The following is a 57671-nucleotide window of genomic DNA, read 5'->3' as shown; positions in this document are numbered from 1 at the left end:
ATGTCATCATTACCGGTGCTAGATGTGCCGGCTCTACCCTGGCAATTTATCTTGCTAAGGCAGGTTTCCATGTGTTGTTAGTGGACCGAGCGAATTTTCCAAGGGACACATTATCAACCCATACCTTTTTCAATAATACTGTCGCTCTTCTTCGAGAAACCGGTGTGCTGGACAAGTTATTGGAAACAAAAGCACCGCCGGTACGGGATATTAAATTTCAATTTGAGGATACCGTGATAGAAGGTCTCATCCCTGAGGTTTACGGAGAGGAAAGTTGTTATTGTATTAGAAGAACTTATCTCGATCATATTCTACTTGAACAAGCCAAATCCCAAATGAATGTAACTGTTTTAGAAGGATTTCGTGTGACGGATGTCATCCGTGATGACGAAACAGTGATAGGCGTGAAAGGTTTAGACGGCGACAACGAGAAACAAGAATTTTTAGCTCGCCTGGTAGTCGGGGCAGACGGCCGATCCTCTATTATTCGCAAGCTGGTAAAAAGTGAACTCAAAATAAGTATTCCGGCAACAGTCGGCATCTATTTCGGGTATTTCTCTGGATTTCGCCACGATAATGTCCCTAAATTTGAAGTATACAAGATAAAAGATAACACAGCCATTCTCTTTCCGACGAATGATGATTTATATGTAATTGTCGGCATTTTCCCATTAGAAAATAAGGAATTGATAGAACGGTTGAAATTAAATCCGGAAAGCTGTCTACGCAATTTCTTTACAGATAACTTTCCGAATACAACAATTGGGGCGCGCTTGAAAAATGCAGAACTAGTAGAACCGGTCAAAGGCATTCTCGGATATGATAATTACTGGTATAAAGGAATGGGAAAAGGATGGGCGTTGGTTGGAGATGCAGTTTGTTTTAAAGATCCTGGCATGGCGCAGGGTATCCATGATGCTATATGTGGAGCACGTATATTATCCAATATTCTATCAAAATATAAGGGACAATCCGATCAATCAAATCAAATGTCTGAAGAATATCAAAAGGCATTAGAAGATGAGTTTATGGTTCGGTTTCACATGGGATGCCAAATTTCGAAGAATGAACGCATATCTGAACAACAGGATGCTGTCAACAAGCTAATCAGTTCCCATCCAGGGGCTATAGAGAAGTTTTTAGGGATTTACAATTATGCAAACGAGCCCGCTGCTTTAGAAAAAGAACTCGCACGAATTATGCAATCGATCTAGCAATGATTTTAGAGATTAAGTGATTTAAGTACAAAAATAATTCACTATGAACCTCCCCCACTTACTCGCTTCCGCTTGAAGTGGGGATTTCTTAGCATCAACAAAGACAAGGTCCCATGAGAAGTGGATTTTCCATCTCCTCTCTGCACCTATGCAGGGGCTCCTTTTCTTCATTTGACTAAGCAACTTCTGCACATGCAGAAGGGTGGGAACACACCGTCTACTACTTTTTACTTACGCAATCCATAAATACTTTCTCTTCGTTTCTTCCGGGATATGACACATCTTTCCGTACAGTTCTTTTGCCAAAATGTTGCGGGCACCGTGAATGTCCCAGTGTTCTTCGTAGCCGCACACACAAACGTAGTTACGTGTCCGCGCTTTCTTTCTTCTTTGGCAACAAGGGCATGTTTGAGAAGTGTATGTGTCACGATCGGCGCTATCATGGTAAGCCATGGCGACACGTGGATGTTCATTAAGTACACCAGAGATCATGTAAGGTAGGGGTAGCACCACATCGCTATCAACTTAAGAAACACATTCTTCCCCAAAACGATAAAATTAAACTTTTGTACTATAAAAAATATAGAATTTCCGTTTAGGGGATACTTTAAAATCTTAGCTTGATGGGCATGTGGCGCTACCCCTATTAGGCGTTATAAAAAGTGTTCTCCAGCCACTAAAAACATGATTAACCAAAAACACACTATCATAAGACATACAGTCTTACATTTTCCTACAAAGGACTCCACTTTTTCTAATATATATTTCATGTTAGTTCATTTCCTTTTCCCTTTAATTAACAAATTCAACCCAACATTTTTCTTTATTAAAACGTACTTCTTTGCTATATGGATTTCCTGAATTAGCACTTTTTAATTTAACTTTAATTACCTGGCCAGATAAGAGCTTTGCCGCTTCATTTTTTGTTATATTTTTTTTACCCAATTTCTCTAGTCCATTTTTCCACAGAGATACTTTGCATCCCTCTTTATATCCACTACATGAGAATGACTTAGTATTTTCATAGATTGGCTTTCCACATTTCGGACACTTTGTAATAACTTCTCTGGCTGTAGCTGCTTTTACTGCGCCTTGAATGTTCTTGATATTTGCCCTAATTTCAGCAGCTATACGACCAATTAAGCTCTCTAAATCATCATAAAAATCTTGCTTTATTTTTTCATTTCGTTCTATTTGAGCTAAAGATGTTTCAAATTCTGCTTGCTTCATCGAATCTACAACAATCTTATACTACTTTCTAACTCCTACATCATCCTTTACTTGTAAGAGATTATCCCTTAAAAAGAATGGTAAATTTGATGGATCACTTTTCCAACCAAAATCAGGATTAATCTGATTTCTATTTACACATTCAACTAAATGTCCAAATACATAGGTATATATCCGAACATCATTACCCTCAAAATATCCTTTTTTCCTTGTGCTATCACCACTTAAAGCTTTCGCATAAGTCTCTGCTTGAGATGGTTTTTCACAGACAAATAATTCTTTCATCGTTATGCACTCCTAAATACATCTAGATGTATTTACTTTTAAGTAGAAATTCAAAATAAATTCCAATACATGACTAAAAATACTAACGTCCAGAAGGGTAAGACTAAAAAGAGAGCATTAACGCATCCTTCTATAAAAGCAAATGGATTTTCTTCTATTCCCCCTACGTTTTCCATGTAATGTTCCCCCTTCCCTTATCTAATTTTGTTGTTTTACCATACTAATAAGTTAACTCTTTATTTCCCTCGCTGCCGACCAGATAAGTGGCCAAAAACTCCCGTAAAACTCTCATTTTTATTCATAAATAAAAATAGACTCTTACTTGTTAAAGTAAGAGTCTATTTTAAGTATCTTTTAAATTAGAAAAGTATGGGTAAAAAAACTTATTTTAATCTCCTCTAATAGTTGTGAATCTACCATATGAAACTTGGTTTTATAAGTGTTACTCTAGGTGATTAATTGCACAATCTCCAATTGGTATTGAAACTTTCTCACCCCTCGTGGAAAATATCATTTCTTTTGATTTAATTTCTTCTAACAAACAAAGTCGTCCCATTCTAATACCTCCCAATATTAATTTGCCACTTTTTCAGTGTGTCTACATTGTGGAAAAGATGAACACCCTAAAAACACTCGTCCATCATGAGTTCGAGATACCAATTCCTCTCCACATTTCGGACACTTTCTTGTAGCTGGTTTCTGTTCTGGATTTACTTGTACGATAAATTCCTGTAAAGATGATTTATCTAGTAATTTCACATCACATGCTCTTGCTAGCTGTTTTGCTGATGATGTATATGTACTATTTGTGATTACCCATGCTTCATTAGCTTTATAAAAGGATTTAGCTGCATAAATTTCTTGAATAGCTTTAATTCCTACTTTGTTCTTAAAACCATATCGTTTCGCCTGAATAACAATCTTATTTTTCCCTTTAAATATTAAATCTGCCCCAAAATCATGACTACCGTTCGTGACAGCTGCCTTATACCCCAGCTTTATAAATAGAGCCTCAAGAAAGAATTCAAATTGTCTTCCATCCATCTGATCAATATCTCTAATTCCTGACTTTAAGAATATATCTTTCGCTTTACGCTTGTGCATTAACTTATAAAACATCACCAACATAATTAATACAATGCTGCAAAATAATATATACGGTAAAACATCTATGATAAGCAACTCAACACCTCTTTTTTTTAAAATAAAAAAGACCAACTCTATTAGTTGCTCTAGACTTAATTCAGTATTAGATTCCTTTTATCTTTCCATAGCATTTTCTAACATGTTTTTGCGGAATAAAGAAAAAGCTTTATATTTATTAGGGTGTGGATTTGGTGGCTCTTTAAACACCTTACTAATATCTTTTTGTAAATTATAAAATCTTTCATCCTCTTTTAACCAATCAACAGCTGCTTTTGACTTTCCCCATTCCCTAGCAACTTGTTTTGGCTGCTTCATTGAAGCGATGGTATAAAAAAAAGAATCCTTATTTTCTTCATCTGTTAATTCAACAGCGTAGAAATGGATTCTTTTATTTGTATCTGATTTTCCTAAAGATTGTATTTTATTTACTTTAAGCATTTCGTCTTCTATATGCTCATATTTACATTCTCCTTGATCTGTAGTTAAGAAATTTAATTTTTCAGCGATAATCGCACGTTCAAAACATTGCATTGCCTCTTTGTGACCTGGTGATTCTTCATTTAACACTTCTACAAAAATCCTCTTTTTCAAAATATCTTTGTAATTGTTTAGTACGGAAATCTTAGTATCTAAATCTATGCTAGTTAATGGTCTTGATATTTCATCATCATCAAAGAATTCAATTCTTTCAGTCTTAATCACGCCATATACAGGGACTTTTCGTTGAGCTGAATCTTTGTAATATGTAACATTTTCTGGAACTTTAATTTCATCTCTCCTCAACTTATGATTAGTTTGCTCTGTTCTTCCTCCATGCGAAGTTATTTGAAGAATTGGTAAGGCTAGAGTACTGTTATTTCCAGCGTTTATAATAAGACCGAATCTTCTTTTCCCTACCTGTGGCTCATTATCATTACTTAGAACTTTCGGTTTAAAAGGATAAAATACCCTTACAATATCACCTGATTTATATATTCCCATTTGATTCACCTATCCCTTTATCTGATATAAACAACATCATCTTCATCAAAATCATCCTCATCTTCATGCATATCAATTAGTAAAAGAATCCTTCTATCCAGATGATATCCAGTATATTTTCCTTCTGCTACTAACTCTTGTATTGCTTGATCTAAATATTTTTGTTCGTAATCTTCAAGTTCCATTTCCTGAATAATTTGTTCTCTATCTTTCCCTTTCCATGAATAATCTGATAAAAAATCAATTGATTTTTTGTTTTCTATTTTATTATTTTTCATGTCAAAACCCCCATTTTATTAATAAGATTATTATACCATCTTTACACTTTTACACAAGTGTAAAAGTGTAAATTACAGAAAATATAAAAGACCAATTCTTTTAGTCTATCTAAACCTCATCAAGTATTGAATTTACAGTTCTTTTATCTTTCCATAGCATTTTCTAGTGTGTTTTTGCGGAATAAAGAAAAAGCTTTATATTTATTAGGGTGTGGATTTGGTGGCTCTTTAAACACCGTACTAATATCCTTTTGTAAATTGTAAAATCTTTCATCCTCTTTTAACCAATCAACAGCTGCTTTTGGCTTTCCCCATTCTCTAGCAACTTGTTTAGGCTGCTTCATTGAAGCGATGGTATAAAAAAAAGAATCCTTATTTTCCTCATCTGTTAATTCAACAGCATAGAAATGGATTCTTTTATTCATATCTGATTTTCCTAAAGGTTGTATTTTATTTATTTTGAGCAATTGATCTTCCATATACTCGTATTTGCATTCTCCTATATTTGTGGTTAGAAAACGTAACTTTTCAGCAATAATTACACGCTCAAAAAATTGCATTACCTCTTTATGACCTGGTGACTCCCTATCCAATGAATTTAAAAAAGATTTATCTTTCAAAATACCTTTGTAATTCTTTAGTATAGCGCTCTTAGTAACCAAATCTATTTTTGATACTTTTTTTATTATTTCGTTATAATTGAATAATTCGATTCTTTCTGTTTTAATTACTCCATTTATAGGAACCTTCTTTTGAAGCGAAGGTTTGTAATATGTAAGATTTGGGGGAACTTTAATTTCATCATCCCTCATTCTATAATTAGGTTTTTCTGTTTTCCCATCCCTTGTAAGAATTTGAAGAATTGGTAAAGCTACGGTTTTGTCATTTTTGGCATTGATAATAACACCAAATCTTGTTTTCCCTAATTTCATCTCATTCTTTTCACTTAGCACCTTTGGTTTAAAAGGATAAAATACCCTTACAATATCACCTGATTTAAATTTTTCCATTTTATTCACCTATTTCTTTACTCCATATATTCAGCATCATTTTCATCAAATCCATCATCTTCTTCTTCATTCATTTCAAATAGTAACATAATTCTCTTATCTAATTCGAAACCATTATACTTTTCTTCTTGTATTAATTCTTTCATTGCTTGATCCAAATATTTTTGTTCATAATCTTCAAGTTCCATTTCCTCAATAATTTGTTTTCTATCCTTCTCTTTCCATGAATAGTTAGATAAAAAAGTACTTGATTTTTTGTTTTCTATTTTATTATTTTCCACGTCAAAACCTCCATTATTTTAATAAGGTTATTATATCACCTTTACACTTTTACACAAGTGTAAAAGTGTAAATTAATAAATAAAAAAGACCAACTCTTTTAGTCTCTCTAAACTTCATAAGTATTAAATTTAGATTTCTTTTATCTTTCCATAGCATTTTCTAACGTATTTTTACGGAATAAAGAAAAAGCTTTGTACTTATTAGGATGTGGATTTGGTGGCTCTTTAAACATCTTACTAATGTCTTTTTGTAAATTATAAAATCTTTCATCCTCTTTTAACCAATCAACTGCTGTTTTTGCTTTTCCCCATTCTCTGACTACTTGATTAGGCTGCTTCATTGAAGCGAAAGTATAAAAAAAAGAATCCATATTTTCTTTATCTGTTAATTCAACAGCATAGAAATGGATTCTTTTATTCGTATCTGATTTTCCTAGGGGTTGTATTTTATTTACTTTAAGTATTTTATCTTCCATATGCTCATATTTACATTCCCCTTGATCTGTAGTTAAGAAATTTAATTTTTCAGCGATAATCGCACGTTCAAAACATTCCATTGCCTCTTTGTGACCTGGCGATTCTTCATTTAGTATTTCTACAAAATCCCTCTTTTTCACAAAATCTCTCTTTTTCAAAAGCTCTTTGTAATTTTTTAGTACGGCAATCTTTGTATCAAAACCTACACTTGTTAATGGCATTGAGATTTCATCATCATCAAAAAACTCAATTCTTTCAGTCTTTATAACTCCATATACAGGAACATTTCCTTGAGCTGAACGTTTGAAATATGTAACACTTTCTGGAACTTTAATTTCATCTGCCCTCAACTTATGATTAGTTTGCTCTGTTCTGCCACCATGTGAAGTTATTTGAAGAATTGGTAAGGCTATCATTCTGTTATTCCCAGCATTTATAACAAGACCGAATCTTTTTTTCCCTACTTGTTCTTCAGTATCATTACTTAATGCTTTCGGTTTAAAAGGATAAAATACCCTTACAATATCACCAGAATTGTATGTTTCCATTTGATTCACCTATCCTTTTATCTTTTAATATAAACAACATCATTTTCATCAAAATCATCTTCATCTTCATGTATATCAATTAGCAAAAGAATCCTTCTATCTAAGTGATAACCACTATATTCTCCTTCTAATGCTAACTCTTTGATCGCTTGATCTAGGTATTTTTGTTCGTAATCTTCGAGTTCCATTTCCTCAATAATTTGCTCCCTATCCTTTCCTTTCCATGAATAATTTAATAAAAAGTCAATTGATTTATTATTTTCCACACTAAATACCCCCATTTTATTGATAAAATTATTATATCATTTTCACACTTCAACCTATATATATCCATATAATCAATGTAAACAAAAAATCAATTTTTCGTGCTATGTTTCACATCAACTACTTAGTGAATATTGCAATTGAATTATACATACGGCATTAAAGAAAGTTATTATATTGTATTCACTTCTTACACTTTTTTCTCAACAACTTACCTCCTTTCATAAATGAGGTTACTATTATATTTAAAATACTTGCAACAACTATCATGCATAACGCAAATAACCAATTACTCACTTATTCACCTCCTTTCAAATTCTATTTACCAAACTAATAAATCGACTAGGAGGCACTAAAATCTATAATATATACATCTAATTCATGATGAATAAACTTCTTACATTCATCTTTGATAATTGCTAAACATTTTTCTTTCTTTAATCCTCCTGTACCGCTTCCTATAATCGGCATTGCAACCGAACTATATTTTTTCTTTATTACTAATTGCAATGCGTTATAAGTTGACTGCCTAATTGAATACTCTGTTGCTTTCCACAAAGTATTAATACCAGCTACATGAATTAATGCTTTGCAATTTAAAAAACCAGATGAAGTAATAACCGCTTCACCTAGCTTTAATAGACCTTCTTTTTGCAATTGTTTAAATGGTTCATGACCTGCCTTCTTCCTAATTGCCTTTGAAAAATCAGCTTCATTTAAAAAATAACGTGGTAAAAAATTTCTATTCCATGCATTAATTATTACATCAACTTTACTATCATAATTTGTAATATCGCCATTCTTCATGAAGATCCTCATGGAATAATCAACCTTTCATTTTTTATTCTTCCAAAAGTTATTAGAGCTTTTGCAATAAAAAACTGCACATTTGAAGTTAACTAATTTTTAAAGAAAGCTAACATTATATTTCCCCTTCTAATTTATTTAATAGAAATTAGAAGTTTAAACCTCATAATATAATTATATCTTTAAAAATAGGTACTTCCCTCCCACCATACTCCCAATAAACTCTCATTTTTATCTCTCGTATCCATTTTCAATTTGTTCTTGTAATTGTTTATATTGTCGTTGGTTCTTCCATTTTTCATATTCATTATTCATATGATAGTTCATATTTTTTAAGCTTCTCATAATGTTGGTACGTTGTTTAAAACCAGACCGTATACGTTTACCACGAGAAAAAATATTTTTTCTCTTTTGAAATTTAGCTTGTTGTTGTTCTTTTGCTACCTGCTTCATTTCTTTTAAAACAGCGTTCCCCAATCTAGTATATAATTCATTAACCTTTGTATCCCCAAATTGGTTATAACGTTTTTTATCTTCTTCCCTCCCTCCATAAGCTTCTTTCATAATCTTCATTTCTTCTTCTAATTTCTCTTTTAATTCTTTAAACTCTTTCTTATGGTATTTCTCTATGTACATATCATTTAATTGATCTATCTTATCCCTTACATGGCTAATAGAGTTATAGTTATACTGCCACTGCTTTTTATCTTCAGGTAGCTCTTTCGTAATTTCAGCAAACAACTTTTTCATTTTTCTTTTTTCAGAAAGCTGCACATCTTTTTTACTTTTAACAATTTTATTCCGTATTAAATCATTAATTTTTTTGTACTCTTCGCTGCGATCCATAATGCTATTTACTACTTTTGATTTCATTGCATCAATTGATTTTTGTTTTCTTTTCCCTCGATGCATTCCTTTAAATCTGCCTTTGGAAATTATCCTTCCGGCACTCGGTACTGGTTCGACCATTGCGACATGAACATGGATATTATCCGTATTATAATGAATGGCTGCTGACCAAATTGCTGTATCGCGTAATCGTTCTTTCGTCATCATGACATCCATTGCTTTCCTTGTTACATCTTTTAATTTTTCTTCATCTAGCATTTTGCTTTCCGAGTTATAAATACCGTGTTTCTCTAACCATTCATTATCAAAACTAATTACATCCTGCCACAAAACACTTTTGTTTTTTTGTGCCGTTTTAAAAGCCTCTTTCAATCTATTCTTACCATCTAGTGAAACTACGCCTTCCTCTTTTGTAAAAAGTGAAGATGTTTTTTCCTCGTTTCCCATATAATCTTGATAAGAACTAAATTCATTTTTTTCTTTCTCAACAGCATCTTTTCTTCCGATATAATCAATGTAATCCCCGAATTCTTTATCTTGATTTTTACTAAAATCATTTTTGGAATATACGAATTGACTTTTAATTACTACACCAGGCGTATTCATATATTACCTCCCTAATTTGAATCACTTGTACCTTTTTCTCTTTCTAACTTTTTCATTCGAGCATTTGAAATTTGATCTTTAACAAATTCTTCTGCTTGTACCATGCCTTTAGACATAAACTGATTTGTTGTAGCCAATCGCTCAAATCTATTTACTGTAAAATAGTGATTTGCAAATTGTAATAACATTCTTGTATGTTTATCAGTTAGATTTGTACCAGCTCTAATTCTTCCTAAATCTTCATGAATAACATCTTTAACTGCTCCTTTAATTTGTTCTAATAAATCATGATTTTGGTTTTGATGTTCAACAATAATTCTTTCTAATGCATGGCTTGGTTTAATTCCTTTTTCTTCTGCATATTCCTTTATATAAGCAACTGTAGTTTCATTTAAATAATAAGTCTTATCCATCTTTTTCTTAGACATACTTAAGCCCCTTTCACTATTTTTATTTATTCATTTTCCAATTCAATATCTTCAATAACTTGTAACATACGATTCATAGTTTGTGTGTTTTGTTTTATGAGGATCATGCTTTGTTTTTGTAATTCTATATGTTTATCTTGTAAGTCTTTCATATCTTGAAGTACAGCAAGATTACTAATGTATCTATGCAAAAATTCCTGTCTGGAAATCTTTTTTGCCTTAGCTAGTTCATCAATTCGTTTCACTAAACTAGCATCAAGATCACGGATTAACACATTCATAGGGGAGACCTCCAAATTAGTGATTTTAATTGCAAAGAGCATAAGGGTTTTTTGCTATCACCGAAGGTGACAGGTTAGGCAGAGCCTAACAAAAACGTGATATCATGAGGAAGAGAAATTCAATGTGGTTTCAGTGTGGTTTCAGTGTGGTTTCAATGTATTTTCAATGTACTATCCAATGTAGTTTCAATGTACTTTTTCCAATCTATTTTTGAACCACAACACTTTTTATAATGGCAAAAAAAATTATCTGATAAATTTTTAATACAATCAAAAAATTATCAGATAATTATATTTGTAATGTTTATACTTCTTTCTAACTTCTAAAATATTTTAATTTCATTCTGCTAGATTAAACTTTTTACGCTGATCTTCTAATTTCTTCTGAAGATTTTTCTCTTTTGCTTCTAGTTCTTTTATTTTGCTTTCTAGCTCTAATTTTCTCTTTTTATATTGTTCTATTTGAAGCTTTCTTTTTTGAATTTCTGATTCACTTTTTTCTTTTTCTTCCTCAGTTTGATATGCCTTATTTGCTTCAATCCTTTCAATTTCATTTACAATTTTATCTGATAATTCATCTTGTAATGGGATTGTCTTCTTTACATTTTTTATTTCTATCTTTACAGATTGTAATTCTTCTTCCGTTTCATCTTGAGCATACTCATTAGCATTTTTTCTTAATAGTTCTTTGTTTGTTTTTATCTTTCGATAATCTCCTGTTAAAACGATTTTCTTTTCTTTTAGATTATTATTTTCTGCTTTTTGAATTGTTCCACCTTCGTTAGTTGTGCTAGTTTCAAATGAATCAATCTCTGCTTTTTCATTTACAAATAAACCTATGACATTATATTCTTTTGGCACTTCACTGATTTGGATAACATACATATCCCCTTGATTAAACACAACTTTCGTTGGTAGTTCTTTAGCATTCCCTTTTTGTTTAGCTGTAAAAGATAATTTTGTACTTACATACGTTCCACTTTTTTCTCCTGTTTTAAGGTGAACTTGCATTATGTCTTTATCTGGATTGTACTCCCATTTTTTTAGATAAATAGTAGTATAATTCAGTCCAGGTAACGGACGATTAAATTCAGTTTGAACAATAGGATCGTCATTAAACATAAACTCTTTTGATGTTAAGCAAATGGTTAAAACAGCAACAATTCCTATCATAATAGCATAGTAAATTTTATTTTTATTACTTCCAACTTTAAATGCAGACAAGCGAAATCCTCCTTTTATTTAGTGATTGGCAGATTGACTTGCTGGAAATGGTAATAGCTGTCTAGGATCAAAAGAAGTTCCTTGTTTATAATCATTTCCTTTCCTAGCTTCAAAATGCAGATGTGTTCCAGTTGAGTCTCCTGTATTTCCTTGTATCCCAATCTGTTGTCCTTTTTTTACATCTTGTCCAGTTGTTACATTTAATCCATCCATGTGCGCATAACGTGTAAACACTCCATTAGGATGTTGAATTGTAACCATGTTTCCATACGAACTAGATAAACGAGCATCCACAACTTTTCCATCCCCTACAGCACTAACTGGTGCTCCACGATACGCCACTAAATCTATCCCTGCATGAAGTGTTCCCCAACGACCGCCATAATCACTTGTAACAACATAATTGATTCCCACAAAGGGAAATTGAAAGTCTCCTTTCATATTTTCATCCACTTTAATTTCTCCTGTTCCTCCACCCTCTACAACCTCACATTGCATTGCTCCACCTAATTCTTGAGCAATTTTTGTAACAGTTGGAATCCAATATTTATTAAGCCCACCAGGATCATTGTCTGCCCCGACTGGTGCATACTTCCCACCGATTTGATCAATAGTTGTTAGCCCTTGTGAGATATAAAGTCTATTTAAGTTCCCTGCCATATATACAAGCCCTTCCTCCAAACTTGAGAAGATTTGTAAGGTTTGCCAGTTCGTTTTTGGGTCCATTAATCCGCCGGGATTATTTTTATTAACGACCGCATTTGACTTCCCGTAGCCCGTTTCATGAAGTGCAATAGCTGCTAATAGTACTGGATCAATCTTTGCTGATTCAGCTGCTTTCATAAATCCATCTGCATGATTAGCAAACGCTCCAGATTGATTTATTTTTGCATCAAACTTCGTACGATCAACCTGTCCTGTTAATTTACAACCAGCACCTATAATTAATCCAGAACCCCCTCCACTTCCACTGGAGGACTTATGAGAACCAGATATTGATATTGCTGATATGGCCCCAATAAAAAGGACTCCTAGTATTAAAACACCAGGAATCCCAAGCCATAAAAGAATCTTTTTAATTATTATTTTTTTAATATCCATGCATTATAAACCACCTTCAAAGAGGTTTATTTCATCTTCGGAGGCTTCTACTGTCATTGTTAAGTTCTGCACACCTTTAATGGCTAAAACACATTCTCCTTGCTGTAATAATGGAATTTGCCTTAACTCACTTTCGGATAACTGACCTTGGAAAATGTACCTTAGCGTATCTAATGAGTTCGCATCTTGCTGTAAGACAAACTTATACTGGGTTAGTTCAAATAGTGTTTTAATTTTAATTGCTACCTCATTATCCTTTGCATCTGACACAAAATCTCGAACTGATTGTGAAGCAAAAAGAAGCCCACCAAAATACTTACGGGCTTCACGCGCAAATTCCAGTATAAAATCTACCGCAATTGGGTTACTCGTATTAATCGTTAAATGTGATTCATCTAAAATAACTAACAAACGTCTTATAAGATCAAAGTCAAAGCCATCTTTATAAATTCCTTTACGTTGCGGTTCACCAATTTGAATGAGGTGATCCCAAATCAAACTAAATGCATTATACATTTGGGCATTAAAAACTTTTTTCTCCAGACTACGTAATGATTTTACAGAGAAGAATACAACTTGTTCATTTGTTAGGTCTTCTAACGTTGTATGTCCATTAAATAGATGACCGTATCCATTTACAATATCATCAAGAGCTAATTCGATTTTCTCTAGCCTAGCTGATCTAGAAAGGGATAATCCAGGGTTAATAATTCTCTCTTCCACATTCGAGTACAGCTCTTTCTTTACATATTCGAGTAATTCTAAAAAGATAGGATACTCTTCATTTTTCAAGTTAGTTACACCTGTAGTTTTTATTTTTTCTAAGAATCCTAATGATTCATAGAACTCTCTAAGTACTTTTTTATACTCCTGGATATCCGCATCCGTAACTTGTGGAGATAACAGACAATAAAAAGTAGCTGCCTTAGAAAGATGTTGTAAGAAAGAATGTGTCTCTATTTCTTCCATTGTTTTTTTATCTTCATCGTCTATCCTTGAACGATAAATTTGCAACGGGTTAATTAAACCTTGTGTACCATCAAGTGCCACCATTTGCCCGTTTACTTCTTTAATTAACGTCTCAAATTCTCCTGTTACATCAAATCCCCTAATAAAGTTATTTCTAATTTTATTATCTAAAAACAACTTTTTCAGAAGTGTACTTTTCCCTGAACCCATTTCTCCAATGAGTACACCGTTATAGTATCTACGTTGCTTATCTTTATGAAACAAATCAAATAACACGCTACCACCTGTAAATGTAGTCCCTAGATAAGATCCTCGCGGATCACGTAATTGCGCATAATGAAAGGGAAGCCCAGCGGCTAATGTAAGCCCAGGCATTCCCTTTCCTTCTCTCTTATTTGCGTATGTAATTTGTTCTTCATACGGGCCAAATAAAGCTTTCCACTCATGCTCTTGCTCATTTAAAAGTACCGTCCCCTTAAAGCTTTGTGCCTCCAGCTCCGTTAAAACGTCTCCAACACTCTTCTCTAATTCTAAAGTCGTTTTTCCATGAACGTATAAACGAACATGAACTAACTTAATGACTTCTCCTAATTGTGATATTTGGTGATATAGTTTGGTTAACTCATCATGTTTTTGAACAGCATCTAGTTGAGCAATCCCTTGTTTTTCATTACTAAAACGCATTTTTTGTTCTAACATAGACTTATTAATATTGGTTACGGTCTCACTTCTCTCCATTGTAGAAACATCTGTAACCACTATAACGTTCTTCATTGTAGTAATCGTCTTCATCCACTTTGCATCTACATTAGTAGGATAGTCAACAATGTGAATACAAGCTTCATAACCGTCTCCTTTTCTTACAAAGTTATCACCAAATCTTAAACCGCCTTTCGGTTGAATCTTTGCAAGAAATTCTAAATCAGGTTTCTGTTTTTGCTTATTTTCATCTTGATCCCCCTTCTTTTTCTTTTTATCTAACATTGGAATGATATTAGCTAATTCAAACGCCATGATTAGTCCTCCTTACAATTTAGAATTTTGGTTATTTAGTACACACAGCACATCAATTTTCTTTTCTTTTGTGATTCTTACTAATGGAAAGGAATTTTTAAAATGGTTCTCTGCCATCCTACGTCTTTCTGATAATTGTTCTTTATTACTACCATAGATAAATAGGAAAAACTCCCTATCCGTTCTCTTTTCTTCTAAAAAGTTCAATTCAAATAATTTACGATCGATATATTTATGATTAATAGGATCTTGCGTTTCTTCTCTTTTTTTCCTCCAATACTCTTGTTGGATAGATGTATTAGAAGGAAAATTTAAAGATACTTCTTTATAATCATACGCATAACTCCGCATGTACCTAACCCTTTGATAGATCATCATCATTTCATCCGATTCATTTAGGGTATTTAAATCAGTAGTAGTAATTTGTAAAATATCCATGAATCCGTTTTTTAGAACAATATGATTCCCCTCATACCGTACAAAAGGAAGCATGCTTATCGTTTGGTTTGGCACTCGAACCTTTGGCTTTTTTTCTTTTTTTTCTTTCTTTATATTCTTTTTCGGTTTCTTTTCTTTCTTTTTTATAGAAAAAAAACCAGATTTCTCTGGTTTTTCTTCATCTGTTATTACAGGTACAACTATTGTTGGAACACCTGCAGCATCATTTAATTTTGGCTCCGTACTCATTTCTCTTTTCCTCCTTATTTTCATTCGAGTATTTAGATTCATTTTCTATCGCATTAGCATCAATAGAATGATAAGTAGTTTTATTACGTTTAATTAAAAAATATAATGCAACATAATTTCGTTTTCCTGGATTGGTGGAAGAACTCATAACCATAAAAAGTAAAGCGCCAAACCCTACAATATAGTAGGGAATGGCAAACCAATTATGAACAAATTCACTGCCCACATTTAATAGGAACAATGTTCCTACGCCGATGATGGATAAATCCTTTGCGTACAGTGAAAAAATTAACTTGATAGGTGATTTTATTTCTTTAGGGATTTCATAGCTCAATTACATCTTCACCTTTCTATAATTTAGTACTTACATATCTTCATGAACGCTAAACTTTTGTTCAGCATTATCATCCAAACGCTCAATTTGTAATACAGTCTGTTTATTATTTTCTTGTAAGACACTTCCTGTTTCTTGCTTCACATGATTTCTTTGAATTGCTTCTGTCTCTTGTACAATCTCAGTCTTTTGAATAACCTTATTTTCTTGCTGAACGACTTTCTTTTGACTCACTGTCGGTGCTGAACCCTGTACACTTGGTGCTGGTTGGCTCACTGTTGGTGTTGAGCGCTGTAGCGCTGGTGCGGATTGACCCATCACTGGCGCTGAGCCTTTTACTGCTGGTCCTGGTTGACTCACTGCAGGGGCTGAACCCTGTACACTTGGTGCTGGTTGACTCACTGTCGGTGTTGAGCGCTGTAGCGCTGGTGCGGATTGACCCATCACTGGCGCTGAACCCTGTACACTCGGTGCTGGCTGACTCACTGTCGGTGTTGAGCGCTGTAGCGCTGGTGCGGATTGACCCATCACTGGCGCTGAACCTTGTACGCTTGGTGCTGGCTGACTCACTGTCGGTGTTGAGCGCTGTAGCGCTGGTGCGGATTGACCCATCACTGGCGCTGAACCTTGTACACTTGGTGCTGGTTGACTCACTGTTGGTGCTGAACCTTGTACACTCGGTGCTGGTTGACTCACTGTTGGTGCTGAACCCTGTACACTCGGTGCTGGTTGACTCATTGTTGGTGCTGAACCTTGTACACTCGGTGCTGGTTGACTCACTGTTGGTATTGAACCCTGTACACTCGGTGCTGGCTGGCTCACTGTCGGTGTTGAGCGCTGTAGCGCTGGTGCGGATTGACCCATCACTGGCGCTGAGCCTTTTACCGCAGGTGCTGGTTGACTCACTGTTGGTGCTGAACCTTGTACACTTGGTGCTGGTTGACTCACTGTTGGTGCTGAACCCTGTACACTCGGTGCTGGTTGACTCACTGTTGGTATTGAACCCTGTACACTCGGTGCGGATTGGCTCACTGTTGGTATTGAACCCTGTACACTCGGTGCTGGTTGGCTCACTGTCGGTGCTGAACCCTGTACACTTGGTGCTGGTTGACTCACTGTCGGTGCTGAGCCTTGTACCTTCGGTGTTGGTTGACTCATTGTTGGTGCTGAGTCTTGTACCTTCGGTGTTGGTTGGCTCACTGTCGGTGCTGAGCCTTGTACCTTCGGTGTTGGTTGACTCATTGTTGGTGCTGAGCCTTGTACCTTCGGTGTTGGTTGACTCATTGTTGGTGCTGAGCCTTGTACCTTCGGTGTTGGTTGACTCATTGTTGGTGCTGAGCCTTGTACCTTCGGTGTTGGTTGGCTCATTGTTGGCACTGAACCTTGTAGCGCTGGTGCGGATTGACTAGGCGCTGCCTGTATTTTTGGTTGGTTTACTACTGGCCCGTTTCCAGCTCCTTGTCCCGTTGCTGGAATCGCTGGTTGTGATTCATTTGCTTTTGGTCCACTCACAGCCCCTTGTCCCGTTGCTGGAATCGCTGGTTGTAATCCATTTGCTTTTGGTCCACTCACAGCCCCTTGTCCCGTTGCTGGAATCGCTGGTTGTAATCCATTTGCTTTTGGTCCATTCGCAGCTCTTTGTCCCGTTGCTGGAATTGCTGGTTGTGATGGAGTTGCTTCTGATCCGTTCACAGCTCCTTGTCCCGTTGCTGGAATCCCTGGTTGTGATCCATTTGCTTTTGGTCCATTCGCAGCTCCTTGTCCTGTTCCTGGAATCGCTGGTTGTGATCCATTTACTTTTGGTCCATTCGCAGCTCCTTGTCCTGTTCCTGGAATCGCTGGTTGTGATTCATTTGCTTTTGGTCCGCTTACAACTCCTTGTCCCGTTGCTGGAATCGCTGGTTGTGATGGAGCTGCTTCTGATCCGTTCACAGCCCCTTGTCCCGTCGCTGGAATCACTGGTTGTGATCCATTTACTTTTGGTTCGTTCACAGCTCCTTGTCCCGTTGCTGGAATCGCTGGTTGTGATTCATTTACTTTTGGTCCATTCGCAGCTCCTTGTTCTCTTCCTGGAATCGCTGATTGTGATCCATTTGCTTTTGGTCCTGCTGGATGTGGTCCTATCGGTCCGTCATATTGGTTTTTCATTGGTGTAATCTTATCAATTGATTTTTCACCGTTCTTTGCAGGTTTCTTAACCCCTGCCTTTGATCCTGCTGATTTTGGACCTATATTTGATTTAACCGGTATTGGTAATGGAATATTAGACTTCCCTCCATCAAATAACGATTCCTCATTTGTTGAAAATCCACCAGGATTAACGTTGGAACCATTCTTTCCTTTTACGTCTTTATTATTTCCGCTACCGATTGAAGATGTACCTGGTATTGCTTCTGCACCACCTCGACCTTTTGGGTTTGTCTTATCTTTCTCTTCTGAATCGTCAGGGCTATCAATAGCACCCCCATCGCGAGAAGGTGGCGGACCATTATCTCCATCCTCATCATTATCATTATTATTATTACCATTTTTCATATCAAAATTGTTTAAATCATTATCTCCAACACCTGGCATCCGTGGACCTGCTGGTTCTTCTTTCCCTCTCAGCTTATTAATCATACCTGCTGTTCCTGTTGCCCCTTTTTTCACCATTTTCCCTGTCGCTTTTGCAACATCAAATCCAGCCTTGGCAGCCATCATACCGCCCATCATGGTCTTCCAGCCACTTTGTAAGCCTGCATCAATGCCAAGTATACGTTCAACAATATTTGGCCCATCTATTACAGCCCAAGATCCAGCAAGAAGGAGTAGTGCATTTCCCCAACCCATAAAGCCAAAATCTTTTGTAGCTAGCCATCCTATATAAAGGGAATATATTTTTAAAAGTAACGCCATACAAAAAATGACTGCATAGCAGCTAAAAATTTCATTTATTATCTTTTTTAATCTTTGACCGCTGCTAATATCAGTTGCGGCTACTAGTGCTCCAAATATATTATGAAAAGCCAATTCATAGATAATTCGCCCAACCTTTACTATACTAATTAGTAATGCAAAAGCAGTAACAGTGAGTGAGAGTAACACCGATCCCCAATTTAAGCTCCATCTATAGTAAGCTTCTTCGAACACATCAAACCATCCATTATCTAGCTTTTCTGTTTCAAGTTTATTATCATATGAGAGAACTAACTTGCGGTTTAAGGCATCTTCTGCCTCACCGCTCGCTAAATCTGCATCTACTGTTTCATTAAAATCAATATGTTTAATATTTTCTTCCGAGATACCATTAATTCTTTTTCCCTCTGGATCGGCCAATTTAAAATCCGTCTTAGCATAAAAGTTAAGATCTGCTAAATTACTTTTAACAATACTTGCACCTAACGAACCTGGTGTCCCATGTAGGTCTTTTACACCAGCACTTGCAATTTTATTTAGGTTGTCCATTAAAATTGGACCACCCACAAGAAATAATATTGAAAGTAATCCATTTAATATAACGTTCGTTCTTTTTTCTATTTTATTAAACATCAGTTGGTAACCAACTGCTATTATGGTAACAGTCAAAATTGCCCATACTACTAAACTCAATTCGTTCCTAAGATTATTTATTTCCGAATATTGAAAGAAATCATTACTTGTAATAACTTGTACTACTACCTTTTCTACAATTTCATTTATATAAAGAAGTCCCCATAAAAGCCATTGACCTAACCAACGAAATATATTACTCGCAATCCCGTTCAAGTCTAATATATCTTGATATTGAATTAGTATTTCTTCCTTAGTCAATTCATTCACCTCTATCTATAATCGAATTGAAATATCATTTTTTTTCTTTTGTGCGAACTTACAAGTGAAAAGTATTACTATATAAAAAAGAAGGAGCAGTATAGTAGCTGGTCCTTTCACTGATAAAAATTGTTCATATATATTAGGTGTCATTAAATCGAGCATAACTGGCATTGCGCCAACCATACCAATAATCATATAGATTGTTTTTGCTTTACCTTTCTTCTTACGATGTAGATCATCACGCTTTGAGATTTCAAAGTTCATACTTTTAATAACTCGGCCAAACATTTCCCTTGCTGAACCACCTTTTTCATCTTTAATCTTTAAAATTTTATGAAATTGATTCAAAGCTGGGAAATTATACTTTTCAAAGTGTTTTGTATCTAATTTTGCCTCTTCTTCCAATTTAGCTAGTGTTTTATCAATTTCTTTTTGAATAGAAATATCTAATGTTTTCTTTGTTTCTATTAAGCTATAATATGGATTTTTCCCCGACTGCATAAAGAAAGACATATTAGTTGCATACTTTAATAGCTCATTTAATTGAAATTGATAAACTCTGACTTTCTTATTTGCAACAGTAAAGGCAAAGAACCATATTACTGAACCCAAACTACCTGCAATTATACTTATAGGAATATCCTTCAAAATTATGTATACATACCCTGTATGCATAATAAATAAAAATGCTAACCATCCTACTATCGACCATCCACTAAATAGCAACCTTGCTTCTTGCCACAAAGATAATTTTTTCTTTTTTGATTTTGCCACTTTTATAAACCTCCTTTAATAAAAAAAGAACCTATTCTTTAGAATAAGTTCTCAAAATAATTATTTATCTATTGCCTTTTTAATTGTGTTGCTAAATTCTCTTTTTTCAAAAGCTCTCGTATTTCCACTAAAATTAGTTCCTGAACCATTAACTTCTTTCCCATCCTTAAAAACTGAATACCTACTTTTTGGTTCAGTTATACCTATACTCTCAAATTCGTCTCTTGTTTTACTTGTTACATTTGGATTCCAGCTTAAATCTTTTGGCGCATCTTCCCAAGAAAAGAGATACACTTTTTTATCCGATTGTTTTGCATCATAATCTAAAACTTGTTTTGCATTTGAATTTTGAAGATCTCTATTATGAGCCATCATTACAAATACAGGCTCTTCTTTTTTAACTAATTTCATTAATTCATCATATGAAATTTCCACTACTCCAGCGCTAACAGACTTCTCATTCTTATTAGATCCACTACTTATTCCATCTGTATCTTTAGAACAGCCACTTACAACCATTATAGATAGAATTACTAGTGCAATAATCCAATTTGATTTTATAATTTTCAACTCAATCACTCCAACTGTATATTTATAAATCTATATAATTATAGTTTACTAAATTTACAGCTGCATGTACTAGACTTATTCTCATTTAATTGAGTCAAAGAATTGATTTACTGCCTCTTTAGATTGGTATCCTACTAGCCTATTTACCTCTTTACCATCCTTAAAATGAATCAATGTAGGCGTTCCCTGTAAACCATAATCACGCCATCCTTCTTTGAACTCATAAGCATTATATAAACTAAATTTCGTATTAGAGTATTTTTTTACCGTGTCCTTCAAATTAGGCTCTAGTGCTTCACAATATGAGCATACTGGACTAAAGAAATAAACCACTTCATTCTGTCCAACTTTCTCATTTTCCTTTAATTGCTCAGGCAAAATTATATTTTGGTAAAACGGATCTTTCTCTGCTTGGTCTAAAGTTTGCATAGACACTTGTTTGTTTACGTATGGACTTGCTTTTTGTTTTTGTGCACTTTTATATGTATCAAAAGCCATAAAAGCACCAAAAGCTACAATAATAGCTGATAACATGAAGATTAATCTTTTCATCATTTATCCCACCTAAATTATTTGATATTAACATGGTATCAGCTTTTTTTAGCTCTATTCTCTCAACAAACTTTCAGGATAATTTCATAAAACTTGCAAGAAACTCCTATTTTTCTGCTTTCTCCTTAAATACATCTGGTAGCAAATGATAGAGCTTAGCATCTCTCAACAACTTTATCGTCCGTTCTGAAATGGGTTGTATCTTTTCAATTGTTTCATACTCTTCTAATTCTGGATTCCATTCATTTTCTCTCTGGTATATGTGTCGATATACAAGGCCTTTATCATTATATTCTATGAACTCCACGAATTCCTTTATCTCACGTACAACACTACCATTTACATTTTCTTTGCTCATTTGAATTCCATATGGCAATAATTCCACAATATCCCTTGCAATTGTAAGATCATCCGATTTAGCATACGATGGAGCTTGTTTCATCATTGGAATATATCGACTCGGAATAGCTGCTGCACTCTTGGCATGGAGAGTTGTAATGATAGAATGACTCGTTTTGACACTATCTAATACTCCAGCAGCCTCAACGCCACGAGTTTCTGAAATTAAAATCCAATCTGGGTTATTACGTAGACCAGCTTTATTTAAATCCCATATATCTATCTTTTTTTCCCTATCATCACCAGTTAGGGTTATTAAACTACTAATGTCTTTATGTGGATACAATTCTTTCAAGTGACTATCTGGTGTATCCTCAATTAAAAAAATCGCATCATCATCATTCATAAATCCTACCAATAGCTTTTGTAATTCTGTTTTCCCCGTACCCGTTGCACCACTAATTGTGACATTACCCCTTGCCTTCATTAATAATTCTAAGAGTACTGCTACATCCTTATTAACTAGTCCTGATAAATCAGGAATTGCTAAATGTGGTTTACTCACACGTATAGCGAATGTACCACCGTTCGCACAAACTGGATGTATTGCATTCACTCGCAAATTCCCAAAGGCAGTATCTAATATTGGATTACTTTCTGTAAATTCATCACCTTGAATATCAGCAATTTGTTTTATCAAACTTTTCACTTCTTCTTGCGTTGGTTGCTCTTTAGGTCTATATCTTCCAGTCATTCGATTCTCTATTACTAAGAAAGAACCATTCCATTTCATATCCGTAATATCTTTATCCTTCAGATATACTTTTAAAAAACTTTCTGCTAAAATTTTTTCTACCCTTTGCTGTTTTTGCATTTGGATATTCATAATTCTCATTTCCCTTCAATTAAAATGTAATGGCATTTGAAATTTGATTCATATAATAGATAAAAATTATCCCTGCAAATCCAGCAACAAAACCTACAGCTAAAAATAATGCGGGCACAGAAAATATATCCATTGCTTCGACCTTTTTATCAACTAGCTCATTAACTTTATTTTCTTGAATACGATCAATAAACATTTCTAACTCTTGTAAAGCTTCTTTCTTTACCCCGTACTCACTAAATTCATAAATAATACTCATAACCATATTTGCTTCACTTGTCCCAACAAAGTCAGCAAATTCTATATAATGCTCCCGATTATTACTCTTTTCTATCTTTTCAACTAATAAATTTAATTGCGCTTGCATCGGTCCTTTTAAATAGGGAGCTGTTTCTTTTAATGTTGTATAAACATTCCCGGAGGTACCTAATGAACCTAAAAAATATCTCAAAAACTCTGGAAACAAAAAGGTTTTCTCTATATTGGCATTTGTATTACGCAGCACTAAACTAAAATAGTTATATTTATTGGCAGCTATTACGACTATTGGTAATCCTAAGAAAAATATATATTTTTGTGTGAGCATTACAACTAATGTATAAACCATAAAAATTACTACAGTTAACATCCATTTTGTAATCAGATATGCTTTTTTATTTAAATTAAAGTATTCTAAATACATTTCTAAATGTTTTTCACGCAAAATCTCTCCAAACATCTTCTTTCACTCCTTTTTAATCCATAAATAATAAAAGGAAGGGAATTATCCCTTCCTATCTCGCCATTTCCAAACTATTTTTTTCTGTTTCTAATTTCTTTTTAATATTCATATCTATATCCCTTGTTTATATTAATCATCATTTGAAACGTTATCCCAACCATCGCTCGCAACAGTAGCCCACTGATCCCTTACATCAATTTCGTCATACTCTGCATTTTCTTCACGTTCCTCATATTCTGCAGATGACTCTACTTGAATAAAGGCTCCCTCCGCCGTCGGTTTATAACAATCAGATTTTTTTGCTCTTTCTCGCCATAATTCAATTACCGATTTAGGTAAATACTCATTTAATTGACCTACTAGTTCTACTTTTGTTTTTAAAGATAAATAGGAAGCAAATACAATGAACGATAAACATTGTTGGAATGTGAATTCATCAAAATGAGTTTCCACAATACTTAAAGCAATATCTGCTCGATCATGAATAAAGTCCCCTAACTCCGTCCTAATAGTGTCTTTTATCTCTAAAATGGCATCTTTCGGCATTAAATCCTTCATTAATACATAACTATCAGTCTCTGATTTTGCAGTATATACGATATTTTCTAAGATAATATTTTCATGTTCTGAAATAATTGGTAAATTCAATACTGACTTTGAATTATCAAAATCTTGACTTAAATACTCGTAACGAGCTTTAGCTGCAGTTTCATTACGATTATAAATTGGCTTTGGTACAATTTTTCCAAACTTATTATCTTGCCTTTTATTTACACGTACGACTACACTTTCACCCTCCTGTAATCGCATTAATTCATCTGGCATTAATAAATAACGTTCTTTTGTACTTTCACTTGTACTCTTATCCGTAGATAAGAATTTACCACTTCGAGTATAGTCTTGAATTGTCTGTTTCCCTATTAAGGCAGCATAGTGCTCCGCTGTAGATTTATCCATTGTTAAGATATAAATTTGGTTCGAACAGTTACCAATAATAGTGTCAGCTTCATCCCCATATAAACTCTTAACTTGTGAATATGCTTGTAAAACTAAATGGAAGCGGAAGCCTTTACCAGCACCAACCGTAATCATACCGTCCATACCATCAATGGCTGGCATATTTCCGAATTCATCGAGTAATACCTGTACTTTTCTTTTCATTTTTCCACTTGCACTCATTGTCGCTTTTTCAGCATTGACACGATATGCCTGACTCACAAAAATCGAAGCTAATACATGATTTGACTTGTCATAATCAGGTGTCACCATAAAAATTGCTACTGGCTTATCTCCAAATCCAATCTCTGTTAAATCTAAAGAATTATAAGATGTCAATTTAGCATTTGGTGTTAATGTAAAAATTTGCAGTTTATCCATTGCATTACTGAAAATACCAGAACGTGTATTACCAGCGGCAAAGTTACTCGTTGCATACATCATACGTGCTGGATCATTTTCATCTCGTGCTCGGAAAAACATATCTAGTGCATTTTCCCCTGTTTCCTCATTGTTATCACTTCCTTTTGTCGCAAGGAAGTTGGCTACAGAATACATATTTACTCTTTCTTCTTTTCCAACTTTTAATGAATCTTTAGTAATAGCTAAAATAATTGCGGTTACTAAAGATTTTGCAGAGTTATTCCAGAAGGGATCTTTAGCGTTTGGATCATGATATAAAGAGAAAGCTACGCTATTAGCATACTGTTGAGCCAAAGCAGTGTCGCCTTTTTTATACGCTTCAATGACTAACTGCAGGGGATTAAATCCCATTGATTTTTTCTGTTGCATTAAGTTAAAGATATAAACTTCATAACCCCGTTTTTTCAATGTTTCATAGCTAGCCGCAGCAATTTCACCCTTGGGATCATTAACAATCATGGAATCTTTTTCTTCCGCACGAGAAATTACATCGACTGTTGGAAAAACGTATCGTTCCCCTTTACCTGATCGGGATATACCAATAACTGCTGTATGTACTGGGCCTGTATCTAGCATAAGTTGATATTTCTTTCCTTTTTGGAGAGCAGAAACAATTACACCACTTCCCCCTTTGTACTCTTTGTCGCTTCCTGGTACAACCTTATATTGCTTCAATAATTCTTTTGGATCTTCAAACTCCGCACTACCATGCTGATTCTCATTCATTGTTGCGTAATTTGTTTTCATGCTGTAGCAAAATTTTAATAATCCAAAGAGAGTAAGTGCATATGCACCTATATAGAAGGTCATGATGTCACGTTGAAAATTGAAACAATCCTCCAACGAAAGGTGGAATAAATCCATTGCTTGCATATTTTGATGAGCAAATTCTTTAAAGACCACTAATATATTTTGTAAAAATGCTAATAAGAAATTAGCAAAGAAAAAATTAAAAAATAAAACCAAAATACTAATAAGCATTAATACTTTGGTTTCGGCTAATTTATTTATTGACTGTTTCACAAGCGTCCTCCTTTCCTATCTTCTTAAAACTGAAACATAATTGGACGTTTCTAGCGTTTGCTCACGATATACATTTATATATTTGTAACGATACTGAATTTCGATAACAGTACCAACGGGCTGTTTTCCAGAAACATTAGCACCCTTCTGATTTTTAAAATTTAGTTCATACCCTTTAGAACGTAATCTATTAGCTACCCCTTGAATTTTTGGAGTTACGCCACCTTCTGAATCAACCATTTGCTGAATCTCGGTGGTTACTTTCATAAAAGCATTTTGATGAATAGATTGGATGCTTAAAAACAATTGAAAGGGTAAGAAAATAGATATGAATAAAAGCAATGAAAGAATAAAACCTTTCAGTTCCCCCATGTCACAACTCCTTTCTGCCTTACTAATTAGATACCTTATTTAAAGATAATCTCTGTTCGGCTTGTGAACGGACTTCTTTATCTTCATTTAATTGCTCAATTTTAAATTGAACACTTTCAATCTCATGCGACTTCTCCGTTGGTTTTTCAGCATGATTTAAAAATACATAACTAATTCGAATATCATTACCATGATTCTTTTGGACTTTAATCACTTCTGATACTAAATTAGCGACTAATTCTTTTGGATCTTGTTCAATTTTTTGTGATTCTCTTAATTGACCCACTGCCGTCGTTGAAAGTAATGATTTTACTTCTGTAATAGTCCTGGTATTACTATTTTGATTTAAACCAAATATGGAGGCTGCTAAAATAATACATGCAACACTTACGATTACGAAAAAGTATTTAAATGGCACTGCCATAGTATTTCATCCCCTATCTTTCTAACGCCCCAAAGTACTCTCGTTAGAGCGTTGTTTCACTATTGGCTGTTTATCCATATTTTTTTCATATTGCTTCACAATCTTAATTAAATTCGCATTAAATTCTTCAGTTGCCGTTACTAAGGTAGTTCTATTAGAATGTCGAGGATAGAAAACCATCGGATCTTCGCCACCTGGTAAAGAATTAACCTCCGCATCCCTAACGATAATTTCACCTATCTGAAACGACACTTTCCTTGTCATATCATTTTCTTTCTTATAAGAAAGCATCTTTATTTTTGTTGGTTTACTGTTTTTATTAGGAATCACTATATCTTGATAATCTTGATTTTTCGGTGTTTTTTGAGCAATATGTTTTAAAAATCCTTCCATTCCTCGACCCACTTCTACAAACGATTTATTAGTTTCTAGCCCTGGAATATTCACGCTTCCTGGTGGATTATCAAATGAAATGTTATGAAGTGTTACCCCTTCATAACTAACTTTAAATTGTGTACGATCAATACTTTCTTGATCCGAACGATATAAACGGTTAATTACTAATCTCTGCTCTAATTTTGGTGCATCTATTAAGTTTTTATCCCACATATTATGTTTAATGGCTTCATAAGCTTTTTTAAATTCCAGCCTATTTTTTTGAAGATATTCATTTGTATCTTTTACATCTTCTAATTGATACTTAAATGACCTATAATTTAAGTTTTCTTCTTCCAATGCTTTCTTTATATTCTCATTAGCCTCAATTCCAGCCTTATCATTATCTGTCGCTATAATGAATACTTTGTCTTGCAAGGCTTCTTTATTACTTTTTATATCTTCTATTACCTTTCTCCACTTTCTTGATCCTGTAAGAGCGTATATACCAACACCAGAATCTATTTCACGAAAGGAATATGCATCTATTGGAGATTCACCAATTACGATATGTGATGCCTTCTCTGGAATATCTTTAAAATAATCCTTTGCATTTGATTTTGGATTTACTTGTAATTGAATTTCCTTTTTAGCTAAATTCGGATCGATTGTTGACCGTAATAAAATTCTGTCAATCATGCCGTCATCACCATAGATTGGAAGAACAATATTTCTTTTAACCATATCTGGAATGGTGGCATAATTTATCTTTTTGCCTTCATTTTGCATCGTCTTCTTCGAGTAAAAAATATTAGGAGCGATTTCGAACATTTTCTTCACAAGCTTTTCTTGCTCCAAGTCTAAGATAAAGGCTTGTGTCGTGTTTCTGCTCATTCCCCTAAAATTCTCAAGACTCTTATTTTCTGTATTATATTGAATATGCTTTAATAACTTAGTTACCAAATCTATTTCTTTTTTTTGTTCTGGTGTAATCTCAGAATCTTTAACATCTTGTTTCCCTTTCCAAACATTCACCTTTTTGTTTTCTTCATATTCAAACACAATAGATGAACCACACACGTTTTCACGGTTACATTGTAAAAATTGGGGATTATTTTTATAAATAAAGGCTTCGGGTTGTTTACATTCTGGACAAGTGCATAAAAAATAACGCCCGCGATTTTGAGCGTTAACAGCAGCTAAAGCTTCCTCGACATTTTGATATGAATAAGTCATTACTTCTGAACGTGCCACCAAGATTTACCTCCTAAAACCTAGTTTCTGTTCCAGCAGCTATCTCACAAAATTGTTTTTCCTCTTCTGATAAACCTTCACGTTTTGCTTCTTCTTGAAAGAATTCCCTTAATACCTTCTCAACAACCCACTTTTCCACACTTTCGGCATTTACAAAAGTTGAACCATTAAGAAGTACTTCTGTCCATTTATTTTGTAATTTTTGATTAATATTCTCATGGACTTTTAGTGATTCTTGAAAATCAGTTTTAGCACGCCATTCAAATAAATAATCTTGAAATGAATGATATACTGGGTTATTAGCTTGTATTACTTTTAATCTGGAACGATTTATAGAAAAATAATTTGCTGTTACAAAACGAACAAATTTCTCGAAATTTTCTACACTTCCAAACCATTCTTCTTTATTTTTTACAACTTCCTCATAGCTTCCATTTAGTAAATTATAATAATGTACAATATACTCGTAAGAATCAAACATAGAAGATACAATATCCTCAAGTTGTGAGAAAAAACCATTTGAAATCTTTGCATATACGCTTTGGAACAACCTTTCCGATTGTTTTAATGAAAATAAAAAATCTGCCTTTTTCTCAAATAAATCCCGCTTCAAAAAGATAAACGAACGAAATTCTTGATTAAGAAATGCCTGTTTTTCTTCCTTTGCATAATCGCCTAGAATTTTTATATATTGCTTTTTTATATCATCCGTCCATACATCGGTACGCTGAAAGGTATCTTTAATTTGTTGCTCTATTGAGTTCTTATCAGAAAAGGAAATCTTAGAATCCAACAGAAACTTCCCGTTTAAATATAATCCAAATCGTTTCGGCTGAATCTCTTGTGATCTACTCTTTACTTTATGCCGCAATTGAAAAATAATATCCTCAGCTTCTTGTAAAAAGTAGCTTTTTGATTCATCAAGTTCCCTAAAACGTTCACCTTCCGTTGAGAATTTTATAATTATCTCTCTCAAAATCACTCCCTCCTTTACTTTTCACACCCATTAATTAAATTTTTTTGATATATCCACTCTTCTAATGTAAGAAAATCATAAGTATCCTCTTGCAAGTTCTCTTCTTTATATAAATCCTCAAAATAAGAATTAAAAATACTGTCTTTCGTAATTTCTCGTTCTTGGAAAAAAATTTTTTCTCCCCCAAACAATCTATTGGATTCAGTATCTACGTATTTTTTCACTATTTCTCTGAAATTCAATTCTGGTAATAATTTAAATTTAACTTTACAATGTACACTTAATAAACGTGTTTCCATTTCTTTAATGGTATTCCACTCTGGGTATCTGAATGTTATATTACCTTCTTCACCTACAAGTAATTCGAAGCTTTTTGTTCCAGCATCTTCAGCAATTAAGAAGCTTCTTCTTTTCTCTCTAACATCTCGAATAAACTCTTGTGCATCTTTATTACTACATAAATGATATGTATATGGTTTTTTTTCACCATTTGCTTTAATTTGTACAATTTCAATCAATCCTTTACCCATACTATGATTGGGATAAAAATCAATTTTTAATCCATTTTCTAAACACATAAGTTGGACACCCCCGTTTTTTTGTAAAAAAAATATAAAGAGGTCATACGACCTCTTTATCAACCGAATCCTACTACTTGTCCTGATAACCAAGAAACAATAGCGATTCCAAGATATACAATACAAAATCCTTTTACTACATTGATCATCCAGCCTGTACATTGTTCTTTTCGCTGCGGATCTTTTGAAACCATGTAAATAATACCAATAATAACTAAAATTAAACCTGCTAACGCTGGCGCAACAGGTTTAATTGTGTTTGTAAAATTACCAATCGTTGAAATAAATTCATTCATAGAATTTTCCTACCTTTTTTTAAGATTTTACTAGTGAACCAATTGAGTCCACATTTGCAAGCATTGTTTCTTGGACTAGCTTCTCATGTGCTTCATGGAGCCAATCATAGTAATTAATACCCTTTGCTGCCAAAATATTTTTCGTAGCAATTTCCATTTTTTTAAATGTTGGTGGCTTTTGTACTTTCGGCTTTTTTACCTGTGTTTCTTCTTGAATTGGAGTGTTGTGGTTTTGATATTCCGTCACTCATATCACCTCCTTTCAATGAATTCATAAAAAAAGACCGTTTTCCTAAGGAAAATGGCCTTTTACACATAAATTTAGTTATATACCTAAATTAATTACTTTCTTCAATTGATCATACAAACTTAAAGTATCAGTCTTTCTAAACTCAAACAATTTTTCTGCTGAGTGAGCCTTTGTAATCGCATTAATCTTAGGTTGCTGATCATTCTTTACATTCACTTGATGGGGATATGATGCAATTTCTACCGTTGGATCATGTTGCTCTACTACATAAGCATCGTCAACGACACTCCCCACTAAATAGCGTTCGAAATTAAATTTTTGTCCAAATATTAAAGTGGCATCATTTAAGCCCATATTTGCTAACAAAACCTTATTCTCATACGGTTGTTTGGCTTTTAAAGCTGAATCAGATGAAATAGGAAGGTAGTAACGATTTAGGTTTATTCTTGATCCATACAAACCTTCCTTGCTATTAGAATCTGCATGTAAGAGTGTATCATTGAATTTCTGTCCTGTTTGCTGTTCATAATTCTTTTTAGCTTCTTGATTTACAATGTTCTTAATTTCGTCAGCTGATGGTAACTTTCCTTTACCCTGTTCCATATCTCGCAAATACTTTGTATAAGGAAACGACTGAATAAATCCTGTTTGTTTTCCGACAAAGAAATAATCAGAAGTCCAATTTAAAGTATAGCTACGTTTTGTATCATTCACTAAGCCTTTATCCTTCATATTCTCTAGTTGAAGAGGTAATGCATACTTCGTATACGCATATGGACTTTGATTTTGATATGTACTTCTTAAACTCTTATCAACATCAACAGCGTAATAATAGCTATTCGCTCCATTTTTACGTTGATACATGAAAGACTTAGATTTTTGGGAATCAGTGGGTAATTCTACTTCATATTCCATCGTTCCTGGTGAAATATCAATCCATGATTGCGTAGGTAAATTATTATCATCTTTAACCTTTGAAGTTGCAGCTTGTTTAAATCTTTCGTAGTAATTTTTATTAAAGACTACTTTCGTTTTATCCTTGCTCATATCAATTGCTTTCTTTTTACCTACAATTAGATTGCCACCCTTTTCACCAGATGCTCCGTTGCCAGTGATATTTTGTAAATCTTTAGCGCCAGTCACATTGAACATTTTTTCAAAACTTGGGTCTACTAAAAGTCGGAGGCTTTCACCATAATGTTTAACTAAATCAAATACTTTTTTATATGGTTCGGACCAAACGGCTATTGTATCCTTATAGACCCAATCAAAGCAATCACTACCTTGTTGATCTTTACACATATAATTTTCACTGTAATGATTCGTATATTCATAAGAAGAATCATATTGTATATTCTTATTTTGTAGGTTTTTCAAATCTAATAAAAGTGCCATCGGTTTATCACTTTGCTCCGAAAAAACACCATTCGTACTTATACGATTTAAGACATTTCTAACCGAATAATGTTTACCTGTAATTTCAAAATTATTACTTGCATATATTTGACTCGGTTTAGCTGGATCTACACGTCTAAGCTCCCATAAATAGTCACCTTTTGCCATTCCTTCTGTAGATCCTTCCATTTCTACAATCCTAGTTGGATCAGTGAGAGAACTCTTATACGTAAATGTAAAACTCAAGTTGTTTTCTGGAGCTTTTCCTTTATATTGCTGGTTTAAAGGTGCAGCAACATAAGGATTATTTTGTGAATCCTTAAATACTCCTTTATTTTCTGGAGTATAACTATAATCTGAACCTATCTTCATCTTATGATGATCTTCTCTTAAAATTTTATTAGACTTAGCATCTACATGCTTTATGTCTACTTTAATAGAGCAAGTTTGGTCCAAGTTTACAATTGAACCGTCTGGACAAGTTTTTTGACCAATTTTATAGGATAATTCAGCTGGTTGGCCTCCAAATATCCAATACGCACTACCAGCCCATCTTGTTTGTCCAGCTTCTTCTGGAGAGCTTACTCCATACCATACAACGGTATTCGATTCATTTTGCGCAACCCTTTGATACGTTTCATTTATAGTAAAGTATCTTCCACCAGACCAACCTGTTTGACGGGGATAATTCCTTCTTACTACTCCATCATTCGCCATAACTAAGTTTCCAGCATTTAAACCAGAATCTAATGAAATTTTACCAAGACTGAAATCTAAATCACTAAATTGAAATGGTACTTTTAAATAGTCCCAAACAACATTATTTTCTACCTTTTTAATAATCCTTAGATTCCATGTATCTTCTGTAGTTCCATTAGGAAATAGTTCGTTTAAAGGGATGTGCGCAACAAATCCTACATTATGATAATACATGTTACACTCATCGTTACTTTTGTTATAAGCATCTTTGGGACATGCATTATAAACTTCCCCTGTACTGTTTTGTCGGTTGTACTCCAAGTCTTTAGAGGCATCTAAATCCGTCATTTCAGCTTGATAAATATAACTTTTACCAGTCCGTTTATTCAACGCCCATAAATACGTTTCTTGATTGGAAGCATTATGCTCATGATACCCTACTAGCGCACTCCAACCTGTAAATTCTAAATAAGGTTGCGTTCCTCGTCCATAATCCCTGTTGGTTATTTGCCATTTAGGTTTTCCATCAACACCACTATAAACATCGTATACTAACTTTCTACCACTTTTCCAAGCCTCTTCCTTTCCTCCACCTTCTCCAGGAGAAACGTTATGAGAAGGATAGGGCGAATATGCCGCCCCATATGTAGGGTTGCTAAAAAAACTTAAAGCAAAAAGAAACGAAAAACCAATTACCATTAGCAAATGTTTTACTTTCATGTTTCGTTTCACATCCTATATTAAAACAACTAATTACTTACCAGCCGTTGGAATAGCTTTGAATACATTGCTTACCATATTACTCATTCCTGTACCAATTTGATTTAATAATGGTTGGATCACACCTGTTGCAAATCCTACGCATAATCCAAAGATTACAAGACATACTACAATAATTAAAATAGCTCCTTTTTGTTCACCCACTTCTTTTCACCTCCTTTAAATTCATTCCTGCTATGTCCTACTTACCAGCCGTTGGAATCGCTTTAAATACATTGTTTACCATATTGCTCATTCCTGTACCAATTTGACTTAATAATGGTTGAATTACACCTGTTGCAAATCCTACGCATAATCCAAAGATTACAAGACATACTACAATAATTAAAATAGCTCCTTTTTGTTCACCCACTCTTTTCACCCCCTCTTAAAAATTCAATAAAAAAACATCCGTAATGGATGCAAAAAACTAACACTGGATGTATTACTTTACTAGTCCTACACCTCTTTCAATTAACGATTAAATATGTTGCATAAATGTTTATTATCCATCGCTAAATAAAAAATCATTAATTCAAAAAAGAATAAAACTAATGGTTTATTAAATTACTAAGATAGAGAGGATAAAAACCGAACCTAGTAAAACCATTAAAAGTAATAGTCCAAATCCCCCATATAAGTAGTCGCAAACTAGTGCGATCCAGAAACCAAGTGTCCTCTCTTACGGTTACACTTTTCGAAACATCTTTTACCTATATACGGTTCGTCATTGATAAGGGAGGTAGACGCTTCTCCACACATGTTTTGCTTCTGGTAATATCATATCGCCAATCCAAATCTCCTCCCTGCCAAGAAACTTTCAAGATACTTTCATAAAACTCCCAAATTCTTTTGCTTTAAAAAAGCATAAAAAAAGACTAGGATTTTTATCCTAGTCTTTTTAAATAATTATTTTCTAAAAAGGTCCTTCAGTCTTCTTAAACCATTTTGAATGGATCTTCTAAATGTTGGACTAACTCCAGCCGCAGCACCAACACCTAAAGCTCCAGCTGCAGCAACTCCACCAGCTACCGCAATTGGTGATAAGCCACCTTGTTCATCTTTCACCTCAGAGTTTTTTTCTTTTTGCTTAGAGGTTTTATCTTTATCCGTACCTTTTTTCTCTTCTTTTTTATCCTCTGGTTTTGCTTCTTCTGGTTTTACTTCTTCTGGTTTATTTTCTTCTTCCTGTTTAACTTGTTCATCGGAAGTATTTAATTTTTCCTTGTTACCTTTATTATCTGCAAGATCTTTAAGGGTAGTATTCACAGATAAAGCAACATCATCTTCTTTATTCTTCATTGGAACTACTACGCCATTATTCTCTACAAATTTAATTTCACCTTTGGCAATACTTTCAGCTTTTGGTTTATTGTCTTGTTTAGGTAAATCCACTGGACTTGAAGTTTCCTTTTTATCCTCTACTACTACATATTTAGCTTCTGGAACTACTTCTTGTTTAGGAATAAAGAAGTTTGGTTTTGTAGTAGGTTTTTCTGTTGGTTTCTCTGGCTTCGGTTCAGGTTTCGGCTCAGGTTTTGGTTCAGGTTTTGGTTCTGGCTTCGGCTCAGGTTTTGGTTCTGGCTTCGGCTCAGGTTTTGGTTCTGGCTTCGGTTCAGGTTTCGGCTCAGGTTTTGGTTCTGGCTTCGGCTCAGGTTTTGGTTCTGGCTTTTCAGATGTAGCCACTTTAATCTTCAACTTATAGTTTCCTTTGAACGGCTCCACAACTTCAATTTCTTGTCCATCAAATACTTCTCCAGTATACGGTCCGATTAAAATTACTTTTCCACTTGGAGCAACATAACCTTTAACATAATAATTTAAATCCCCTTTCGGGCGTGCAGGATCTTGAAGCGTATTATGTGAATAAATAACAATTTCATCATATGCTGGATCATCTGGTGTATACCATGCTAACGCCTTTGTTGGACTAAAAATCATTGTTGTTGATAATGCAATACCAATTGTCATAATACCAGCAGCTGTTTTTTTAGTAGTAGTCTTTTTAAACATGTGTGTAATCTATCACTAAACACTCAAATTGTTGAGTTATCCTAATTTAGTAATAGCTTCCTCCCTATATATAGCACTAGGATAATGCTCAATATCAACTAATTATTATTTAACCATATTAAAATATAACATTTTATATGGTAGTTGACTATTCGAAATTTAACTTTTTAGTCGATATCAATCAGCTCTTCTCTTGCTAAGCCAAGTGCATATGCTAAAGTCATCAATGCCCGATTTCTTATCCTATGAAATTGGGATTCTGAAATATGAAATTGATTACAAAGCTGCACTACACTTTTATCTTTCTTAATATAGTAATGAATAACCAATTGCCTTTGGGTTAATTCCAAACGACTAACTTTACGTAATAGAGAAGTAGTAAACTCACATGCCTCAACATTTTTAAGAGCCGTACTTTCTGTAGAAGAATGAAACATGTTGTTTACTGTAGTTGATTCGTTCAAAGTGTAAGATGCTGTGATCTTTGGTTGTTGTTTCTCTTCCAATGACCAAACATACAAATGATACTTTTTGAATTCTTTAAGAACAAGTTTAATAATTTTCTTTTCCTGTTTTTTAGTCGGTTCAACCAGCAATACCAACCAAATCACCTCCTACAATTTCACTTAAAGTAAAATTCTTAAGTTTAAAATGGTTTTAAATTTATATATGAAAATAGTTAATTAAATATTGGGAATTTTAGAAATAAGAAAATCCTATAGTACTTTTTTATCTTTTAGTGCAATTTTGTTTATAATATAAGAAGAATTACTTATACAAAATATAAATGGTTTTATATTTTTGGATCATTTTCGTCTGTTACAGCAGTAAAATACTTTGGAAGAAATAATTTTTCAATCGGAACTCCATAAAATTCTGAAATGCGTTTAGCTCTAGAGAGTGTTGTACTTTTACTCCCAATCTCAATCTCTCTTAGAACGCCTAATGATAAATTTAATTCCTTTGATACTTCTGCTAGAGAAAGATTTTTGGATTTGCGAATATTTCGCATGGTAATTCGATTAGAAATATTATCCATATTCTCACCCCCTGGAAATATTGTATAGCTCTAAAAGATTAAAGTCAACTCTAAAAGATTAAAAATTATACTTTAAGTGAAAAGAAGAAAGGTGTTTGATTATATGAACCAAGAAGTTTTAGGAAAAAACATAAGAAAATTAAGAGCAATTAAGGGCGTTAATCAAACTGAATTTGCTAAAGCAATGTCGGTTTCTGTTAGTGCTGTCTCCAGCTGGGAAAAGGGAGAGAAGAAGCCAAGACTAAATAAAATCTCTCAAATTGCTTCTTACTTCAATGTAACAGAGGCATATTTACTTACACATAATATTCGTGACGAGGATTTACGGAATGAAACTGGGGAAGAACCTATTGAACGTTTAGCTCGTCTTCTATATGACCGATTTATGAGCGTCCCAGATAAATATAAACCCGAGGTAGAACGTGAGTTAATTCGTTATGCTGATCTTTTAAAATTAGAAGCTAATTTAAAAAATGAAAATAATACAGACGATTAAGGGTTAGATATGAAAGGTAATTACGAGTCACTTAAGTTATCTAGATTTTCATATTTTTCTATGACATCTAGTAATTCTATAAATGTTTCTAATGTATCGGAGTTGGTATATTCCTTGCATTCTTTTACTATATCTACAAAAAAAGTTTGTTCCATAAGAGTTCCTACTTTCTAAATACTTTTTAAATGTATATTAAGATTTTTTAATATTGTTTTTAAAAAATTTTAATCATATTAACCACATATAACAACATAAATATAACATATTCTACCACGGGATAGAACGTCTGTTCTACTTTTAAGTTCAAACAGGTTTCAAACCATTACCATTTGCGCACCAAAGGTTTAGTTTGAGAACGTTCTATCCAAATATATTCCATCCTTATTATTACTTCAAGTATAATGTTCGAAGATTCGAAAGGATGGTGTATATGGCGACGGTAGGAGAGCATTTAATGTATTTTCGCAAAAAACGGGGATTAACACAATATGAAATCGCAAGTTACCTTAATGTCGCTCGTCCAACATACACAAATTGGGAAGCAAATAGGACTGAACCCGATCTCTCAACTTTAATAAAGATTTCAGATTATCTTGGTATATCACTTGATACATTAGTTGGGAGAAAATGTGATACAGATGTACAACTTGAAGAAATAAAAGACAAAATTAGTACTTTACCATTAGAAAAACAAAAAATTATTCTCAACTCACTGCTTGATTATACAGACTTAGTAAAAAAACATTTCATAGAATAACATGAATTCTTTTCCAATGACAACTTTTATATTCCAGTTTCGTTTTATTTATATGGTAATGTTTTCTTATTTTGAATTTAATATTTTCCTTATATGTGAAGGGAAATAAGTTAGTAATTATACATAAAATTTTTAAAAATAAAAGGCTTGAGGAATTTCTCCCTCAAGCCTTTTATTTTAATTATAATTTGTTTTTTATGTATAAAAATTCCAAAATTTCAGAAATAAAGTTCTTCTTTATGGTATAATTATTTATATGAAATTATTACTATTCTCCAAAAGTATACAACATACACTTTAAGTATATTGAAATTATTGGGAAAACGTTATAGAATAAAAAGTAATTACACATAAACAGATAAACAATCTACAGAAACACATGTATTTAATAAAAAATCACAAAAAAATAAAACTCCACCTCAGTTTTTAATTGATCTAGGTCGGCAAACTTTGAATCAATTAAAAACTCCCATTAGCAGAGTTTTAATCACAAAATTATTTATGACTAAATTATATCATAAGTTATAAAGGTTTGTGAATACAAAACTCTCTAATTCTCTTATATTTAGGTGGGAAATTTAGGGAGGCTTTTTCATGTTCACAAACAATGATTTTGATATCAATGAACTTACAAATATAAAATTAGATACCACAAGCAACATATCATCAGAGTTCCTCATGCGTGGAGTAAAAATGTTTGATGAAACACGCCATTATCTACTTAAAAATAACGAGCTAGGCAAATATGCGCTTCCTTCATCGGCCTTAGCAACCTATATTTACTTACATTTTTATGTAAATGATGTAGGTTTATTACCTCGTGATTTTAAATTATCTATTATTTCCAATGCTTCTGGTATTGCATATACGACTGTACACACAGGATTTCAAGCATTATTAGAATCTGGAATGATTCGAGAAGTTTTTATTAACGGAATCTCAATTTATGAAATTTGCAACTATGCTAGATTAAACCGTACATATAAAGAAACAACTAAACAAGACATTGGAAAGCTCTCTTATTTCCGAATCCCTAACCATTTACTAGATTCTAAGGTTTTAAAACAATTAGTCTCCCACCGTGACTCAAAAGGTATTTTATTACTTTTAGACTTATGTAATACATTTACTAGAAAAATAGGTCTAGAGAATAAAAACCAAATTGAAAAATTTATTACACAACGCACAATGAGTTATCTAAAAGAAAAACTAGGACGTAATGCTAAAAAAGTACGTGAATACTTAAATATTATTAGACCTATTTTTCCTTTTACAGCTTCAAATACAGAATTGCGTAAACCTAATATGAGTAGGCTTACTCGTATCAAAGAGTATGTTGAACAAATTTTCATCACAAAATTTAACGTTCATATTTCTGCTGAATGTGTTGTTGAATCACAAAATAAAGTTTTAAGACAACAAGAAGCACATATGAGAAAAGAAGCAAAGTATCGCTTGAAGTCTTTAAAATTAACATTGTCTATGAAAGAAGATAATGATCTTATTGTTGCATTTAAAAATGAAATCTCAAAAATTGCTCAATTTTTAAAACATACAAAAGATATTAAGAGATTTATGACATATACAATGACATATGCGTTAGATGAGTTAGAGAATTATGTGAAATCTGGTAACAAAGTAAGCGTTTTAGGAGCGTTTATGCGTGCTAAATTCCGTGAATCTATTCTGTCCTGGAGGACTAAATATATACCAGATGATTCTTATAGCGATATGAGGCATGATTTAGTGCTGGCTCTAACAACTAATAATATTCCTGTACCAGATGCTTTAAAGGCATAAAATAAAAAATTAAAAATCTACTTTATTTCAGCCTTATGCTTTATTTTTTAAAATAAAGTATAAGGCTATTAGTCATGGAAAACTATAAAGGAAACAAAAAAGAACACCAAGAAAAGTAAGTTTTAAACATCAACTCTCCTATTCTTGTGTTCTTTTTCTATTTTCTCTATTACGATTCAAGACTTGTGTATATGTGATAATACGATAGAAAACTTGTTGAATTGTTAATTATTGAATAGTCTTCTTGTTAATTGTTAATTATTTAGTAGACTTCTTGTTAAATTGTTTATTCTACATTTAAATATTTTTAATAATTCTTTTACACCTAGAGCCTCAAGGCTTTTACGCTATCTCCCTTTGCTCTTTATATTTATTTGAATTAGTTATTTATTATTGTTCCAATTTTTATTTTTAAAAATGATAACTTTACATTTATTTGTAATATGTACATAAAAATGAACCCGACAAAATTAAACTATTATTCAATTAAAATTTAGAATTTTTTATATTAATAATTCATAAATTTAGCGATTTTTGACTATTTTTAGGGAAACTAAGGGAAGACAAAGGGTTCGGCCTATTATGTATATAAAAGATATATATAACTAATAAAGTTTGTAGAAAAACGGAGGTGTAACGCTTGGAATTTGGTTATTTTGCTCAAGAAGTAGCAAAGCAATTAGAAATAAACGCCAATACACTTCGTAGATGGTCCATTGAATTAGAAAAGATGGATTACACATTTGAACGTAATGATCGCAACCAGCGAATATATTATCAAAAAGATATAGAGATACTGAGACAGATGAAAATATATCTAAAGCAAAATTGGAAACTAGACGAAGCCGCTACCACTGTTAGTAATGAAGACATTGCAGCTCCTGAGACATTTAAAGACAATACATCGAATAGCCCTCAGGATGCAGAGAATAAGCTATATGAGGGGATAAACGCAACGGAAACGGATAGCGTTCACGAATCTGATAACGCTGATATAACGCTTTTAGAGGCTGAACATTCACAGGAAGAGAGTTTTATGATGAAAGAACGGTTTGTACACATGTTTGAACAACAGGATAAAATAGTCCAGCAAAATCAAACCATTATAGATCTATTAATACAGGAACGATCCATAGCAGAAGAAAAGGACCAAGAAATTAAATTGCTACAAAATAAGTTAGATAAAGCCATAACACTACTACAAGAAGATAAGAAAGAGATTCCAGTTCCAAAGAAATCCTTAATTCAGAGATTGTTTAATTTGTAAGAAATTATATGCCGCATATAATGGATTGATTACATGATTTAGTAGAAGTGTGTGAATCCCTCAAATCTACACTTCTACTATTTTTATATAGATGAGCATTTGTTCTGTCACTTTACCTATAATTTGGCCTTTTGTTTATGCGAACTTTTATACATATGAAGTAAAGGAAATAAAGACAATGATTGCTTTTAACCACTAAAATATAATGAGATGAATAAGAAACTGCATACGTAGGTGAAGAGGATATTTCACAAGGTGTTGATAAGTCGAGAATTGTTGGTGAGGATAACTTCTTATAATGAGACGTTATGTTAACCTTATATGAATATCCTATACAATCAAAATCACACGATGTATCACCTCTCCCGAATGGTATAATAAGGAAAATGACAGGGGCTTCTTCAAAAACGTTAGGAGGATACTATGGAACTGGGATTAGAAGATAAAATTAGGAAATATTTAGTGAGCAAATATCAGTGCCACTCTGTTATTGTCTATGGTTCCTATGCGAACGGTGACTACTCTGAGGACAGTGACATTGACTTGTTATGCTTTACTGATGTACCCACCCATTCAAACGATATAAATATTTTGCAGGAGAAGCAGTTGGATGCTTGGATTTACCCGACTGAGAAAATAAGGGACATAACAGATTTCCTTCGCATCCAAAACGGGTATTCAATTTTGGATGAACGAGGTTTGTGTGCTAATTTTCTAAACCAGATTCAGGAACTATACCAGCAAGGTCCAGAACCATTACAAGATACCCAGAAAGAGTTTCTGAGAGAGTGGCTTAACAAGATGTTAAAGCGTTCGGAACGGGGAGATATAGAGGGGAACTTTAGGTTTCATTGGTTGTTGGTTGATAGTTTGGAGATTTACTGTAACCTGCACGATACATGGTACTTTGGACCAAAAAGGACATTGAAATGGATGTCTGCACACGATACTAACAGTTACAGATTATTTGAAAAAGCCATACACCCAAATGCAGACCCATATGATGTAATCGCTTGGATTGCGTATATTACACAAGAATAACCCACTTCCAATAACGAGAATTATGTAAAAAAGCTAGCATGAATCTAGCTTTTTCTTTTTTGATCACGGGCATTTTAATATCTTTGTTTATCATATTTTAAATGTATAATTTTGTTGAATGTTTCAAGGTTATTAGGGATTTTATGGAGGCAGATGTTTTTGAGGGTTTGAAAGTAAACTAATATTCAAAAGTTTACATTGGAAAATAAGAAAAAGAAACTGATTTTTAGGGTTCTTTTTCTTATTTTGATAATATTTGTATCTTATTGTAGTTTATATATTTTATAATTAATTTATTGAAATTTATAGTTTAAAAGGATGATTGGACATGACAGTACAAAAAGAAAAAATAACTAGGCGGGTTGTTTGTAGGAAATGTAAATATTATCAAATAGTTGGTAATAAACGTGGTTATAATTTTAAAAGGATGTTTTTAATTCTGTTTCTTATGTTAGCTACACTTATAGCTATTAGAATAGTTGTTGAAATAGTTCCTCGACATTCTCCACTTCAGGATATGGCTTTATTTGTTGTTTTTTTAATGATGCTCCTAGGGGCACCTATAACTTTATTCAGTGGATTTATTGGTAGAAAAAATATTGTCAATGGTTGTATGAATTGCGGACATACATGGATGCCTAAAAAATAGAATATCTATAGATTAAAAAAGAAAAGACAGCTGATTTATTGCTGTCTTTTTACTTTTTTTGAGTAATAAATGAAAATAAACCTTGTAAGTATTTTCTTTGAAAACACTTAATTAAAGTTTCTTAATTATTACTTGTTCGCCATCCTTCATAATGTCCTGTCCATGAATTTTTACTTACTTCAGTTGCTCCTTTTAAATACCAAGTCACTCCATTCCATTCTTTTACAGCGGGTATTTCCTTTTTTGATTTGTAACCAGGAAAGTCTTGTTTTTCAAGTTTTTTAACAAAACTTTTTTTATTATCAATTGTTTTCAATTTTACACTTGTATCAGTTGGTGTTTCCGCAAATACTCCTCCAGCACCAGATAACATAATTCCAGTTGCTAATGTTCCAATTACTACTTTCTTAAACATGAAAAATCCCCCTTTTTTGGAATGAATATTACATAAATAATAATATCATATTATTTTTATTTTCTAACATCTTGATTTATCTATAAATATTTAACTGAATATTAAAAAAATATAATTTAATGTGAAAGAATTTAAAAAATAAATTAGTTCTATTAGTAGTGAATATCAAGTCAATGATTGGAAGAAAGCTAAATTATTTATGGAGTAAGAAGTATAGAAGCCAAACCTTTTCAATGTAAATTTATGATTTAAAGGTTTACTTTCAAGAATAAACAATAAAAAACAGTGGTGTATAAAATCACTACGGTTTTTTATTATTTATTGTAAGTGTATTATTTATATTCCTGTCTATATAATTTAAACGAATAAATAGCTCCAATGAAGAATACAAAGGCTTCGAATAATATAAAGATTTGACGGAAAGTCTCAATTTAAATAAGATTACTGAATACATAGGAGATTTTTCAAAACCAAGGGATTCCATTTTAAAAGCTATTATAGTTGCAACCTCTATTTGTTTAGTTGGATTCATTGTAAAAACATTTTGTATAGGGGAATAAATGAGTTGAGGCTACCTTTTATTATAACTAAATTGTAAAAAGGCGTTAAAACATGATTAAAGAAGTAAGCCTTGGTTTGATTAGATTTGAAATAGCATATGAAATACATAAGAGTTTAGGGTGGGATCAAGCTGATTATGTTCGACTTAGGCACCATTAAGAGAATTGCTAAGATAAAATTAAAGAAAGTAATTAAGCGTAGGTTTAAAGGGGCAAACAAAATAGTTATTCTCTAACACTATATAGTGTAAAAGTGTAAAAATATAAAAATAGCAAAGTGTAAAATTGTTTTATGAGAATATGAACCAAGTGGTTGAAACCGAAAGATTCCATCGTATAGAGTGGATTGTTTTGATTAATGAAATCCATTTAAATACTCTCATGCAATTAAATGATGAAGAAGGATAGTGGAGAAATTAAAGATTAACATATTTTTTTACACTTTTTTACTTGTGTAAAAGTGTAAAATTAAGTAGAATAACACAAAAGGAGAAATGAAAAATGACAGTAATTACAATTTCTAATTTCAAAGGTGGAGTTGGCAAAACAACTTTTGCAACTATCTTAGCATACTTACTACAGAAGCAAGGAAAAAAGGTTGGATTAATTGACTTTGATCCACAAGCTAATGCTACTGAAATCATGTTTAATACATTCAATATGGATTCAAATGTAAAAACTAGTCTTTTTGAAGCAATTCAAGAAGAGGATTTGCTTAAATGTATTGTTAAAGCAAATTCAGAGTTAGATATCTTCCCAAGTGATTTGGATTTAGTAGGATTTCCAGCACATTTATATGACTTAACTAGTGATAAAACAAAGAGATTTTATCTATTAAAATATTTAATTGATCAAATCAAAGAAGATTACGATTACATTATTATTGATGTTCCGCCAACAATCAGTGAATTTACCAATAATGCAATTGTAGCTAGTGATTATGTGGCTCTTATTATGCAAACACATCAACAGTCCTTTGCATCATCTGTAAAGTTTATTGAGTATTTAAAAGACCTTCTTGACTATAATGAGAATATTAAATTAGCTGGAGTTATTCCTTATTTGGTTACAAAAAAGGGAAAAGTCGATAATGAAGTGCTTGAAGACTCTAAGAAGATATTTAGTGATCATTTATTTAATTCACAAATAATGAAACGTGAACGTATAAAATTGTTTAGTAAAAATGGTATTACTAATGAAGATATGCATGATAAAGCGGTATTAGATATGTATCAAAGTGTAGTTAATGAGTTAATAGAAAGGATTGGAAAAGAATGAGCTTTAAAGATATTAACACAAATGAGTTTAGATCTGGAAAATCAAATCCTTTAACAAAAGGTGAGCAACAGTCAAAGGCAATATATGCTACACATACAACTAAGGTTTTAGAAGAAGATCATGTTCGTCTTAAAACATATGCTTTTAAAGACAATAAGAAGATGTTTGAAGTGGCACATGATGCACTTAAAATGTATGAAATGTTCCATAATGAGGGTGAAAAGTTAGGTCTTTCAACTAATGAAGCTGCTGCTAAGGCAATTGAATTATTAAAAAATGGTAAATAACCGTTTCAAGGCATAAGACACAGATTTTATCTGATACATTATTTATTAATAAATAATGGGAGATTTACTTAACATAATGACATTTGCAATATCCAAATGTATTTTTTTATTAGTAATTTTAATAAAATCTATTGTAGATTTGAAATGTTTTTTGATCAAAAATGTTTTGTAAACCTACAAGATATAATTAATAAAAGGAAACCATTTTGAAAAAGATTAATTAATATGGTTTCCTTTCTGTTCATTTAGGCTTTCCAAATCTAAAGAATTTTTAAATGAAAATCCTATTTATGGATTCTTATTTGTAATACTTAGCTAATATCTTGTTTTGTTCTGAAATGTTCTTTGTTAACTTATCTGTGTCTTCACTTAGCATATCCCATAGTAAATGAGAGTTTTCATTCTTGTAAAAAGTGTTAATGTCTTTTAAAGCAGTTTCCATTAAAGATAATGGGTTTAAAACATTTTTCTTCAACTCAAGTGTATCTTGGTTCTTAACATCTTTATTCACAATTCTATCCCTTATTTCTTTTATCTTAGCATTATACTTTAGGGTATTATTCATTCCATCCCCTGTAAGATACCAACTCTCTAACTCGTAGGAGTTTCCTTTTTGAACTATAGCTTCAAAATGTTCTTTAGTATCCTTAAGTAGTGGGAAGAAGTCTTTGTCAAGTTCTTCTCTAAATCCTGTGAATTCATTCTTCATATTATTTGCTTTGTTTACTAAGAAACCAAGAGTAACACCCAGAATGATGATTACAATTAAGGCTCCCATGAATATCTTTTTCTTCATAAACTCCTCCATTAAACCTATAATTCATATATATGAATTATAGGTTTAATGGAGGAGTTAGTAAATAATAAAAGAGAAATTATAGCTGGACTATATTTTCTTTTTTGCACAAGTTTAATAAAATATTTTATTATTTTTTATTGTCTAAAATAATTTTATTTTGCTTTTTTTTCTTTCCTGGTAAATTATATTTTTTTCTCGCTTCAATACCTATCTTTGCGATTTTTTTAGCTTCTTCTTTTGATAATCGCATAAAGATCCTCTCCCCTTCCGTATTTATTTCTATGTTTAACAGATTAGTAAAAATTTATACATACCCCTCTTCCCTACCACATATACATAAAATAAATCTAGGACACTAGGACACTGGTTAAAACTTAAAGTATGAAAATGGAGGGCAAAATGAAAATAGAAGAAACACAGAGGAAGACACGTTCAGATAAAAAAAAGGACATTAAACCAACTGTTTCTATTAATCTTAAAGAAACAATTTCACGGATTTCCTATATAACTACTACTCCAGTAAAAGATGTAGCAGAGCAGATTTGTTCGATTGGTTTATATTCTAAACAAGTAATGGACCTTTTATCAGAATACTTTAGAAGAGATTTAGTGTTCGGAAATACATGCTATATCGGGGACCTAGAAAGAACGTCTTTACAACGTCAAAAGATAGACGGTCTGACAGATCGTATTACAATTCGTTTTACACAGGAAATCGCTGAAAAGATAAACAGTTTAGCCTATGCATTAGATGTAACACCCTCTAAAGCTACAGCAATATTGCTGGAAGTGAGTTTAAAAAACTCAGCCATTATAAACAAATATTTTAAAATGTATTTACAAGAACAATTAGACTCTGGAAGACTAAAGGAGTTAAAAAAGATTATAAAGTTTATTAATCAAAATAATCCATATGAAGAAGAATTTTCATGGACAGAATTTTTGTCTTATATTGTTGAAGAAGTAAAAAGTACTACAAAAAATATTCCTGGAGCTATAAATGATTGGATAGACAAGTATAAATAACACTTATATATATTATTGTTTTATATGTTTTAAGTATGTATAAAACGTTGATATATGTTGATTCCTGTTACCTTAGTATAACAAAAGTGGTTTAAAAGATAATAAATCTGATTCTTACTACAACGAAAAATAGGTTATATCATCAAAAGCCTCCAATAAGGAGGCTTTCTTATTGGTTTAGAAGTATTATACTAAAAAAGAAAATGGTTAAGATGTCCTCTTTTACTTGTACAATTGGTGTTAAGAAGGTATTGTATTGCTTAAAAACCATAAAAAATATAATAATCATCGAGTAAGCCTATTATAGTATCAATAAGTAGAGGATTTTTATATGCAATATTGCATATATATAGATTTTAATATATTTTATCTATATAGTTAAATTGTCTGTTTCTTGTTTTAATTCGTTTGTTTATTTTATTTTTGAGTGCTCCAGTAACGGAGCTTTTTTTTATGCAATAAAACATTTTCTTTGCATTACTTAGTTGATCTATATTAACTTTATCTTCTTAAATTATATCTATATTTTACCAAAAGATTATATGTATAACCAGTTTTTCCTAATAAACTAATGGGTTGATAATTTTAATGTTATTTGTTAATTGTCATAGGAAAATTTATCATGCAATGAAGATTGAGAAATCAAGAATTATAGAAAATTATAGTATCTTGGGAAAAGCATATTTGTTATCTGTATATTAATATGTTATAATTTTTTTCTAAAACTACCTAAAAGACTGCCAGTAATGGTGGTCTTTTTTATATGGGTAAGATTGTACTAGTATGATAGGACAGAATTAACAGTATATTGTGAGGTTGATTGGTTATCCCTTCTTTCCATTTGGAAGGAAAGGGGGGATATACCTATGGAGTTTTTGTTTGAGCTTCTAAAAGAATTTGTGAAAGCCATTGTAGGTGAAGCTTCTGTGTATGTTTTTAGAAAAAGACAGCAAAACCCCCCCTCCTCGTCGCTGTCGAAAGCAAAAGGGTGAGTTTCCTAAAAAATAAATGAATAACCATCACCCTGACGGTAGCAGTTAAAAGAAGAGATGTTAGCGAATCTCTTCTTTTATTATACACAAAAGGCATTACCGTAATACTAATACAGTAATGCCTTTTGTGTATAATAAATCAATGAGCGCATAATAGATATAATGTACAAAAGAAAAGACACCCAAATGTGCCTTGCATTTAACCCAATTTAATTTTAATAATATGTATTGGACTTCCATCCTCAACTAATGGAAAGAAGAGATGATTCAATTATGTACCGATTTGGAGCGTCTCCCATGTAGTCAAAAGGATAGCAAGTTGTTAACGTTAATGTTGGCTCACTTTTGTCTACAATAATTGTTCAATCTTCTGAATCAGTTATCTAGTGCTGTTAATTCTATATGTATATGTTTTATTTTCATATTCCACAATAAGTTGGTCATTTTCTTTAAAAGATGTGGAGGAGTTAGTAGAATCATAAAGAGGAAAAAATGGTACTGGAAGTAGCAAGATTAAATAAAAAGGGCTAGGATTTTGCTCCTAGCAAAGAGTTATGTCGTACAGAAAAGTAGTTGTTTGCAAACCTAATGTTCGATGTTTTATTATATAACGTTTCTAAGGTGTAACGGTTGAATCATAGCAATCTTTACGTAACTTTTACATGTGATTAAAGTATTTGATTAAAACAAAATTTGAATTTTGTAGAACAGCAGAATGAGGAAATATGTTTAGAGTATTAGCGAAATCCAACCCTAATCAATTCTTCATCGTTTATTTCAATTACGAATTTATATTCTTTATTTAATAGCCAGTAATAAAAACTGACTGCATCAATGTCAACTAGTGATTGGAATACTTTATCAAGATTTGTACTTACTACAGGGATTTCATAGTTATCCCATATTATAAAAATTTGTTCATCAAAATCTAGTTGGTTTGCTCTAATAAGGGAAAGTAGTTGTTCTTTGTTCGAAACTATTAATTGATTGTCTATCTGTTCCCAATCTATTCTTCCAGAAACAGTTATAGGAAATAAATTCATCAAATTAGTAGCAATCTGCTTGCTTTTTTCCTGAGAGAAGATGAGAGTTTCGTCTCCTAGGGATTCAAGGCATTCATTAAACAAAGGATTTGTATCATTTCTATTTTTTGTTTTCAGTTCTCTTAACTTTTGTTGCATTTTCCATTGTCTTGATGATCTATCAGCCATTTTTTAACATTCCTTATACAATTATTTAAGAATGAGTATAGCACATCATGATAGGCCTTATGGAAATGAACTTTTTAAATATAAATTAAACAAAAGTATTATTTGAAAAAAGAACCCCATACGGAAAGATAAGAGGCCATCAAAAAATGTTGTATTTGAAACACGTGATGTTTCATAAAGGTATCACAAACTAATCCATTCGTATATTACATATACGAATGGATTAGTTTGTGAAAAGAATAAAAGTGCATAAAATCCGTATTTAAAAGAAGAAGCCCTAGGCTTAGGGGCCTAGGGCTTCTCGTTTTGGTATAGCTCACACGATATTATAAAAAGAATAGAACTTACTGAAGATAACACATGAATGTTTCGTAAATGTATCAAAAAAGTGAACAAAAAAGTTATTTTAATTGTTGCAGCCCCTTGGAGGGCGCTCCAAGGGGCTAAGATTCGAGAATTTTTAGACTCTTGTTTAATTACATAAGAACTCCCTAAGGAGTATATATGGAATTTTAACACTTGATAAACTATTTTTACAACTGTATATTAAGATTTTTATATAAATTTTAATGAAAAATGGCCCTTACTACTATGAAGAGCACCATAAACAGAGAAAAGTCGTATATGACTCTATATGAGAACCACAATAAAATTTTAATATTTAAATGCATAGTTTCCTATATGAATTAAGAGTAATGAAAAAAATGTTATTTGAGAGAATTGTGATTATTCGAATGTGTTTCAGCCATTCCTGCCTCAATAATAGTAGCAATAATTAATACGCAAGCAATTAAAATACGTAAAATTATTAACATAGCAAAAGTAATTTTTTTGCTGTATCTCCTTTTGGAGCAAGAATAGTTAAAACAATTAAGATAGATAGTATAAAAATAAAAGTTAAAGGATCGACGTGTACATACATAGAAAATGAACTGAAAAATAAGATTGAAGTTAAAAAACTTGAAATAAACGAAGATGACTAACAAGAAACGTAAGTTATTAAATGTTTAATAGATAACAGAGTCATGCAGATTTGATGATGGGACTACTGGTTATGTATGTTCTCCTTATTCAATATTAAAATTTCACGTACCGTATGTAAATATAAAAACCAAAATTCAGAAATAGTGGTATTACTGATGGAGCAAATAACATTATTACCAGTAATGGACAAAGAAATGAAGAAGAGATTGCAACAGGAAGTGGTCAGCATTTTAAAAGAGTATCGCACCTTAAAAACACGTTTTAATAATGAAGTGAAGCAACAGCAAGAAGGAAGCAGTCTATTTTCTGAGATAAGGAATACAAGACATGTTAGTAACATCAAATTTAAACAAATTGAAAAGGCTCTACAATACGTTTTAGATTAAGATGAGGCAGAGACTATCAAGATAAAGTATTTGAATGGGGAGAAATTAAAGTATAGTTTTATCTACGATGAGTTATTAATGAAGAAAAATCAATTCTATATATAAGATAAATGCAACTCAATTAATCTCTAAATCTTTAGGGATGAGGTAATAATACAAAAAAGCCAAATAGACAGTTTTTAATTAACTATTTATTTAGCTTTTTATGTTTTATTTTTTAGGCATCCATGTATGTCCGCAATTCATGCAACCATTAACAATATTTTTTCTACCAACAAGCCCGCTAAATAAAGTTATTGGCGCTCCTAGGAGCATGATTAAAAAAACAACAAATGCAGCTATATCATGAAGTGGAGAATGTCGAGGAACTATTCCAATAGCTATAAGTGTAGCTAACATAAGAAACAGAATTAAAAACACCCTTTTGAAATTATAACCACGTTTATTACCAACTATTTGATCAGATTTACATTTCCTACAAAGAATCCGCCTTGTTACTTTTTCTTGTTGTACTGTCATGTCTAACTATCCTCATTTACGTATAATTACTATATTTTAATTATATGATATAAATAACTAAATGGGATACATATATTATTAAAAAAGAAAAAATATAATAAATTGGAATGTTTTTAAAAGCATCGACAAAATGCCGACAAAAAAGGTGGGATTTTGATAATGAAATCAACGGTATTATTAATGTATAAGCCCTTTGAAAACCGCATATCGAAGAGGATTAGTACACCTATAAGTGAAGGGTCACGATAATGTATACCACATAGTAGGGCGAGAAAGACGGTAAGAACCAGCGTTAAGATGAAAAGACCAATGAATGTATAACAATGACATATTCCAGTGTGGCGGGTGTGAGTGCAAATAAGGTGCTTATGGCCATAAATCTTAACATTAAGCATCCATGACAGGTGCTTTTTTCTTTGTTATATAGAAATTACACATTAAATGTATTTAATGTGTAATCTAGGTATAAAGATATTTGATAATCATACAATGATATGGAAGGGTCTTTTCTAATGTGTTAGTTACCTCACAGTATATGTATCTTTTGGCGCCTGGGCGAGGGTGCTTTTTTTATTGCACATTATTATAAGGACAAGCATATAATGCAATAGGACAAGTTCTTCGTGTCCTATTCAATGCTCAGGATAAACCCCAATTCACATTGAGAGCACCAATAGCAGGGTGCTCTCTTTTTATTGAAAATAATATATAAATGTACATAATATGATTATTGGATTTTCGTTTCAATATAAGGGGTATAAATTCGATGCGACGTAAAAAGCATTTGTTAAAACAATGGAAGGTGGATTTGCAAGTTGTTCAAGAAGAAAAGAGGATGAAGAAGAAGTCTAAGAATAAGAAATATATCATTCCTGGTAATACAGCAGGATTCATGAATGGAAAAAATACTTATCGTAAAAAAAATGGGGTATGGAAGCAAAGAAAAAAATGATTTGAGAATAAATAGGTTTATAACAATTATTGTAGGCGCTTCCCTGGTCTGGGTGGCTCTTTTTTTATCATTTTAGCCAAGAAGAATCCTTCCTCAAGGAGCGGCGAAGGGGCACAGTCTAGTGAGTAGGCGGGAGATGAATAGGCTTTGAACAAGAGATGACAGGAATCCCTCACTTCTAAACGAAGTTAACGTGGGGGGGAGTTCAAGTAATGGATAGATATATTGTTTAAAGTTGCAAAAAGTAGTTTGCACATTATCAAATGGGAAAGTAAGAGGGGGGAACATATCGCGTTTGCAATTTTTTTGCTTCTTTTTTTATTTGTAAATAGGTTTAAGAAGCTTTGAGGAAAAATGGGATTTTAATAAAGTTAAACAAAAAATCAATTTTATTAAAAATAAAATTGATTTTTTGTTTAATTATGTTAAAATATAATTAAAGGAGCTGAAGGTTATGGATTTTAAAAAGATTCCAAATTGGCTATTGAATTTAGAAAATGAGGACATTGAATTTATTAAAAATTTCATTTTACATTCTGGATCTTTGAAAGAAATAGCAAAAATTTATGATGTTTCTTATCCCACGGTGAGGGTACGGGTAGATAAGTTAATTCAAAAAATAAAAGTAAATGATACTGATGAAGATGAGGAGTTTATTACTTTTATCAAAAAACTTTCCATTGAAGATCGTATTAATTTAGAAGATGCAAAATTAATAATTGAAAAATATAAAAATGAAAGAGGGGATAATTAATGTTTCGTCTATATGGATTTATAATTGCGATTTTATTAATTGGACTTCAATATTTTTTATCAAGAAGAGAAAATGTTTATTGGGGAATATGTTTACCTATTGTATATGTGATAACACTCCTATATCTTTGGGGAACTGAGGTTCTAACTGTCAAAGGGAATACACTTATATTCATCATAATTATTTTAGGTGGATTAGCCATTTTATTAGGAATTTGGATTAAGGGCAGAGAAGAACTAAAAAATAAACAGAAAAAAGAATTGGACAAAATGAAAACAAAGGATATGAAGTAATCGAATAAAGAAAGAAAAGGATTAGCATCTAAAGACATGTAATTGAGTTTAAGTATAATGGGGATTTTTAAACTTTAAAAGGGAATATATATCATACATATTCCCTTTTAATAATTAGATATCGGGAGCTATTTTTTGAGTATTTCTATAATAATATAATTATATTATAGGATTTTGCTCTATATGTTCTTTTGTTAAACAAGGAAGGATGTTATAATGTCTTTAATGCTAGTGGGCTTCAGGGATAGCAAGGGGATAAATAGATTGTAGAAATAAGGTATAAAAATTAATAATCATTATATAAAAAAGGATAGAACTGTAGATCCTATCCTTTTAGAATTAATTGGTTTAGTCTATGTAATTACACCAATTAGTTTACCATGTCATTAATTTTGTTGATAATCCAGTCAATAGCCATACCGTTTTTAATCCAATCTAAAACTTTACCCTTGTTAGCCCAAGCCCATGAAGCAGCTTTAGCTCCTAATTGACCCACGATTCTTAAAAATGCAACCATGATATATACCTCCTAATATAATAATTGTAAAATTTTTAATTATTAGTTTACCATGTCATTAATTTTGTTGATAATCCATTCAATAGCCATACCATCTCTGATCCAACCTAAAACTCTACCTTTGTTAGCCCAAGCCCATGAAGCAGCCTTAGCGCCTAATTGACCCACGATTCTTAAAAATGCAACCATGATATATACCTCCTAATATAATAATTGTAAAATTTTTAATTTATTAGCTTACCATGTCATTAATTTTGTTGATAATCCAGTCAATAGCTAGTCCATCTCTGATCCAACCTAAAACTTTACCTTTGTTAGCCCAAGCCCATGAAGCAGCCTTAGCGCCTAATTGGCCTACGATTCTTAAAAATGCAACCATGATATATACCTCCTAATATAGTAATTGTAAAATTTTTAATTATTAGCTTACCATGTCATTAATTTTGTTGATAATCCAGTCAATAGCTAGTCCATCTCTGATCCAACCTAAAACTTTACCTTTGTTAGCCCAAGCCCATGAAGCAGCTTTAGCGCCTAATTGGCCTACGATTCTTAAAAATGCAACCATAATATCCCTCCTTATGAATTTTTTGTAATGCTTTCGCGATTATAAATATATCTAAATTTTAAAATCATGTCAACTGAATTTTTAGAAAAATTTATATATTTAGATTGCTTTTAATATTTATTCCAAAAAAATCTATACATGGATATATTTTTAAGTATAATAATTACTGTGAGCTTTAACGAAAATTTAGAATAGATAGATTATTGATACAACTAATTATCAAAAAGGAGATTGAGATTAAAATGATAAAAGAACCACAACAAAAAATCTCGCCAAATGCAGTAAAAGTATGGCGGATAAGTGATGTAATTACTTATACTACTGCACTTTGCATATTAGGAATTCTTTTATTTTTACAGAATTATTATGACTGGAAAAGCTGGGTAAGTATTATTTGTTATATCATTATTGTTTTACTCATTATTTCTTCCATATTCGAACTATCCATAATACCTATTTATCGACAACGAACATGGCGTTATGAAATTGATGAAAATTATATTCAACTAAAGCATGGAGGAGTATTAATGAGAAAGCATCTAATAATACCGATGGCCAAAGTGCAATATGTAAATACCAATCAAGGACCAATACTACGAAAGTATGGCTTGTCTACACTAACAATAGGTACAATGGCTTCAGAGCATGAGATACCTGCTATTTCTGAAAAGAAAGCAACAGAATTAAGAGCAAACATTGCATATTTAGCTGGAATTAATGAAATCAATGAATAAAATAGGAGGGCTATAATACAATGAAGCAAGAACTAGCATATGAACAAATAGCTCAGCGAATGCATCCGTTATGGATGCTCTTTTCCATAGTAAAATCTATAAAAGAACTTATTCTGTGGATCGTTTTTTTTGCTATTTTTATAAGTTCAAATTCTAACCCTATTTTTATGATTGGTGGTATAGCTGCAGGAGCTATTTATCTAATTTATAATTTCGTTTCAATATTTCTTGATTGGAAACATTTTAAGTATGTATTTACGGATAAAGAAATGTACATTTATGAGGGGCGTTTCATTAAGGAAGATCGTTTTATTCCATTAGAACGTATCCAAGGTATTAGTCAAAATACGCATTTTTTTCACCGTTTATTTGGACTAACATCACTTTTATTAGAAACTGGTTCCAATGAAAAGAAATCTTCCATTAAGCTTGAAATGATAACTTACGAAGAGGCTGCACGGATACAAAAGCATTTAGGACATATTAATTTTATTCCAAAGAAAGAGAATGAATCAGATATACAGAAAGTAGAGTTAATAGAACCTCAATATATTTCAAGAGATAAGCATTATGAAATGGCACCTAAAGAAATATTGGTTAAATCACTTATGTCACTTAAATTACTTTTATTGATTCCATTAATTCAAGAGGTTTACTCTAATATAAATGATTTTATTTCTATAGATGGCTATATAAATGAAATCAGTTCTTTTTTTCAAAAATCATGGTTCCTAATGAGTCTTGGTATTCTTATTCTTTTAATAATGTCATTAGTTTATGGGATGATTAAGACTTATATTCAATATGGTAACTTTCAAGTTACTTCTGATCAACATCGAATTTTTATTAGAACAGGTGTATTTAATAAAACTGAATTCTCCATTCCAAAGGAGAAAATCCAAGCTATTAATATTAATACTAATCTATTAAAAAGATGGTTTGGTTTAGTACAAGTAAAAATTATAAGTATTACTGATATGGAAGATAAGGATATGAGAACCGCTAAAGTACTCTTTCCACTTATAGATAAAAATAGAGCTTTATTACTAATTCCTGAGATTTTGCCAGCATTTAAAATCGATACAAAAATGATTGGTGTTCCCAAATATACCATTTTTATAAAAATGGTAAGATCAAGCTATATTTGGATTATAGGTACGATACTTACTTATTATTTTTGGGCGGAGTTTTGGTATATCCCAATAATATTATTCGTACTTATTAATACATCGCAAATATTGAACGGTTTATACAGTGGTTACAAACTTAACGGGGAATTCATTCAATTGCAACGAGGAGGATTTTCAACAAATCTATTTATAACAAATCGAAAAAATATAGAAGAGTTAAAAATAGTCGAATCCGGGCTACAACGGCTATTTGGACTTGCGACACTTCAATCTTCAATACGTGCCAAACCAGTTAAGAAAACAAAAGTTTTTGATCTTCCAAAGGATGTAGCTAGAAATTACTACTATTGGTATGGAAGTAGTACAAAATATATAAACAAGAAAGTTAGCATTAAAGAAATGAAATAAAATTCTATATTTAAATAAGTATCTAGTTTTATTTTGAAGCTCTAAATTCATTAGATTTGAAACGCAGAATAATCACAAAAGGAGAAAAATTTCTATGTTAGCAAATGCAGATGTAAAAAAGAAGAAAACAAAAAAATGGATTATTATTGGAGTTATTGCGTTAATTGTTATTGTAGCGGCAATTAATATTTTTGCAATGCAAGGCAAGAAAAAAGACGCGGCAACAACGGCTAATACTGTGGGTTTTGAGAAAGTGACAGAGCGTAAACTAAATAATACGAAGTTAATTTCTGGTCAGGTGAAGCCTGGTAATATTGAAAGTTTCTATGCGGATTCAACTAAAGGGAAAGTGAAAGATATTGCGGTAAAAGAAGGGCAAGAGGTGGAAAAGGGAACGAAGTTATTCTCTTATGATAATGAAGAAATTAATTTGCAAATGAAACAAGCTGAGCTTGATCAGAAGATGGCAGATATGCGTTATGACCAAGGGAAAAAGAAGATTGATTCATTGAGGAAAGAAATTAAGAAGGCCAAAGATAGTGGAGCTGGGAAAGAAATAACAGATCCGATGGAAGAACAAGTAAACGAGTTAGAGATAGGACAAAAAACAATTGACCTTGAGAAAGAAAAAGGAAAGTTGCAGAAAGAAGAGTTAAGTAAGAAGCAGAAAGAGCTTACGATTTATAGTAATTTTGCTGGTGTTGTTCAAAAGTTAGATAAGGATGCGGCACAAAGTTCATCTCAAGCGTTAGGTGGTCAAGGAAAAGCATTTTTACAAGTAGCTTCTAAAGATCCATTCCAAGTTCAAGGTACGTTAACTGAGCTTCAGAAGTCACAAATTCAAAAAGATCAAACATTCACTGTAACTGCGAAAGCAAATAATAAGAAGAAGTGGACAGGTAAGATTACAGAGGTAAGCGAATTCCCAACGAGCGCAGAGATGGCGCAAGCTGGTGGTATGGGTGAAGCAACTCAAAATATGTCTCAGTATACATATAAAGCAAGTCTTGATAGTCAAGACGGTTTATCTCCAGGTTATCACGTTTCACTACAAGTAAATTTAGAGAATAAGAAGATGATCGCTGTTCCAAGTAAGAGCATTGTTGAAAAAGGTGAAGATGCATTTGTTTATATCGAAGAAAAAGGAAAGCTTCATAAAAAAAATGTGAAAAAAGGTGCTACTGATGGAGATTGGACAGAGGTTGTAGAAGGCGTAACAGTGGGGCAAAAGGTGGTTAAAAATCCTTCCGACGATGTGTATGACGGAATGGAAGTGAAAGAGAAATGATTACGTTAAATAATATTGCTAAAACGTATTATCAAGG

At 32.4% G+C, this 57671-nt stretch carries 65 protein-coding genes and 4 pseudogenes (1 of these 69 running past the window's edge); 18 read left to right on the top strand and 51 right to left on the bottom strand.

What is annotated here, in order from left to right:
• Positions 1–1214: the 3' portion of an NAD(P)/FAD-dependent oxidoreductase gene (locus AC0ONG_RS29075; RefSeq protein ID WP_474205218.1), read on the top strand. It extends 16 nt beyond the left edge of the window; 1214 of the gene's 1230 nt are visible here — the last part of the coding sequence; the start codon falls outside the window, past its left edge; its stop codon occupies positions 1212–1214.
• Positions 1215–1448: 234 nt separating this feature from the next.
• Here the strand turns inward: AC0ONG_RS29075 and AC0ONG_RS29070 are convergent.
• The 40 genes and pseudogenes from AC0ONG_RS29070 to AC0ONG_RS28875 form a co-directional block, all read right to left on the bottom strand.
• A pseudogene (locus AC0ONG_RS29070) lies at positions 1449–1718 on the bottom strand (zinc ribbon domain-containing protein); the annotation flags it as partial.
• Between the two features lie 291 nt (positions 1719–2009).
• Entirely contained in the window at positions 2010–2447 is a 438-nt protein-coding gene (locus AC0ONG_RS29065; RefSeq protein ID WP_474205216.1) for a hypothetical protein, read from the bottom strand.
• 21 nt (positions 2448–2468) lie between these two features.
• The gene (locus tag AC0ONG_RS29060) at positions 2469–2732 is read right to left on the bottom strand and encodes a hypothetical protein (RefSeq protein WP_474205214.1); all 264 of its coding nucleotides are present in this window, start codon (positions 2730–2732) and stop codon (positions 2469–2471) included.
• 50 nt (positions 2733–2782) lie between these two features.
• Positions 2783–2908 carry a hypothetical protein gene (locus AC0ONG_RS29055; RefSeq protein WP_257145966.1) on the bottom strand — a complete coding sequence of 42 codons (126 nt, stop codon included), beginning with the start codon at positions 2906–2908 and terminating at the stop codon, positions 2783–2785.
• Between the two features lie 397 nt (positions 2909–3305).
• Positions 3306–3860, bottom strand: a complete 555-nt coding sequence (locus AC0ONG_RS29050) for a restriction endonuclease (RefSeq protein WP_474205308.1) — start codon at positions 3858–3860, stop codon at positions 3306–3308.
• A gap of 132 nt (positions 3861–3992) precedes the next feature.
• On the bottom strand, positions 3993–4859 hold the full coding sequence (locus AC0ONG_RS29045) for a hypothetical protein (RefSeq protein WP_474205212.1): 867 nt from the start codon (positions 4857–4859) through the stop codon (positions 3993–3995).
• A gap of 17 nt (positions 4860–4876) precedes the next feature.
• The gene (locus AC0ONG_RS29040; RefSeq protein WP_474205210.1) at positions 4877–5137 is read right to left on the bottom strand and encodes a hypothetical protein; all 261 of its coding nucleotides are present in this window, start codon (positions 5135–5137) and stop codon (positions 4877–4879) included.
• 143 nt (positions 5138–5280) lie between these two features.
• Complete coding sequence (locus AC0ONG_RS29035) at positions 5281–6147, bottom strand: hypothetical protein (protein WP_474205208.1); 867 nt, start codon at positions 6145–6147, stop codon at positions 5281–5283.
• Positions 6148–6164: 17 nt separating this feature from the next.
• Positions 6165–6428 carry a hypothetical protein gene (locus AC0ONG_RS29030; protein ID WP_474205206.1) on the bottom strand — a complete coding sequence of 88 codons (264 nt, stop codon included), beginning with the start codon at positions 6426–6428 and terminating at the stop codon, positions 6165–6167.
• A 140-nt stretch (positions 6429–6568) separates the two neighbouring features.
• Positions 6569–7453 carry a hypothetical protein gene (locus tag AC0ONG_RS29025; RefSeq protein WP_474205306.1) on the bottom strand — a complete coding sequence of 295 codons (885 nt, stop codon included), beginning with the start codon at positions 7451–7453 and terminating at the stop codon, positions 6569–6571.
• A gap of 17 nt (positions 7454–7470) precedes the next feature.
• Entirely contained in the window at positions 7471–7719 is a 249-nt protein-coding gene (locus AC0ONG_RS29020; RefSeq protein ID WP_098519602.1) for a hypothetical protein, read from the bottom strand.
• Positions 7720–8059: 340 nt separating this feature from the next.
• Positions 8060–8536 carry a macro domain-containing protein gene (locus AC0ONG_RS29015; RefSeq protein WP_097888422.1) on the bottom strand — a complete coding sequence of 159 codons (477 nt, stop codon included), beginning with the start codon at positions 8534–8536 and terminating at the stop codon, positions 8060–8062.
• 219 nt (positions 8537–8755) lie between these two features.
• Complete coding sequence (mobP2, locus tag AC0ONG_RS29010) at positions 8756–9979, bottom strand: MobP2 family relaxase (protein WP_474205203.1); 1224 nt, start codon at positions 9977–9979, stop codon at positions 8756–8758.
• A gap of 11 nt (positions 9980–9990) precedes the next feature.
• Entirely contained in the window at positions 9991–10407 is a 417-nt protein-coding gene (locus AC0ONG_RS29005; protein ID WP_061666125.1) for a hypothetical protein, read from the bottom strand.
• A 26-nt stretch (positions 10408–10433) separates the two neighbouring features.
• Positions 10434–10688, bottom strand: a complete 255-nt coding sequence (locus tag AC0ONG_RS29000; protein WP_097889110.1) for a ribbon-helix-helix protein, CopG family — start codon at positions 10686–10688, stop codon at positions 10434–10436.
• A 339-nt stretch (positions 10689–11027) separates the two neighbouring features.
• Positions 11028–11912 (bottom strand): coiled-coil domain-containing protein, encoded by an 885-nt coding sequence (locus AC0ONG_RS28995; RefSeq protein ID WP_098033771.1) that lies wholly within the window; start codon positions 11910–11912, stop codon positions 11028–11030.
• 18 nt (positions 11913–11930) lie between these two features.
• Positions 11931–13013 carry a peptidoglycan DD-metalloendopeptidase family protein gene (locus AC0ONG_RS28990; RefSeq protein WP_098033772.1) on the bottom strand — a complete coding sequence of 361 codons (1083 nt, stop codon included), beginning with the start codon at positions 13011–13013 and terminating at the stop codon, positions 11931–11933.
• A gap of 3 nt (positions 13014–13016) precedes the next feature.
• A complete protein-coding gene (locus AC0ONG_RS28985; RefSeq protein WP_098295800.1) occupies positions 13017–14996 on the bottom strand; it encodes a VirB4 family type IV secretion system protein in 1980 nt (659 codons plus the stop codon).
• A 12-nt stretch (positions 14997–15008) separates the two neighbouring features.
• A complete protein-coding gene (locus AC0ONG_RS28980; RefSeq protein ID WP_474205199.1) occupies positions 15009–15683 on the bottom strand; it encodes a hypothetical protein in 675 nt (224 codons plus the stop codon).
• Positions 15658–16017: a DUF5592 family protein gene (locus AC0ONG_RS28975; RefSeq protein WP_474205197.1), complete on the bottom strand. Its 360-nt coding sequence runs from the start codon at positions 16015–16017 to the stop codon at positions 15658–15660. Before AC0ONG_RS28975 ends, AC0ONG_RS28980 begins: the two co-directional genes overlap by 26 nt.
• Before the next feature lie 30 nt (positions 16018–16047).
• Entirely contained in the window at positions 16048–19806 is a 3759-nt protein-coding gene (locus AC0ONG_RS28970; protein ID WP_474205195.1) for a pLS20_p028 family conjugation system transmembrane protein, read from the bottom strand.
• A gap of 15 nt (positions 19807–19821) precedes the next feature.
• A complete protein-coding gene (locus AC0ONG_RS28965) occupies positions 19822–20583 on the bottom strand; it encodes a hypothetical protein (protein ID WP_098295457.1) in 762 nt (253 codons plus the stop codon).
• A gap of 60 nt (positions 20584–20643) precedes the next feature.
• On the bottom strand, positions 20644–21162 hold the full coding sequence (locus AC0ONG_RS28960; RefSeq protein WP_474205193.1) for a hypothetical protein: 519 nt from the start codon (positions 21160–21162) through the stop codon (positions 20644–20646).
• A 72-nt stretch (positions 21163–21234) separates the two neighbouring features.
• Positions 21235–21705: a thioredoxin family protein gene (locus AC0ONG_RS28955; protein WP_474205191.1), complete on the bottom strand. Its 471-nt coding sequence runs from the start codon at positions 21703–21705 to the stop codon at positions 21235–21237.
• Between the two features lie 106 nt (positions 21706–21811).
• Positions 21812–22930 (bottom strand): ATPase, T2SS/T4P/T4SS family, encoded by a 1119-nt coding sequence (locus AC0ONG_RS28950; protein ID WP_063539227.1) that lies wholly within the window; start codon positions 22928–22930, stop codon positions 21812–21814.
• 19 nt (positions 22931–22949) lie between these two features.
• Positions 22950–23648, bottom strand: a complete 699-nt coding sequence (locus tag AC0ONG_RS28945; RefSeq protein WP_474205188.1) for a flagellar assembly protein FlaJ — start codon at positions 23646–23648, stop codon at positions 22950–22952.
• Positions 23649–23780: 132 nt separating this feature from the next.
• Entirely contained in the window at positions 23781–26093 is a 2313-nt protein-coding gene (locus tag AC0ONG_RS28940) for a VirD4-like conjugal transfer protein, CD1115 family (protein ID WP_474205186.1), read from the bottom strand.
• A gap of 15 nt (positions 26094–26108) precedes the next feature.
• Complete coding sequence (locus tag AC0ONG_RS28935; RefSeq protein WP_088338473.1) at positions 26109–26465, bottom strand: hypothetical protein; 357 nt, start codon at positions 26463–26465, stop codon at positions 26109–26111.
• A 22-nt stretch (positions 26466–26487) separates the two neighbouring features.
• Positions 26488–26889: a hypothetical protein gene (locus AC0ONG_RS28930; protein ID WP_474205184.1), complete on the bottom strand. Its 402-nt coding sequence runs from the start codon at positions 26887–26889 to the stop codon at positions 26488–26490.
• A 21-nt stretch (positions 26890–26910) separates the two neighbouring features.
• Positions 26911–28518: a toprim domain-containing protein gene (locus AC0ONG_RS28925; RefSeq protein WP_474205182.1), complete on the bottom strand. Its 1608-nt coding sequence runs from the start codon at positions 28516–28518 to the stop codon at positions 26911–26913.
• A 13-nt stretch (positions 28519–28531) separates the two neighbouring features.
• The gene (locus tag AC0ONG_RS28920) at positions 28532–29500 is read right to left on the bottom strand and encodes a hypothetical protein (protein WP_240678688.1); all 969 of its coding nucleotides are present in this window, start codon (positions 29498–29500) and stop codon (positions 28532–28534) included.
• Between the two features lie 8 nt (positions 29501–29508).
• Positions 29509–30072: a hypothetical protein gene (locus AC0ONG_RS28915; protein WP_098801175.1), complete on the bottom strand. Its 564-nt coding sequence runs from the start codon at positions 30070–30072 to the stop codon at positions 29509–29511.
• Between the two features lie 59 nt (positions 30073–30131).
• On the bottom strand, positions 30132–30368 hold the full coding sequence (locus AC0ONG_RS28910) for a pilin (RefSeq protein WP_001001740.1): 237 nt from the start codon (positions 30366–30368) through the stop codon (positions 30132–30134).
• 19 nt (positions 30369–30387) lie between these two features.
• On the bottom strand, positions 30388–30615 hold the full coding sequence (locus AC0ONG_RS28905) for a hypothetical protein (RefSeq protein WP_063539017.1): 228 nt from the start codon (positions 30613–30615) through the stop codon (positions 30388–30390).
• Positions 30616–30693: 78 nt separating this feature from the next.
• Entirely contained in the window at positions 30694–33432 is a 2739-nt protein-coding gene (locus tag AC0ONG_RS28900) for a hypothetical protein (protein WP_474205179.1), read from the bottom strand.
• Positions 33433–33465: 33 nt separating this feature from the next.
• On the bottom strand, positions 33466–33636 hold the full coding sequence (locus tag AC0ONG_RS28895; RefSeq protein WP_176510574.1) for a hypothetical protein: 171 nt from the start codon (positions 33634–33636) through the stop codon (positions 33466–33468).
• 37 nt (positions 33637–33673) lie between these two features.
• A complete protein-coding gene (locus AC0ONG_RS28890) occupies positions 33674–33844 on the bottom strand; it encodes a hypothetical protein (RefSeq protein ID WP_164876590.1) in 171 nt (56 codons plus the stop codon).
• Between the two features lie 536 nt (positions 33845–34380).
• The gene (locus AC0ONG_RS28885; RefSeq protein WP_474205176.1) at positions 34381–35484 is read right to left on the bottom strand and encodes a hypothetical protein; all 1104 of its coding nucleotides are present in this window, start codon (positions 35482–35484) and stop codon (positions 34381–34383) included.
• 167 nt (positions 35485–35651) lie between these two features.
• The gene (locus tag AC0ONG_RS28880; RefSeq protein ID WP_255290274.1) at positions 35652–36095 is read right to left on the bottom strand and encodes an ArpU family phage packaging/lysis transcriptional regulator; all 444 of its coding nucleotides are present in this window, start codon (positions 36093–36095) and stop codon (positions 35652–35654) included.
• A gap of 182 nt (positions 36096–36277) precedes the next feature.
• The gene (locus AC0ONG_RS28875; RefSeq protein WP_474205173.1) at positions 36278–36523 is read right to left on the bottom strand and encodes a helix-turn-helix domain-containing protein; all 246 of its coding nucleotides are present in this window, start codon (positions 36521–36523) and stop codon (positions 36278–36280) included.
• Between the two features lie 103 nt (positions 36524–36626).
• On the opposite strand from AC0ONG_RS28875, the gene AC0ONG_RS28870 reads away from it, so the two are divergent.
• The 6 genes from AC0ONG_RS28870 to AC0ONG_RS28845 all read left to right on the top strand — a co-directional run bounded on the left by AC0ONG_RS28870 (position 36627) and on the right by AC0ONG_RS28845 (position 42533).
• The gene (locus tag AC0ONG_RS28870; protein WP_061667669.1) at positions 36627–37019 is read left to right on the top strand and encodes a helix-turn-helix domain-containing protein; all 393 of its coding nucleotides are present in this window, start codon (positions 36627–36629) and stop codon (positions 37017–37019) included.
• A 430-nt stretch (positions 37020–37449) separates the two neighbouring features.
• Positions 37450–37776 (top strand): helix-turn-helix domain-containing protein, encoded by a 327-nt coding sequence (locus AC0ONG_RS28865; protein WP_474205170.1) that lies wholly within the window; start codon positions 37450–37452, stop codon positions 37774–37776.
• A gap of 594 nt (positions 37777–38370) precedes the next feature.
• The gene (locus tag AC0ONG_RS28860; RefSeq protein WP_474205168.1) at positions 38371–39576 is read left to right on the top strand and encodes a hypothetical protein; all 1206 of its coding nucleotides are present in this window, start codon (positions 38371–38373) and stop codon (positions 39574–39576) included.
• A gap of 640 nt (positions 39577–40216) precedes the next feature.
• Positions 40217–40843 (top strand): MerR family transcriptional regulator, encoded by a 627-nt coding sequence (locus AC0ONG_RS28855; RefSeq protein ID WP_474205166.1) that lies wholly within the window; start codon positions 40217–40219, stop codon positions 40841–40843.
• Positions 40844–41266: 423 nt separating this feature from the next.
• Entirely contained in the window at positions 41267–41884 is a 618-nt protein-coding gene (locus AC0ONG_RS28850) for a nucleotidyltransferase domain-containing protein (protein WP_474205164.1), read from the top strand.
• Positions 41885–42212: 328 nt separating this feature from the next.
• On the top strand, positions 42213–42533 hold the full coding sequence (locus tag AC0ONG_RS28845; RefSeq protein ID WP_474205162.1) for a hypothetical protein: 321 nt from the start codon (positions 42213–42215) through the stop codon (positions 42531–42533).
• A gap of 121 nt (positions 42534–42654) precedes the next feature.
• Here the strand turns inward: AC0ONG_RS28845 and AC0ONG_RS28840 are convergent, their stop codons facing one another.
• Together AC0ONG_RS28840 and AC0ONG_RS28835 are read right to left on the bottom strand one after the other, a co-directional pair.
• Positions 42655–42948, bottom strand: coding sequence for an LCI fold-containing protein (locus AC0ONG_RS28840; RefSeq protein ID WP_098801168.1), 294 nt, complete (start codon positions 42946–42948; stop codon positions 42655–42657).
• A gap of 332 nt (positions 42949–43280) precedes the next feature.
• A pseudogene (locus tag AC0ONG_RS28835) lies at positions 43281–43379 on the bottom strand (6-aminohexanoate hydrolase); the annotation flags it as partial.
• Positions 43380–44009: 630 nt separating this feature from the next.
• Here AC0ONG_RS28835 and AC0ONG_RS28830 point away from each other — a divergent pair.
• Positions 44010–44786 (top strand): ParA family protein, encoded by a 777-nt coding sequence (locus AC0ONG_RS28830; protein ID WP_474205160.1) that lies wholly within the window; start codon positions 44010–44012, stop codon positions 44784–44786.
• Positions 44783–45073 (top strand): hypothetical protein, encoded by a 291-nt coding sequence (locus AC0ONG_RS28825; RefSeq protein WP_061667675.1) that lies wholly within the window; start codon positions 44783–44785, stop codon positions 45071–45073. The genes AC0ONG_RS28830 and AC0ONG_RS28825 overlap by 4 nt, the downstream gene beginning before the upstream one ends.
• A 298-nt stretch (positions 45074–45371) precedes the next feature.
• On the opposite strand, the gene AC0ONG_RS28820 is transcribed toward AC0ONG_RS28825, so the two are convergent.
• Both AC0ONG_RS28820 and AC0ONG_RS28815 read right to left on the bottom strand, forming a co-directional pair.
• Positions 45372–45869: a hypothetical protein gene (locus AC0ONG_RS28820; protein ID WP_474205158.1), complete on the bottom strand. Its 498-nt coding sequence runs from the start codon at positions 45867–45869 to the stop codon at positions 45372–45374.
• Positions 45870–45999: 130 nt separating this feature from the next.
• Entirely contained in the window at positions 46000–46122 is a 123-nt protein-coding gene (locus AC0ONG_RS28815; protein ID WP_255253821.1) for a hypothetical protein, read from the bottom strand.
• A gap of 149 nt (positions 46123–46271) precedes the next feature.
• Here AC0ONG_RS28815 and AC0ONG_RS28810 point away from each other — a divergent pair, with 149 nt between their 5' ends.
• Complete coding sequence (locus tag AC0ONG_RS28810) at positions 46272–46898, top strand: hypothetical protein (protein ID WP_098437797.1); 627 nt, start codon at positions 46272–46274, stop codon at positions 46896–46898.
• An 866-nt stretch (positions 46899–47764) separates the two neighbouring features.
• Positions 47765–47890: a hypothetical protein gene (locus AC0ONG_RS28805; RefSeq protein ID WP_255300736.1), complete on the top strand. Its 126-nt coding sequence runs from the start codon at positions 47765–47767 to the stop codon at positions 47888–47890.
• Positions 47891–48132: 242 nt separating this feature from the next.
• Here AC0ONG_RS28805 and AC0ONG_RS28800 read toward each other — a convergent pair.
• Positions 48133–48341 (bottom strand): annotated as a pseudogene (locus tag AC0ONG_RS28800) (sortase domain-containing protein); the annotation flags it as partial.
• A gap of 286 nt (positions 48342–48627) precedes the next feature.
• On the bottom strand, positions 48628–49101 hold the full coding sequence (locus AC0ONG_RS28795; protein ID WP_098437795.1) for a CDI toxin immunity protein: 474 nt from the start codon (positions 49099–49101) through the stop codon (positions 48628–48630).
• A gap of 1139 nt (positions 49102–50240) precedes the next feature.
• Between AC0ONG_RS28795 and AC0ONG_RS28790 the strand changes: the two are divergent.
• Positions 50241–50622 (top strand): annotated as a pseudogene (locus tag AC0ONG_RS28790) (ArpU family transcriptional regulator).
• 59 nt (positions 50623–50681) lie between these two features.
• Here AC0ONG_RS28790 and AC0ONG_RS28785 read toward each other — a convergent pair.
• The gene (locus AC0ONG_RS28785) at positions 50682–50990 is read right to left on the bottom strand and encodes a hypothetical protein (RefSeq protein ID WP_061667680.1); all 309 of its coding nucleotides are present in this window, start codon (positions 50988–50990) and stop codon (positions 50682–50684) included.
• 766 nt (positions 50991–51756) lie between these two features.
• Here AC0ONG_RS28785 and AC0ONG_RS28780 point away from each other — a divergent pair.
• The 3 genes from AC0ONG_RS28780 to AC0ONG_RS28770 all read left to right on the top strand — a co-directional run bounded on the left by AC0ONG_RS28780 (position 51757) and on the right by AC0ONG_RS28770 (position 52989).
• Positions 51757–51942: a hypothetical protein gene (locus AC0ONG_RS28780; protein WP_474205154.1), complete on the top strand. Its 186-nt coding sequence runs from the start codon at positions 51757–51759 to the stop codon at positions 51940–51942.
• A gap of 454 nt (positions 51943–52396) precedes the next feature.
• A complete protein-coding gene (locus AC0ONG_RS28775; protein WP_046945618.1) occupies positions 52397–52696 on the top strand; it encodes a DUF2089 family protein in 300 nt (99 codons plus the stop codon).
• Positions 52696–52989: a hypothetical protein gene (locus AC0ONG_RS28770; protein ID WP_474205152.1), complete on the top strand. Its 294-nt coding sequence runs from the start codon at positions 52696–52698 to the stop codon at positions 52987–52989. The genes AC0ONG_RS28775 and AC0ONG_RS28770 overlap by 1 nt, the downstream gene beginning before the upstream one ends.
• A gap of 370 nt (positions 52990–53359) precedes the next feature.
• Here the strand turns inward: AC0ONG_RS28770 and AC0ONG_RS28765 are convergent, their stop codons facing one another.
• The 4 genes from AC0ONG_RS28765 to AC0ONG_RS28750 are packed head-to-tail and all read right to left on the bottom strand — an operon-like array spanning position 53360 to position 54074.
• Entirely contained in the window at positions 53360–53506 is a 147-nt protein-coding gene (locus AC0ONG_RS28765) for an aureocin A53 family class IId bacteriocin (protein WP_063539054.1), read from the bottom strand.
• Positions 53507–53548: 42 nt separating this feature from the next.
• A complete protein-coding gene (locus AC0ONG_RS28760) occupies positions 53549–53695 on the bottom strand; it encodes an aureocin A53 family class IId bacteriocin (protein ID WP_063539056.1) in 147 nt (48 codons plus the stop codon).
• Between the two features lie 43 nt (positions 53696–53738).
• Positions 53739–53885, bottom strand: a complete 147-nt coding sequence (locus AC0ONG_RS28755) for an aureocin A53 family class IId bacteriocin (protein WP_106102811.1) — start codon at positions 53883–53885, stop codon at positions 53739–53741.
• A 42-nt stretch (positions 53886–53927) separates the two neighbouring features.
• A complete protein-coding gene (locus AC0ONG_RS28750) occupies positions 53928–54074 on the bottom strand; it encodes an aureocin A53 family class IId bacteriocin (protein WP_106102811.1) in 147 nt (48 codons plus the stop codon).
• A 242-nt stretch (positions 54075–54316) separates the two neighbouring features.
• Here AC0ONG_RS28750 and AC0ONG_RS28745 point away from each other — a divergent pair, with 242 nt between their 5' ends.
• From AC0ONG_RS28745 to AC0ONG_RS28735, 3 genes are all read left to right on the top strand, one after another.
• Positions 54317–54808, top strand: coding sequence for a PH domain-containing protein (locus AC0ONG_RS28745; RefSeq protein ID WP_080470945.1), 492 nt, complete (start codon positions 54317–54319; stop codon positions 54806–54808).
• A gap of 20 nt (positions 54809–54828) precedes the next feature.
• The gene (locus AC0ONG_RS28740; RefSeq protein WP_098437956.1) at positions 54829–56346 is read left to right on the top strand and encodes a PH domain-containing protein; all 1518 of its coding nucleotides are present in this window, start codon (positions 54829–54831) and stop codon (positions 56344–56346) included.
• Between the two features lie 94 nt (positions 56347–56440).
• Complete coding sequence (locus tag AC0ONG_RS28735) at positions 56441–57634, top strand: efflux RND transporter periplasmic adaptor subunit (protein WP_474205148.1); 1194 nt, start codon at positions 56441–56443, stop codon at positions 57632–57634.
• Positions 57635–57671: the final 37 nt, after the last annotated feature.

The organism is Bacillus sp. TCT6, from assembly GCF_056033845.1.
Note: the sequence above shows the minus strand (reverse complement) of the source record. Positions and strands in the feature narration are given on the sequence as shown.

Excerpts from the sequence above, each read along its gene's own strand:
- AC0ONG_RS29065 (WP_474205216.1), bottom strand. The coding sequence starts at position 2,447 with ATGAAGCAAGCAGAATTTGAAACATCTTTAGCTCAAATAGAACGAAAT.
- AC0ONG_RS29060 (WP_474205214.1), bottom strand. The coding sequence starts at position 2,732 with ATGAAAGAATTATTTGTCTGTGAAAAACCATCTCAAGCAGAGACTTAT.
- AC0ONG_RS29055 (WP_257145966.1), bottom strand. The coding sequence starts at position 2,908 with ATGGAAAACGTAGGGGGAATAGAAGAAAATCCATTTGCTTTTATAGAA.
- AC0ONG_RS29050 (WP_474205308.1), bottom strand. The coding sequence starts at position 3,860 with ATGTTGGTGATGTTTTATAAGTTAATGCACAAGCGTAAAGCGAAAGAT.
- AC0ONG_RS29045 (WP_474205212.1), bottom strand. The coding sequence starts at position 4,859 with ATGGGAATATATAAATCAGGTGATATTGTAAGGGTATTTTATCCTTTT.
- AC0ONG_RS29040 (WP_474205210.1), bottom strand. The coding sequence starts at position 5,137 with ATGAAAAATAATAAAATAGAAAACAAAAAATCAATTGATTTTTTATCA.
- AC0ONG_RS29035 (WP_474205208.1), bottom strand. The coding sequence starts at position 6,147 with ATGGAAAAATTTAAATCAGGTGATATTGTAAGGGTATTTTATCCTTTT.
- AC0ONG_RS29025 (WP_474205306.1), bottom strand. The coding sequence starts at position 7,453 with ATGGAAACATACAATTCTGGTGATATTGTAAGGGTATTTTATCCTTTT.
- AC0ONG_RS29015 (WP_097888422.1), bottom strand. The coding sequence starts at position 8,536 with ATGAGGATCTTCATGAAGAATGGCGATATTACAAATTATGATAGTAAA.
- mobP2 (WP_474205203.1), bottom strand. The coding sequence starts at position 9,979 with ATGAATACGCCTGGTGTAGTAATTAAAAGTCAATTCGTATATTCCAAA.
- AC0ONG_RS29005 (WP_061666125.1), bottom strand. The coding sequence starts at position 10,407 with ATGTCTAAGAAAAAGATGGATAAGACTTATTATTTAAATGAAACTACA.
- AC0ONG_RS29000 (WP_097889110.1), bottom strand. The coding sequence starts at position 10,688 with ATGAATGTGTTAATCCGTGATCTTGATGCTAGTTTAGTGAAACGAATT.
- AC0ONG_RS28990 (WP_098033772.1), bottom strand. The coding sequence starts at position 13,013 with ATGGATATTAAAAAAATAATAATTAAAAAGATTCTTTTATGGCTTGGG.
- AC0ONG_RS28985 (WP_098295800.1), bottom strand. The coding sequence starts at position 14,996 with ATGGCGTTTGAATTAGCTAATATCATTCCAATGTTAGATAAAAAGAAA.
- AC0ONG_RS28980 (WP_474205199.1), bottom strand. The coding sequence starts at position 15,683 with ATGAGTACGGAGCCAAAATTAAATGATGCTGCAGGTGTTCCAACAATA.
- AC0ONG_RS28955 (WP_474205191.1), bottom strand. The coding sequence starts at position 21,705 with ATGAAAAGATTAATCTTCATGTTATCAGCTATTATTGTAGCTTTTGGT.
- AC0ONG_RS28950 (WP_063539227.1), bottom strand. The coding sequence starts at position 22,930 with ATGAATATCCAAATGCAAAAACAGCAAAGGGTAGAAAAAATTTTAGCA.
- AC0ONG_RS28945 (WP_474205188.1), bottom strand. The coding sequence starts at position 23,648 with ATGTTTGGAGAGATTTTGCGTGAAAAACATTTAGAAATGTATTTAGAA.
- AC0ONG_RS28935 (WP_088338473.1), bottom strand. The coding sequence starts at position 26,465 with ATGGGGGAACTGAAAGGTTTTATTCTTTCATTGCTTTTATTCATATCT.
- AC0ONG_RS28930 (WP_474205184.1), bottom strand. The coding sequence starts at position 26,889 with ATGGCAGTGCCATTTAAATACTTTTTCGTAATCGTAAGTGTTGCATGT.
- AC0ONG_RS28915 (WP_098801175.1), bottom strand. The coding sequence starts at position 30,072 with ATGTGTTTAGAAAATGGATTAAAAATTGATTTTTATCCCAATCATAGT.
- AC0ONG_RS28910 (WP_001001740.1), bottom strand. The coding sequence starts at position 30,368 with ATGAATGAATTTATTTCAACGATTGGTAATTTTACAAACACAATTAAA.
- AC0ONG_RS28900 (WP_474205179.1), bottom strand. The coding sequence starts at position 33,432 with ATGAAAGTAAAACATTTGCTAATGGTAATTGGTTTTTCGTTTCTTTTT.
- AC0ONG_RS28885 (WP_474205176.1), bottom strand. The coding sequence starts at position 35,484 with ATGTTTAAAAAGACTACTACTAAAAAAACAGCTGCTGGTATTATGACA.
- AC0ONG_RS28875 (WP_474205173.1), bottom strand. The coding sequence starts at position 36,523 with ATGGATAATATTTCTAATCGAATTACCATGCGAAATATTCGCAAATCC.
- AC0ONG_RS28870 (WP_061667669.1), top strand. The coding sequence starts at position 36,627 with ATGAACCAAGAAGTTTTAGGAAAAAACATAAGAAAATTAAGAGCAATT.
- AC0ONG_RS28865 (WP_474205170.1), top strand. The coding sequence starts at position 37,450 with ATGGCGACGGTAGGAGAGCATTTAATGTATTTTCGCAAAAAACGGGGA.
- AC0ONG_RS28860 (WP_474205168.1), top strand. The coding sequence starts at position 38,371 with ATGTTCACAAACAATGATTTTGATATCAATGAACTTACAAATATAAAA.
- AC0ONG_RS28850 (WP_474205164.1), top strand. The coding sequence starts at position 41,267 with ATGGAACTGGGATTAGAAGATAAAATTAGGAAATATTTAGTGAGCAAA.
- AC0ONG_RS28845 (WP_474205162.1), top strand. The coding sequence starts at position 42,213 with ATGACAGTACAAAAAGAAAAAATAACTAGGCGGGTTGTTTGTAGGAAA.
- AC0ONG_RS28840 (WP_098801168.1), bottom strand. The coding sequence starts at position 42,948 with ATGTTTAAGAAAGTAGTAATTGGAACATTAGCAACTGGAATTATGTTA.
- AC0ONG_RS28830 (WP_474205160.1), top strand. The coding sequence starts at position 44,010 with ATGACAGTAATTACAATTTCTAATTTCAAAGGTGGAGTTGGCAAAACA.
- AC0ONG_RS28825 (WP_061667675.1), top strand. The coding sequence starts at position 44,783 with ATGAGCTTTAAAGATATTAACACAAATGAGTTTAGATCTGGAAAATCA.
- AC0ONG_RS28820 (WP_474205158.1), bottom strand. The coding sequence starts at position 45,869 with ATGAAGAAAAAGATATTCATGGGAGCCTTAATTGTAATCATCATTCTG.
- AC0ONG_RS28815 (WP_255253821.1), bottom strand. The coding sequence starts at position 46,122 with ATGCGATTATCAAAAGAAGAAGCTAAAAAAATCGCAAAGATAGGTATT.
- AC0ONG_RS28810 (WP_098437797.1), top strand. The coding sequence starts at position 46,272 with ATGAAAATAGAAGAAACACAGAGGAAGACACGTTCAGATAAAAAAAAG.
- AC0ONG_RS28805 (WP_255300736.1), top strand. The coding sequence starts at position 47,765 with ATGGAGTTTTTGTTTGAGCTTCTAAAAGAATTTGTGAAAGCCATTGTA.
- AC0ONG_RS28795 (WP_098437795.1), bottom strand. The coding sequence starts at position 49,101 with ATGGCTGATAGATCATCAAGACAATGGAAAATGCAACAAAAGTTAAGA.
- AC0ONG_RS28785 (WP_061667680.1), bottom strand. The coding sequence starts at position 50,990 with ATGACAGTACAACAAGAAAAAGTAACAAGGCGGATTCTTTGTAGGAAA.
- AC0ONG_RS28780 (WP_474205154.1), top strand. The coding sequence starts at position 51,757 with ATGCGACGTAAAAAGCATTTGTTAAAACAATGGAAGGTGGATTTGCAA.
- AC0ONG_RS28775 (WP_046945618.1), top strand. The coding sequence starts at position 52,397 with ATGGATTTTAAAAAGATTCCAAATTGGCTATTGAATTTAGAAAATGAG.
- AC0ONG_RS28770 (WP_474205152.1), top strand. The coding sequence starts at position 52,696 with ATGTTTCGTCTATATGGATTTATAATTGCGATTTTATTAATTGGACTT.
- AC0ONG_RS28765 (WP_063539054.1), bottom strand. The coding sequence starts at position 53,506 with ATGGTTGCATTTTTAAGAATCGTGGGTCAATTAGGAGCTAAAGCTGCT.
- AC0ONG_RS28760 (WP_063539056.1), bottom strand. The coding sequence starts at position 53,695 with ATGGTTGCATTTTTAAGAATCGTGGGTCAATTAGGCGCTAAGGCTGCT.
- AC0ONG_RS28755 (WP_106102811.1), bottom strand. The coding sequence starts at position 53,885 with ATGGTTGCATTTTTAAGAATCGTAGGCCAATTAGGCGCTAAGGCTGCT.
- AC0ONG_RS28750 (WP_106102811.1), bottom strand. The coding sequence starts at position 54,074 with ATGGTTGCATTTTTAAGAATCGTAGGCCAATTAGGCGCTAAAGCTGCT.
- AC0ONG_RS28745 (WP_080470945.1), top strand. The coding sequence starts at position 54,317 with ATGATAAAAGAACCACAACAAAAAATCTCGCCAAATGCAGTAAAAGTA.
- AC0ONG_RS28740 (WP_098437956.1), top strand. The coding sequence starts at position 54,829 with ATGAAGCAAGAACTAGCATATGAACAAATAGCTCAGCGAATGCATCCG.
- AC0ONG_RS28735 (WP_474205148.1), top strand. The coding sequence starts at position 56,441 with ATGTTAGCAAATGCAGATGTAAAAAAGAAGAAAACAAAAAAATGGATT.